51 protein-coding genes and 3 tRNA genes (1 of these 54 running past the window's edge) are annotated in these 56723 nt (G+C 73.2%); 26 read left to right on the forward strand and 28 right to left on the reverse strand.

Going from position 1 to position 56723, the window contains the following annotated elements; genetic code table 11:
- The 3 genes from E1285_RS07115 to dinB all read right to left on the reverse strand — a co-directional run.
- Window positions 1-720, reverse strand: a 720-nt coding sequence (locus tag E1285_RS07115; protein WP_132149335.1) for an SAM-dependent methyltransferase, incomplete at its 3' end; no start/stop codon positions are given.
- Window positions 721-785: 65 nt separating this feature from the next.
- Window positions 786-1196, reverse strand: coding sequence for a GntR family transcriptional regulator (locus tag E1285_RS07120; protein ID WP_132149337.1), 411 nt, complete (start codon window positions 1194-1196; stop codon window positions 786-788).
- Between the two features lie 121 nt (window positions 1197-1317).
- A complete protein-coding gene (gene dinB / locus E1285_RS07125; protein ID WP_243722611.1) occupies window positions 1318-2493 on the reverse strand; it encodes a DNA polymerase IV in 1176 nt (391 codons plus the stop codon).
- Window positions 2494-2536: 43 nt separating this feature from the next.
- Between dinB and E1285_RS07130 the strand changes: the two genes are divergently transcribed.
- On the forward strand, window positions 2537-3400 hold the full coding sequence (locus tag E1285_RS07130) for an alpha/beta fold hydrolase (RefSeq protein ID WP_132149341.1): 864 nt from the start codon (window positions 2537-2539) through the stop codon (window positions 3398-3400).
- On the opposite strand, the gene E1285_RS07135 is transcribed toward E1285_RS07130, so the two are convergent.
- Genes E1285_RS07135 through E1285_RS07145 form a run of 3 tightly spaced genes read right to left on the reverse strand, consistent with a single transcriptional unit; the run spans window position 3375 to window position 6489 of the window.
- Entirely contained in the window at window positions 3375-4205 is an 831-nt protein-coding gene (locus E1285_RS07135) for a carbohydrate ABC transporter permease (RefSeq protein ID WP_132149343.1), read from the reverse strand. The genes E1285_RS07130 and E1285_RS07135 overlap by 26 nt on opposite strands.
- The gene (locus E1285_RS07140) at window positions 4202-5194 is read right to left on the reverse strand and encodes a sugar ABC transporter permease (protein ID WP_132149345.1); all 993 of its coding nucleotides are present in this window, start codon (window positions 5192-5194) and stop codon (window positions 4202-4204) included. The genes E1285_RS07135 and E1285_RS07140 overlap by 4 nt, the downstream gene beginning before the upstream one ends.
- The gene (locus tag E1285_RS07145) at window positions 5191-6489 is read right to left on the reverse strand and encodes an extracellular solute-binding protein (protein ID WP_132149347.1); all 1299 of its coding nucleotides are present in this window, start codon (window positions 6487-6489) and stop codon (window positions 5191-5193) included. Before E1285_RS07145 ends, E1285_RS07140 begins: the two co-directional genes overlap by 4 nt.
- 273 nt (window positions 6490-6762) lie before the next feature.
- Here E1285_RS07145 and E1285_RS07150 point away from each other — a divergent pair, with 273 nt between their 5' ends.
- From E1285_RS07150 to E1285_RS07160, 3 genes are read left to right on the forward strand one after another with little or no spacing between them, the layout of a single operon-like run.
- The gene (locus E1285_RS07150; protein WP_132149429.1) at window positions 6763-7791 is read left to right on the forward strand and encodes a LacI family DNA-binding transcriptional regulator; all 1029 of its coding nucleotides are present in this window, start codon (window positions 6763-6765) and stop codon (window positions 7789-7791) included.
- Entirely contained in the window at window positions 7788-10169 is a 2382-nt protein-coding gene (locus tag E1285_RS07155) for a glycoside hydrolase family 3 N-terminal domain-containing protein (protein WP_132149349.1), read from the forward strand. The genes E1285_RS07150 and E1285_RS07155 overlap by 4 nt, the downstream gene beginning before the upstream one ends.
- Window positions 10166-11722, forward strand: coding sequence for a glycoside hydrolase family 43 protein (locus E1285_RS07160; RefSeq protein WP_132149351.1), 1557 nt, complete (start codon window positions 10166-10168; stop codon window positions 11720-11722). Before E1285_RS07155 ends, E1285_RS07160 begins: the two co-directional genes overlap by 4 nt.
- On the opposite strand, the gene E1285_RS07165 is transcribed toward E1285_RS07160, so the two are convergent.
- Window positions 11719-12897 (reverse strand): ROK family transcriptional regulator, encoded by a 1179-nt coding sequence (locus E1285_RS07165; protein ID WP_132149353.1) that lies wholly within the window; start codon window positions 12895-12897, stop codon window positions 11719-11721. The two genes, E1285_RS07160 and E1285_RS07165, sit on opposite strands and share 4 nt — an antisense overlap.
- A 107-nt stretch (window positions 12898-13004) precedes the next feature.
- Here E1285_RS07165 and xylB point away from each other — a divergent pair, with 107 nt between their 5' ends.
- Window positions 13005-14387: a xylulokinase gene (gene xylB / locus E1285_RS07170; RefSeq protein ID WP_132149355.1), complete on the forward strand. Its 1383-nt coding sequence runs from the start codon at window positions 13005-13007 to the stop codon at window positions 14385-14387.
- 11 nt (window positions 14388-14398) lie between these two features.
- Complete coding sequence (xylA, locus tag E1285_RS07175) at window positions 14399-15559, forward strand: xylose isomerase (RefSeq protein WP_132149357.1); 1161 nt, start codon at window positions 14399-14401, stop codon at window positions 15557-15559.
- Window positions 15560-15613: 54 nt separating this feature from the next.
- Here the strand turns inward: xylA and E1285_RS07180 are convergent, their stop codons facing one another.
- Both E1285_RS07180 and E1285_RS07185 read right to left on the reverse strand, forming a co-directional pair.
- The gene (locus E1285_RS07180; protein WP_132149359.1) at window positions 15614-16201 is read right to left on the reverse strand and encodes a TetR/AcrR family transcriptional regulator; all 588 of its coding nucleotides are present in this window, start codon (window positions 16199-16201) and stop codon (window positions 15614-15616) included.
- A 121-nt stretch (window positions 16202-16322) separates the two neighbouring features.
- On the reverse strand, window positions 16323-16547 hold the full coding sequence (locus tag E1285_RS07185; protein ID WP_132149362.1) for a hypothetical protein: 225 nt from the start codon (window positions 16545-16547) through the stop codon (window positions 16323-16325).
- A gap of 61 nt (window positions 16548-16608) precedes the next feature.
- On the opposite strand from E1285_RS07185, the gene E1285_RS48105 reads away from it, so the two are divergent.
- The gene (locus E1285_RS48105; RefSeq protein WP_165966494.1) at window positions 16609-16998 is read left to right on the forward strand and encodes an FAD-dependent monooxygenase; all 390 of its coding nucleotides are present in this window, start codon (window positions 16609-16611) and stop codon (window positions 16996-16998) included.
- A 17-nt stretch (window positions 16999-17015) separates the two neighbouring features.
- Here the strand turns inward: E1285_RS48105 and E1285_RS07195 are convergent, their stop codons facing one another.
- The 4 genes from E1285_RS07195 to E1285_RS07210 are packed head-to-tail and all read right to left on the reverse strand — an operon-like array spanning window position 17016 to window position 20498.
- Entirely contained in the window at window positions 17016-18224 is a 1209-nt protein-coding gene (locus E1285_RS07195) for an ABC transporter permease (protein WP_243722612.1), read from the reverse strand.
- A complete protein-coding gene (locus tag E1285_RS07200) occupies window positions 18221-18910 on the reverse strand; it encodes an ABC transporter ATP-binding protein (RefSeq protein ID WP_132149366.1) in 690 nt (229 codons plus the stop codon). The genes E1285_RS07195 and E1285_RS07200 overlap by 4 nt, the downstream gene beginning before the upstream one ends.
- A complete protein-coding gene (locus E1285_RS07205) occupies window positions 18907-19950 on the reverse strand; it encodes a peptidoglycan-binding protein (protein ID WP_132149368.1) in 1044 nt (347 codons plus the stop codon). Before E1285_RS07205 ends, E1285_RS07200 begins: the two co-directional genes overlap by 4 nt.
- On the reverse strand, window positions 19950-20498 hold the full coding sequence (locus E1285_RS07210) for a hypothetical protein (RefSeq protein WP_132149370.1): 549 nt from the start codon (window positions 20496-20498) through the stop codon (window positions 19950-19952). The genes E1285_RS07205 and E1285_RS07210 overlap by 1 nt, the downstream gene beginning before the upstream one ends.
- Window positions 20499-20657: 159 nt before the next feature.
- Between E1285_RS07210 and E1285_RS07215 the strand changes: the two genes are divergently transcribed.
- Together E1285_RS07215 and E1285_RS07220 are read left to right on the forward strand one after the other, a co-directional pair.
- Window positions 20658-21314, forward strand: a complete 657-nt coding sequence (locus E1285_RS07215) for a response regulator transcription factor (protein WP_132149372.1) — start codon at window positions 20658-20660, stop codon at window positions 21312-21314.
- Window positions 21311-22585 (forward strand): HAMP domain-containing sensor histidine kinase, encoded by a 1275-nt coding sequence (locus tag E1285_RS07220; RefSeq protein ID WP_132149374.1) that lies wholly within the window; start codon window positions 21311-21313, stop codon window positions 22583-22585. Before E1285_RS07215 ends, E1285_RS07220 begins: the two co-directional genes overlap by 4 nt.
- Here E1285_RS07220 and E1285_RS07225 read toward each other — a convergent pair.
- A complete protein-coding gene (locus tag E1285_RS07225; RefSeq protein ID WP_165966495.1) occupies window positions 22568-23542 on the reverse strand; it encodes a sensor histidine kinase in 975 nt (324 codons plus the stop codon). The genes E1285_RS07220 and E1285_RS07225 overlap by 18 nt on opposite strands.
- 219 nt (window positions 23543-23761) lie before the next feature.
- On the opposite strand from E1285_RS07225, the gene E1285_RS07230 reads away from it, so the two are divergent.
- Window positions 23762-24271 carry a DUF664 domain-containing protein gene (locus tag E1285_RS07230; RefSeq protein WP_132149378.1) on the forward strand — a complete coding sequence of 170 codons (510 nt, stop codon included), beginning with the start codon at window positions 23762-23764 and terminating at the stop codon, window positions 24269-24271.
- A 26-nt stretch (window positions 24272-24297) separates the two neighbouring features.
- On the opposite strand, the gene E1285_RS07235 is transcribed toward E1285_RS07230, so the two are convergent.
- The 5 genes from E1285_RS07235 to E1285_RS07255 form a co-directional block, all read right to left on the reverse strand.
- On the reverse strand, window positions 24298-25644 hold the full coding sequence (locus E1285_RS07235; protein WP_243722613.1) for a glycosyltransferase family 4 protein: 1347 nt from the start codon (window positions 25642-25644) through the stop codon (window positions 24298-24300).
- Between the two features lie 61 nt (window positions 25645-25705).
- Window positions 25706-26911, reverse strand: coding sequence for an Ig-like domain-containing protein (locus tag E1285_RS07240; protein ID WP_243722615.1), 1206 nt, complete (start codon window positions 26909-26911; stop codon window positions 25706-25708).
- Window positions 26912-27088: 177 nt separating this feature from the next.
- Window positions 27089-28255 (reverse strand): Ig-like domain-containing protein, encoded by a 1167-nt coding sequence (locus E1285_RS07245; protein ID WP_243722616.1) that lies wholly within the window; start codon window positions 28253-28255, stop codon window positions 27089-27091.
- Between the two features lie 126 nt (window positions 28256-28381).
- A complete protein-coding gene (locus E1285_RS07250; protein WP_243722617.1) occupies window positions 28382-29365 on the reverse strand; it encodes a VC0807 family protein in 984 nt (327 codons plus the stop codon).
- Between the two features lie 229 nt (window positions 29366-29594).
- A complete protein-coding gene (locus tag E1285_RS07255; RefSeq protein ID WP_132149382.1) occupies window positions 29595-30521 on the reverse strand; it encodes a LysR family transcriptional regulator in 927 nt (308 codons plus the stop codon).
- Between the two features lie 157 nt (window positions 30522-30678).
- Between E1285_RS07255 and E1285_RS07260 the strand changes: the two genes are divergently transcribed.
- Window positions 30679-32016: a pyridoxal phosphate-dependent aminotransferase gene (locus E1285_RS07260; protein WP_132149384.1), complete on the forward strand. Its 1338-nt coding sequence runs from the start codon at window positions 30679-30681 to the stop codon at window positions 32014-32016.
- Window positions 32017-32056: 40 nt separating this feature from the next.
- Here the strand turns inward: E1285_RS07260 and E1285_RS07265 are convergent.
- The 3 genes from E1285_RS07265 to E1285_RS45385 all read right to left on the reverse strand — a co-directional run bounded on the left by E1285_RS07265 (window position 32057) and on the right by E1285_RS45385 (window position 32354).
- Window positions 32057-32141, reverse strand: a tRNA-Ser gene (locus E1285_RS07265).
- 55 nt (window positions 32142-32196) lie between these two features.
- A tRNA-Ala gene (locus tag E1285_RS07270) sits at window positions 32197-32267 on the reverse strand.
- A 15-nt stretch (window positions 32268-32282) separates the two neighbouring features.
- A tRNA-Trp gene (locus E1285_RS45385) sits at window positions 32283-32354 on the reverse strand.
- A gap of 306 nt (window positions 32355-32660) precedes the next feature.
- On the opposite strand from E1285_RS45385, the gene E1285_RS07275 reads away from it, so the two are divergent.
- Window positions 32661-33233 (forward strand): hypothetical protein, encoded by a 573-nt coding sequence (locus E1285_RS07275; RefSeq protein ID WP_132149386.1) that lies wholly within the window; start codon window positions 32661-32663, stop codon window positions 33231-33233.
- Between the two features lie 216 nt (window positions 33234-33449).
- Window positions 33450-34040: a CGNR zinc finger domain-containing protein gene (locus E1285_RS07280; RefSeq protein WP_132149388.1), complete on the forward strand. Its 591-nt coding sequence runs from the start codon at window positions 33450-33452 to the stop codon at window positions 34038-34040.
- 20 nt (window positions 34041-34060) lie between these two features.
- Here E1285_RS07280 and folP read toward each other — a convergent pair whose 3' ends face one another.
- Complete coding sequence (folP, locus tag E1285_RS07285) at window positions 34061-34909, reverse strand: dihydropteroate synthase (protein WP_132149390.1); 849 nt, start codon at window positions 34907-34909, stop codon at window positions 34061-34063.
- 178 nt (window positions 34910-35087) lie between these two features.
- On the opposite strand from folP, the gene E1285_RS07290 reads away from it, so the two are divergent.
- The 3 genes from E1285_RS07290 to E1285_RS07300 all read left to right on the forward strand — a co-directional run bounded on the left by E1285_RS07290 (window position 35088) and on the right by E1285_RS07300 (window position 38800).
- A complete protein-coding gene (locus tag E1285_RS07290; protein WP_132149439.1) occupies window positions 35088-36122 on the forward strand; it encodes a GDP-mannose 4,6-dehydratase in 1035 nt (344 codons plus the stop codon).
- 104 nt (window positions 36123-36226) lie between these two features.
- Window positions 36227-37834: an MFS transporter gene (locus E1285_RS07295; RefSeq protein WP_132149392.1), complete on the forward strand. Its 1608-nt coding sequence runs from the start codon at window positions 36227-36229 to the stop codon at window positions 37832-37834.
- A 93-nt stretch (window positions 37835-37927) separates the two neighbouring features.
- Window positions 37928-38800 (forward strand): LysR family transcriptional regulator, encoded by an 873-nt coding sequence (locus E1285_RS07300; RefSeq protein WP_132149394.1) that lies wholly within the window; start codon window positions 37928-37930, stop codon window positions 38798-38800.
- 90 nt (window positions 38801-38890) lie between these two features.
- On the opposite strand, the gene E1285_RS07305 is transcribed toward E1285_RS07300, so the two are convergent.
- The gene (locus E1285_RS07305; RefSeq protein ID WP_132149396.1) at window positions 38891-39805 is read right to left on the reverse strand and encodes an AsnC family transcriptional regulator; all 915 of its coding nucleotides are present in this window, start codon (window positions 39803-39805) and stop codon (window positions 38891-38893) included.
- A 641-nt stretch (window positions 39806-40446) separates the two neighbouring features.
- On the opposite strand from E1285_RS07305, the gene E1285_RS07310 reads away from it, so the two are divergent.
- The 6 genes from E1285_RS07310 (at window position 40447) to E1285_RS07335 (ending at window position 47254) form a co-directional block, all read left to right on the forward strand.
- A complete protein-coding gene (locus E1285_RS07310; protein WP_132149398.1) occupies window positions 40447-41883 on the forward strand; it encodes a GuaB1 family IMP dehydrogenase-related protein in 1437 nt (478 codons plus the stop codon).
- Window positions 41884-42024: 141 nt separating this feature from the next.
- The gene (locus E1285_RS07315) at window positions 42025-43485 is read left to right on the forward strand and encodes an LCP family protein (RefSeq protein WP_132149400.1); all 1461 of its coding nucleotides are present in this window, start codon (window positions 42025-42027) and stop codon (window positions 43483-43485) included.
- A 108-nt stretch (window positions 43486-43593) separates the two neighbouring features.
- A complete protein-coding gene (locus E1285_RS07320) occupies window positions 43594-45087 on the forward strand; it encodes an LCP family protein (protein WP_132149402.1) in 1494 nt (497 codons plus the stop codon).
- The gene (locus tag E1285_RS07325; RefSeq protein ID WP_132149404.1) at window positions 45084-45554 is read left to right on the forward strand and encodes a hypothetical protein; all 471 of its coding nucleotides are present in this window, start codon (window positions 45084-45086) and stop codon (window positions 45552-45554) included. Before E1285_RS07320 ends, E1285_RS07325 begins: the two co-directional genes overlap by 4 nt.
- A gap of 75 nt (window positions 45555-45629) precedes the next feature.
- Window positions 45630-46688, forward strand: coding sequence for an enolase C-terminal domain-like protein (locus E1285_RS07330; RefSeq protein ID WP_132149406.1), 1059 nt, complete (start codon window positions 45630-45632; stop codon window positions 46686-46688).
- Entirely contained in the window at window positions 46685-47254 is a 570-nt protein-coding gene (locus E1285_RS07335) for an AAA family ATPase (protein ID WP_132149408.1), read from the forward strand. The genes E1285_RS07330 and E1285_RS07335 overlap by 4 nt, the downstream gene beginning before the upstream one ends.
- Window positions 47255-47267: 13 nt before the next feature.
- Here E1285_RS07335 and E1285_RS07340 read toward each other — a convergent pair whose 3' ends face one another.
- The 3 genes from E1285_RS07340 to E1285_RS07350 are packed head-to-tail and all read right to left on the reverse strand — an operon-like array spanning window position 47268 to window position 52536.
- Window positions 47268-49229 (reverse strand): biotin carboxylase N-terminal domain-containing protein, encoded by a 1962-nt coding sequence (locus E1285_RS07340; protein WP_132149410.1) that lies wholly within the window; start codon window positions 49227-49229, stop codon window positions 47268-47270.
- Window positions 49230-49234: 5 nt separating this feature from the next.
- Window positions 49235-50812, reverse strand: a complete 1578-nt coding sequence (locus tag E1285_RS07345; RefSeq protein WP_132149441.1) for a carboxyl transferase domain-containing protein — start codon at window positions 50810-50812, stop codon at window positions 49235-49237.
- A gap of 11 nt (window positions 50813-50823) precedes the next feature.
- Complete coding sequence (locus tag E1285_RS07350; protein WP_132149412.1) at window positions 50824-52536, reverse strand: acyclic terpene utilization AtuA family protein; 1713 nt, start codon at window positions 52534-52536, stop codon at window positions 50824-50826.
- A 99-nt stretch (window positions 52537-52635) separates the two neighbouring features.
- On the opposite strand from E1285_RS07350, the gene E1285_RS07355 reads away from it, so the two are divergent.
- The gene (locus tag E1285_RS07355) at window positions 52636-53244 is read left to right on the forward strand and encodes a TetR/AcrR family transcriptional regulator (protein WP_132149414.1); all 609 of its coding nucleotides are present in this window, start codon (window positions 52636-52638) and stop codon (window positions 53242-53244) included.
- Between the two features lie 24 nt (window positions 53245-53268).
- On the opposite strand, the gene E1285_RS07360 is transcribed toward E1285_RS07355, so the two are convergent.
- Entirely contained in the window at window positions 53269-53691 is a 423-nt protein-coding gene (locus tag E1285_RS07360; RefSeq protein ID WP_132149416.1) for a class I SAM-dependent methyltransferase, read from the reverse strand.
- 201 nt (window positions 53692-53892) lie between these two features.
- Here E1285_RS07360 and E1285_RS07365 point away from each other — a divergent pair, with 201 nt between their 5' ends.
- The 3 genes in view from E1285_RS07365 to E1285_RS07375 are tightly spaced (at most 4 nt apart) and all read left to right on the forward strand, a layout consistent with a single transcriptional unit that may run on beyond the window.
- Window positions 53893-55374, forward strand: a complete 1482-nt coding sequence (locus E1285_RS07365) for an NAD(P)/FAD-dependent oxidoreductase (protein ID WP_207946459.1) — start codon at window positions 53893-53895, stop codon at window positions 55372-55374.
- Complete coding sequence (locus tag E1285_RS07370; protein ID WP_132149421.1) at window positions 55371-56153, forward strand: fatty acid desaturase; 783 nt, start codon at window positions 55371-55373, stop codon at window positions 56151-56153. Before E1285_RS07365 ends, E1285_RS07370 begins: the two co-directional genes overlap by 4 nt.
- Before the next feature lie 4 nt (window positions 56154-56157).
- A protein-coding gene (locus E1285_RS07375) for a TetR/AcrR family transcriptional regulator (protein WP_132149423.1) crosses the window boundary here: on the forward strand, window positions 56158-56723 show its 5' portion. Its footprint extends 49 nt past the window's final position; the window shows 566 of its 615 coding nt (coding positions 1-566); it begins with the start codon at window positions 56158-56160; its stop codon lies off the right edge, out of view.

A 56723-nucleotide genomic window follows, 5' to 3' on the forward strand; every position in this document is an offset into this window, starting at 1 on the left:
GGTGTAGACCAGGCCCGGTTCGAGGAGGTCGAAGCAGCCGGCGATGCCGAGCAGGTCCGCGCGGCTCCGGCCCCAGAAGTGGCCGCTGGTCGGCTTGAACACGTTGCCGACGTCGCCGCCCGAATCCGGTTCCGGGTCCTGGGTGATGTGCGTGAACACCAGGTGGCTTCCCGGCGGCAGCGCGTCGTGCAGGCGGCGGACCGCGGCGGCCGCCTCGGCGTCGTCGTCGATGAAGTGCAGCACCCGGTCCAGCACGCACGCCACCGGCCGCTCGAAGTCGATGTGGGCGCGGACGTCCGGGTAGGTGGTCACGGCGTCGGGACGCCGCGGGTCGCACCGGACGGCGGCCGTGTGCGGCGTGCCGGCGAGCAGCGCTCGCGCGTGCGCGAGGACGACGGGGTCGCCGTCGGCGAACACGACCGTCGCGTCCGGCGCGACCTCGGCGGCCACCTCGTGGACGTTCCCGCGCGCGGGAAGCTTGCTGCCGATGTCGATGAACTGGCGGACGCCCTCGCGGGCGAGGAAGCGCACCGCGCGGCCGATGAAGGCGTGGTTCTCGCGCGCCGCCATCCGCGCCTCCGGAATGACCTCGATCAGCTGTTCGGCGACTTCGCGGTCGGCGGCGTAGTTGTCCTTGCCGCCGAGCAGATAGTCGTAGATCCGAGCCGTGTTGGGCGTCGTCAGATCGACGTCGGCGGGCGACCACCCCTCATCAGCCATTGCGGCATCACTCCTCCCCGGATGGGGATCCTCTCATGAGCCGCGAACCGCTCGCATCGGGCGGATCACCGGTGCGCCGCGGCGGGCCGCGGGCCGGGCGGGGCGTCGGCGGCGGCGTTCTTGTGGGCGCGGGCGGCCCGCTCGATCTCGCCCGGGTCGGCGTTCCGGGCGACGAGGTCGAGGATCCGCGCGTGTTCGGCCACCGAGTGGCGGGCCCGTCCGGGGGCGTAGCCGAAGTGGGGGCGGCGCATGTGGTCCAGGCGCGTGCGCACCAGTTCCACGAGCCCGTCCGACTGCAGGCGGCGCAGCGCCTCGCGCAGCGGGATCGTGCTGACCCCGGTCTCCTGGGCGAGCTGGTTGATGACCAGCCGGTACCCGGGCACGTACGTGCCCTCCAGGATGCGCGACCGCAGCAGCCCGTAGCAGAACTCGACCTTGCTCTCCCTGGTCCGGTCCTGCTTCCTCACGGAACTCACCCGGTTCTCCTCACCCTCACCCCCGTGCGTCCCCGATCGCGTCTCCCGTGCCGGCCCTCATTCTCGCCGACCTCGGGCACGGGACGAACCCGCGCGTGCCCCGGCCGCACGCGCGGCGAACTCAGTCGGGCAGCATGGGGACGGACATCCCCTGGTCGCGGCCCAGGAGCACCGCGCGGGTGATCGCCGACGACCCGAACCGGCCGCGGACGCCGTCGACGGCCGCGTCGACCTCCATGTCCTGGTCGAACGGGAGCGCGAGCTGGACGGCCCGGTCGTCGTGCAGGTTGCCGAGCGAGACGCCGATGAGCGTGATGCCGCGGTTCTCGATCATCGGTGTGGCGGCCGCGAGCAGACTCCGCGCCGCGGCCAGGATCCGCGGAGTCTCGCCGGTGGCCTGCGGCAGCGTGTGCGAGCGCGTGGCCCGTGCGAAGTCGCCGAACCGGAGGCGGAGCGTGACCGTCCGGCACACCCGCCGGGCCGCCCGCAGCCTGCCGCCGAGACGGTCGACCAGCCCGATGAGCATGGCGTCCAGTTCTTCGGGCGACCGCCCGCGGCGCCCCAGCGCCCGCTGCGCGCCCATCGAGCGCCGCCGGACTCCGGTGCGCACCGGGCGCGGGTCGCGGTTGCGCGCCAGGGCTTGCAGGTGGCGGCCGGCGCCGGGGCCGAGCAGCGACACCAGCGCGGCCTCCGGCATGTCCGCCACGTCCCCGACCGTCGTGACGCCGTACCCGGCGAGCTTGGCGGCGGTGGCGCGGCCGACCCCCCACAGCCGCCGCACCGGGAGCGGACGCAGGAACTCCAGCTCACCGTCCGGCGGCACCACCAGGAGGCCGTCGGGCTTGGCGACCCCGCTGGCGACCTTGGCGAGGAACTTGGTGCGCGCCACCCCGACCGTGATCGGCAGGCCGACCTCCTCGGCGATGTCCCGCCGCAGCCCCGCGGCGACGTCCGCGGGCGGGCGGCGCAGGCCGTCGGCGTCGAGGAACGCCTCGTCGATCGACAGCCCCTCCACCAGCGGCGTCGTTGCCCGGAAGACGGCGAACACCGCCCTGCTCGCCTCGGTGTAGGCGCTCATGCGGGGCCGGACCACGATCGCCCGCGGGCACAGCCGCCGCGCCTGCCCGCCGCTCATCGCGGTCCGGACGCCGCACGCCTTGGCCTCGTAGCTGGCCGCCAGCACCACGCCTCCGCCGACGATCACCGGCCGTCCCCGCAGCCCGGGATCGTCCCGCTGCTCGACTGACGCGTAGAACGCGTCCAGATCGGCATGCAAGACCGTGGCACTTTCCGACACGAACATATGTTCGCATAGTCGGCGCGGTATGTACCCTCCTGGGATGGACGAGAGCCGGTACGCGAAGTCCGGGGACGGCAGCGTCATCGGGTTCCGGGTCTTCGGGGAGGGGCCGCCCATGGTCCTCGTCCACGGTGCCGCGGTCGACGGCCGCTGCTGGACGCCGGTGGTGCCGGGGCTCGCCGAGCGATTCACCGTGCATGTGATGGACCGCCGGGGCCGGGGGCTCAGCATGCGGGAGGGCGGGCCGCACGGGCTCGGGCGCGAGGGCGAGGACGTCGCGGCCGTCGTGGAGGCGGCGGGACGGGACGTCTTCCTCGTCGGCCACTCCTACGGGGCGCTGTGCGCGCTCAACGCGGTGCCGCACACCGGCGCGATCGGACGGATCGTCCTCTACGAACCGCCCGTCGCGTCGCCGTGGCGCGAGGTCGCGCCGCCGGAGGTGATGGAGCGGCTCCGCGCCGCGGCGGACGGGCAGCACTACGAGCGGCTGCTCGAAATCTTCCTGGGCGGGGTGATCCGGCTGTCCCCGAGGCAGGTGGAGGCGCTGCGGGGCGCCCGGCGGTTCTGGCGGACGTCCCTGGAGAACGCGCCTCCGCTCCTGCGGGAGACGGAGAGCGTGGGACGGATCGAGGACTGCGCGCGGTTCGCCGGCGCCGGCGTGCCCGTCCGGATGCTCGTCGGGGAGCGGAGCCCCGGGCACCAGCGGCCGACGGCCGAGGCGATCGCCGCGCTGATCCCGGGCGCGGACGTCGCCGTCCTCCCCGGCCAGGGGCATATGGCGATGCTGGAGGATCCGGGGCTGCTCACCGAGGCCCTCTGCGGGTTCGCCGCCCAGGTGGGGCCTGGGGCGGGCGCACCCGCCCCAGACCACCCGGCCGTCAGCCCTTGGTCGCGCCCGCGGTGAGGCCTCCGATCAGCTGGCGTTCGGCTACGGCGTAGAAGGCGATGGCGGGGATCATCGCCAGCACGATGTAGGCCATGACGAGGGCGTAGTCCGTCGAGTACTGCCCCTGGAACTGCTGGATGCCGACGGGGATCGTGTGCCATTTCTCGTCGGCCAGCACCAGCAGCGGCAGGAAGAAGTTGTTCCAGCTCGTCACGATGGCCAGGACCGAGACGGTGCCGATGGCCGGTCGCGCCATCGGCAGCAGGATGCGCCAGAAGAAGCCGAACCGGGTGCAGCCGTCCATGATGGCGGCCTCCTCCAGCTCCGCGGGGATCGTCCGGAAGAAGGAGCGGAGGATGATGATCGTGATCGGCAGCGCGAACGCGGCCTGCGGCAGGATCACGCCGAGCGGGTTGTCCAGCAGCCCGAACGACCGGAGCAGGACGAACAGCGGCAGCACCGCCACCGCCGGCGGGAACATCAGGCCCGCCGCGAACGCCGTGAAGAAGATCTCGCGCCCGCGGAAGGCGTAGCGGGCGAACGCGAACGCCGCCATCGCCGACACCGCGACCGTGATCAGCGTGGTGGCGACCGCGATCAGCACGCTGTTGAAGATCTGCCGCCAGAAGGCGCCCGACGACAGGATGCCGGTGTAGTTGGAGAACTTCCAGGGATCCGGCAGCCCGAGCGGGTTGGAGGTCAGGGCGCCGGTGGTCTTGAGGCCGGCCATCGCCGCGTACAGCAGCGGGACGACGATGAACGAGCCGAGCACCCACACCAGCGTGTGCCGCGACAGGCTCCGCGCGACCGCCGGGCGGCTCATCGGCGGCCTCCCGCGGAGGTGACCGCGCCCTGCAGGTCGCGGCGCAGCGCGAAGCGCTGGTACAGCAGGGAGAAGACCATGCTGATGAGGAACATGGCCACGCTGATCGCGCTCGCGTAGCCCATCTGGTACCGCTTGAAGCCGAACTCGTACATGGTGACGGCCATCGTCTCCGTTGCATGCGTCGGCCCGCCCGTCGTGGTGACCCACACGAGGTCGAAGAGCTGGATCGAGCCGATGACGGACAGGAACACGCTGATCCGCAGGGTCGGTGCCAGCAGCGGCAGCGTCACGCTGCGGAACCGCCGCCACGGACCCGCGCCGTCGATGGACGCGGCCTCCAGGATCTCGTTCGGGATGCCCTGCAGCCCGGCGAGGTAGATCATCATGTGGAAGCCGAAGTACTTCCACGTCATGACGGCGATCAGGGTGGGCAGCGCGGTGTCGGGGTCGGAGAACCACTTGCCGGCCAGCCCGCCGAGCAGCGGCAGGTCCTCGACGAGGGTGTCGGCGAGCCCGCTCTCCGGCAGGAAGATGATGCCGAACAGGACGCCGGCGATCACCTCGGACAGGATGTAGGGCGCGAAGAAGATCGCCCGGTAGACCGCCCGGCCGCGCATCTTCTGGTTGAGCAGGACGGCGGTGCCGAGGGCGAGCGGCAGCTGGACGGCCAGCGACAGGACGACCAGCAGGAGTCCGCGCCACAGGTCGCCGCGGAAGACGTCGTCGCCGGCCAGGTTCCGGTAGTTGTCGAGGCCGACGAAGTCGTTGGGGAAGCCGAACCCGCCCCACTTGAAGAAGCTGGTGAAGAAGGCGACGAGGATCGGGATCAGGACGAAGCAGGAGAACAGCAGCAGCGCCGGCGTGAGGAACCAGACGCTCGCCAGCCAGCCGCGCAGCCGTTTCCCCGCCGACACCTCGGGGCCCCGCTTGCGCGGGGCCCGTTCGGCGTGCCGCGGCCGGTCCTCGGTCGTGGCGGACAGGGTCATTGGCTCTTGGCCACCTTGGTGACCGACTGCGCGACCTCCTGCGCCGACTTCTTGCCCGCGATGAGCGAGGCGACGCTGTCATTGACCTCCTGCCCGACGGCGGGCGGGAACGCCTGGTCCAGGTAGAGCTGGAACCCGCTGGAGCCGTTGAGCGCGGAGGCGACCATCTTGCGGTTCTCGTCCTCCAGCGCGCTCTCGGCGCCCTTGACGACCGGCATGAACGCGCCCGAGGTCACGAATTCGCGCTCGTTCTGCTCGTTCATGAGGAACGTCAGGAAGTCCACGGCCTCCGGCGGCGCGTCCTTGCTGACCGCGTGTCCGTTGCCGCCGCCGAACACGTCGGTCACGGCGCCCGGGCCGCCCTCGACGGTCGGGAAGGGGAACCAGCCCAGGTCGTCGCCCAGGTCGTTGCCGGAGGCGTCCTTCTGGACGGAGGGCGCCCACTGGCCCATCAGCGACATGCCGGCCTTGCCCGCGCCCATGGTCGCGGCCTGCCCGCCGGGCGTGTCGAAGCCGGCGTTCTGGAAGCCCTTCTGGAAGGGCTGGAGGTCGGCGAGTTCCTTCAGCCTCTCACCGGCCTGGACGAACGGGGCGCCGCCGAAGTCGTTGCTCTGCGCCGCCTGCTCCATCGCGGCCATGCCGGCGATGCGCATCGACAGGTAGGCCCAGTAGTAGTGGCCGGGCCACTTGTCCTTGCCGCCGAGCGCGATGGGCGTGACGCCGGCGTCCTTGAGCTTGCGGACGGCGTCCAGGAACTCGGTCCAGGTCTTCGGAGGACCGCTGATCCCGGCCTTCTCGAAGTGCTTCTTGTTGTACCAGAAGCCGACCATGCCCATGTCGTACGGCACGGCGTAGGTCTTGCCGTCGAACTGGTACGCCTTCTTCGAGACGTCGGTCATGGTGCCGAGCACCTTGGACCCGTCGGAGGTGATGTCCTTGACCAGGCCGGCGTCGACCTGCTGCTTGAGCACTCCGCCGCCCCAGGTCACGTAGATGTCGGGCAGGTCGCCGGAGGCGACGAGCGCCGTCATCTTCGACTTGTAGGCGTCGTTCTCCAGGCTGGTCGCCTTGATGTCGACGTTCGGGTTCTGCGCCTCGTACGCCTTGGCGATCTTCGGGAAGAGGCTCTGCGACGGCTCGGTGGTCGCGATGTTCATCCATTCGATCGTGACCTTGCCGTCCGATCCGGAGTCGTCCCCGCCGCAGGCGGCGAGCATGGGCGCGGCCGTGACCAGCACGGCTCCCGCTGAGACTGCGGTGAGGAAGGAACGGCGCGGTAGGTGAGGGATGCCCATGGTGGTCTCCTGGATCCGGGGGTGGGCGAGGGCCTGGGACGGTGAAACGAGGGGTCGGTCTCGCTCGAAATGTTTCGAAAGTCTTCGGGGCTCCGTTGCCGAGGAACTCTAAGAACACGGCCCCGTACGGTCAAGACCTGAGCGTCGGTTGACCGCAATTGGGTGCGCAAGAGTTATCGATACGGGGGCTAGGAGTCCGCGAAACATTGCGATACTGTTCGCAATCGTTTCCTCGGGGAGGAGAGAAGCGTGCCCGTGCGCACCACCGACGAGATGCCGGATCCGCCGTCCAGGCCGACGCTGGCGCTCATCGCGTCCGAGGCGGGGGTCTCCCCCGCCACGGTGTCCAAGGTCCTCAACGGCCGGACCGACGTCTCCGCCGCGACCCGCGAGCGGGTGGAGGCGCTGCTGCGCACCCACAACTACCCGGGCCCCGGCGGCGCGCGGCGCGCCCGCCGGTCCGGCCTGATCGACCTCGTCCTGGCCGGGCTGGACAGCCCGTGGGCGGTGGAGATCCTGCGCGGCGTGGAGGCCGAGTGCGCCGAGCACGGCACCGGCGTCGTCGTCTCGCTGGTCCGCGCGGACGACGCCCGCCCGCCGAGCTGGCAGAACCTGCCCGCGCTGCACCACAGCGACGGGGTGATCCTGGTGACGTCCCGGATGACGCGCCGCCAGCGCGACCAGCTGGCGCGGGCCGGAGTGGGGCTCGTCCTGGTCGACCCGGTGAACCTGCCGGACAACGACATCGCCAGCGTCGGGGCCACCAACTGGGCCGGCGGGATGTCGGCCACCGAGCACCTGATCGAGCTCGGCCACCGCCGCATCGGGATGGTCGGCGGCCCCGCGGACATGCTGTGCACGCAGGCCCGGGTGGACGGCTACCGGACGGCCCTGGAGCGCGCCGGGGTCGAGACCGACAAGGACCTCGTCCGGTACGGCGACTTCCACCACCAGGGCGGCTTCGCCCGCACCCGCGAGCTGCTGGAGCTCCCCGATCCGCCGACGGCGATCTTCGCCGGCAGCGACGAGCAGGCGATGGGCGCCTACCAGGCGGCCCGGCTCGCCGGGCTGCGCATCCCCGAGGACCTCAGCGTCGTCGGCTTCGACGACCTGCCGACCTGCGAGTGGCTGTCGCCACCGCTGACGACCGTCCGGCAGCCGCTGGAGGAGATGGGCCGCATCGCGGCCCGCACCCTGCTCCAGCTGCTCGACGGCCGCGCGCCCCTGACCCCCCGCGTGGAGCTGGCCACCGATCTGCGTGTCCGCGCCTCCACCGCACCACCACCATCGGAGGAGCGATGACCGAAGCCGTCCCGGCCGCGAGCGAGAGCGCGACCCGCGAGCCCTGGCGCGACCGGACGCTTCCGGCCGCCGAGCGGGTCGCCGACCTGCTGGCCCGGATGACGCCGGAGGAGAAGGCGGGCCAGCTCGCCGGATACTGGGCACTGCCCGCCGAGCCCGGCGCGCCCGTGGCCCCGATGGAGGACGACTCCCACGAGACCGCACCGCCGCTGGACGAGATCCTGGACCGGGGCCTCGGCCAGCTCACCCGCGTGTTCGGGACCGCTCCCGTCCCGGCCGCCGAGGGCGCCGCCCGGCTCCGCGAGATGCAGCGGCGCGTCGCCGCCGCCAACCGTTTCGGCATCGCGGCGATCGCGCACGAGGAATGCCTCAACGGCTTCATGACCTGGGGCGCCACCGTGTTCCCCAGCCCGCCCGCATGGGGCGCGACGTTCGACGCCGAGCTCGTCGGCGAGATGGCCGCGGCGATCGGCGGGTCCCTCCGGGCCGCCGGCGTCCACCAGGGGCTCGCGCCCGTGCTGGACGTCGTCCGGGACGCGCGCTGGGGCCGCACCGAGGAGTGCATCGGGGAGGACCCCTACCTCGTCTCCGTGCTCGGCACCGCCTACGTCCGGGGCCTGGAACGATCCGGGATCGTCTCGACGCTCAAGCACTTCGCCGGCTACTCCGCCTCCCGCGCCGGCCGGAACATGGCCCCCACGCCGATCGGGCCGCGCGAGTTCGCCGACGTCATCGTGGAGCCGTTCGTGATGGCCCTGCGCGACGGCGGCGCCCGCTCGGTCATGCACTCCTACACCGACGTGGACGGGGTGCCGGCCGCGTCCGACGAGCGGCTGCTGACCGGGCTGCTGCGCGACGAGCTGGGGCTGAAGGGCATCGTCGTCGCGGACTACTACGGCATCTCGTTCCTGCAGACCCGCCACCGCGTGGCCGCCTCGCGGGGCGAGGCCGCGGCGCTCGCCCTGCGCGCCGGCCTCGACATGGAGCTGCCGACCGTGCGCTGCTACGGCACGCCGCTGATCGAGGAGGTCCGGAGGGGCGCGGTCCCCGAGGAGCTGCTGGACCGCGCCGCCGGCCGCGTCCTGACCCTCAAGGCCGAACTCGGCCTGCTGGACGGGCCGCCCGGCGACGGCACGCCGCCCGACCTCGATCCGCCCGACCTCGATCCGCCCGACCTCGATCCGCCCGACCTCGATCCGCCCGACCTCGATCCGCCGGGGCACCGGGACCTGGCGCGGCGGCTCGCCGAGGAGTCGGTCGTGCTGCTGGCCAACGACGGCACGCTGCCGCTGCGCTCCGGCGCCGGGGTCGTGCTGGCGGGGCCGCTCGCCGACGACCCGTTCGCGATGATGGGCTGCTACACGTTCCCGAGCCATGTCGGCCGGGAGCATCCGGAACTGCCGCTCGGAGTGGACATCCCGACGCTGGCGGAGGCGCTGCACGGCGAGCTGCCCGACGTGCGGGTCGCCGGCTCCAAGGATGTGCTCGTGACCGACGACGCCGACATCGAGGCGGCGGTGGCGGCGGCGCGGGACGCCGGGATCTGCGTGCTGGCGCTCGGCGACAAGGCCGGGCTCTTCGGGCGCGGCACGTCCGGGGAGGGCTGCGACGCCGAGACGCTGGCGCTGCCGGGCCGGCAGGCCGAGCTGGCCGCCGCGGTGATCGACACCGGCACGCCCACGGTCATCGTGCTGCTCACCGGCCGCCCGTACGCGCTGGAGGGCATCGCCGGCCGCGCCGCGGCCGTCGTCCAGGCGTTCTTCCCGGGCGAGGAGGGCGGCCGGGCGGTCGCGGGAATCCTGTCGGGGCGGGTCGAGCCGTCCGGGCGGATGCCGATCAGCGTGCCGCGCCGCGCCTCCGGCCCGCCGGTGACCTACCTTCGGTCGCCGATGGACGGCGGGCACGACTGGAGCCCGGTCGACCCGGTTCCGCTGTACCCCTTCGGCCACGGCCTGACCTGGACGCGTTTCGAGTACGGCGGCCTGCGGGTCGACGAGTCGGCCGGGACGGACGGGTCGGTCACGGTCAGCGCCGTCGTCCGCAACACCGGGGACCACGCGGGGACGGAGGTCGCGCAGCTGTACCTTTCCGACCCGGTCGCGTCGGTGGTGCGGCCCGTGCGCTGGCTCGCCGGGTGGGCCAGGATCCGGCTGGAGCCCGGCGACGCGGCGCGCGTCGCGTTCGAGGTGCACGCCGACCGCACCTCGTTCACCGGCCCGGACCTGCGGCGCATCGTCGAGCCGGGCGAGATCGGGGTGTCCGTCGGGCCGTCGAGCGGCGACCTGCCCCTGAACGCCTCCTTCACCCTGGAGGGCCCCGTCCGGGTGCTCGGCGCGGACCGGGTGCTGACCGTCCCCGCCGACGTGAGCCCGCTATGACGCGTTTCCGGAATCCGGTGCTGCCGGGCTGCCATCCCGACCCGTCGATCTGCCGGGTGGGCGGCGACTTCTACCTCGTCACGTCGACGTTCGAGTGGTTCCCGGGCCTGCCGGTGTTCCACAGCCGCGACCTGGTGCACTGGCGGCAGCTCGGGCACGCGCTCGACCGGCCCGGACAGCTCCCGCTGGACGGCGTCCCGGCGTCCGGCGGGCTGTACGCGCCGACCCTGCGCCACCACGCGCTCCCCGGACAGGAGGGCCTCTTCTACCTGATCTGCACGCTGGTGGACGGCCCCGAGTGGTCGGGTCATTTCGTGATGACCGCGTCCGATCCCGCCGGGCCGTGGTCGGACGCGCACCGCCTGGACGGCGAGGGCATCGACCCGTCGCTGTTCTTCGACGACGACGGCCGCGCCTGGTGCACCGGAACCCGCCTGACCGGGCGGTACGAGGGGCACACGGAGATCTGGCTGCGCGAGTTCGACCCGTCCGCCCTGGCCCTGACCGGCGACGAGCACGTCATCTGGGACGGGGCGGTGAAAGGCGCGATCTGGTCGGAGGGCTCCCACCTCTACAAGGTCGGCGGACGCTACCTCCTGCTCACCGCCGAGGGCGGCACGGCGCGGGAGCACGCCGTGATGGCCGCGCGGGCGGACGCGGTCACCGGCCCGTACGAGGGGAATCCCCGCAATCCGGTGCTGACCCACCGCGATCTCGGGGCCGGGCATCCCATCGTCGGGACCGGCCACGCCGACCTCGTGGAGACGCCGGACGGCGAGTGGTGGATGGTCCTGCTCGGGATGCGCCCGCACCACGGCGACCGGTGCGTCCTCGGCCGGGAGACGTTCCTGGCCCCCGTCACCTGGGAGGACGGCTGGCCGGTCACCGGCGGCCGGGTCGAGCCCCGCCCCGGGTTCCCGTCGCTTCCCCCGCACCCCTGGCCCGCCGTCCCGTCGTGTGACCAGTTCGACGGGCCGGAACCGGCCATGGCCTGGAACATGCTGCGGACTCCCAGGGAGCGCTGGTGGAGCCTGGACGAGCGTCCCGGCCATCTGCGGCTGCGCGTCCGGCCGGAGAGCCTCGCCGACGTCGCGAACCCCTCGTTCCTCGGGCGGCGCCAGCAGCATCCGGACTTCGCCGCCTTCACCTCGCTCGACTTCGTTCCCGCCGACGAGGAGTGGGCGGGGCTCGCCCTGGTCCAGAACAACGACTTCCACGTCGTCCTGGTCTCAACGAGCCAGGGACTCCGCCTCGTCAAACGGGAGCAGGGGATCGAGACGGTACTGGCCAAGGCACCGGCCTCTCCCGGCCCGGTCCGCCTGGGCTTCGAGGCCCACGGCCGCTGGTACCAGGCGTCCTACTCGGCCGGTCCGGGCGGTGCCGTGGAGCCGGGCGGCTGGACGCGGCTCGGCGATCCCGTGGACGGCGACCTCCTGTCCAGCCAGGTGGCGGGCGGCTTCACCGGCGCCTACATCGGCCTGTACGCCACCTCCAACGGCCGGGCGAGCGGCAACCACGCCGACTTCGCCTGGTTCGAGTACCGCCCGCTCTAGAGGAGGAGGGCGGGGTCGGCCATCACGTGTTCTATGACCAGGCCGGCGGCCCCCAGGACGGCCGCTCCTTCGGCCAGGCCGGAGATCTCGACCGGTGGCGCTCCGCGGCGCAGCGAGCCGGGGCCGTCCTCCAGCACGGCCTGGAGCGGGGGCCGGATCCACGGGGCCAGCGGCGAGAAGACACCGCCGAGCACGACGGTGTCCGGGTCGATCAGGTTGACGACGCTGGCGAGCGCCGCTCCGAGGGCGCGGCCGGCGCGGTCCACGGCGTCCCGCGCGGACCGATCGCCGGAGTCCAGCCGGTCGATGAGCGTGCCCACCGAGCCCTCGGGGCCGGCGGCGCGCAGGATCGCCTCCTGGCCCGCGATCTGCTCCAGGCATCCCCGGCCGCCGCAGGAGCAGGGCGGGCCGGCGGGCTCGGCCACCAGGTGCCCGAGTTCCCCGGCGAAGCCGTGGGCTCCGCGGAACACCCGGCCGTCCACGACGATGCCCGCACCGATCCCGATCTCGCCCGAGACGTGCACGAAGTCGCCGAACCGGGCCCCGTCGCCGAACCACAGCTCGCCGAGCGCGGCGAGGTTGGCCTCGTTGTCGTACTCGGCGGGCAGCGCCGCATCGAGACCGGGCACGCCGGTCAGGGGGACGTCGGTCCACCCGAGGTTCGGGGCGTGCCGGACGACGCCGTCCTCGCGGTCGAGCAACCCGGGGAGGGCGACCACCGCGCCCGCGACGGTCAGGCCCTGCCCGGCGACGGCGGAGACGGCCTCGCCGGCGAGCGCGGAGAGGGCGCCGAGGACGGCGCCGGGTTCGCGCCCGCGGTTGTCGGAGCTGACCACGTGCCGGTAGCGGACCTGCCTGCGGAGGTCCACCACGCATGCGGCGAGGTAGTCGACGTTGACCTCCAGGCCCAGCCCGGCGGCGCCGTCGCCGCGGACGGACACGCCCACCCCCGGGCGCCCGCGCTCGCCCTCGTGGACGGGCGCGCCGCCCAGCACCAGGCCCGCGCTCTCCAGGAGGGCGACGAGGTTGGAGACCGTCGTCTTGGTGAACCCCGTCAGATCGGCGAGGCGCGCCCTGGTCACGGGCTGGTGGCGGGCGATGTGCTCCAGGACGACGGCGAGGTTCCGCCCGCGCATGGTGGCGTGCCGGACGGGGGCGTTCGCGGACTTCGTCATGAACGAACCCTAAATGAATCACGTGTATAGGCAGGGCTGCGGCCCTCTGCTACGTTAATTCGTCCAAGCTCTTTACGAAATGGCTCTTCACGAAAGGGGTGGGGCGGATGGACGGGAGCCTGGTCGCGGGCGTCGACTCCTCGACGCAGTCGACGAAGGTCGTCCTGTGCCGCGCCGGGGACGGCGCCGTGGTCGCCGAGGCGTCGGCCCCGCATCCGGACGGGACCGAATGCCATCCCGACCACTGGTGGAACGCGCTCTCCCAGGTCCGGGACCTGCTCGAACGGGCCGGCGCCGTCGCCGTCGCCGCGCAGCAGCACGGCATGGTCGCGCTCGACGGCGCGGGCGAGGTCGTCCGGCCCGCCCTGCTGTGGAACGACACGCGCTCGGCGCCGCAGGCCCGCGACCTCGTCGCGGAGTTCGGCGGCGCGAAGGCGTGGGCGGAGCGGACCGGCAGCGTGCCCCCCGCCTCCTTCACCGTGACCAAGCTCCGCTGGATGGCCGAGCACGAACCGGGCAACGCGCGGCGCACCGAGCGGGTGATGCTCCCGCACGACTGGCTGACGCTGCGGCTCGGCGCGCCCGAGCCGGTCACCGACCGCGGCGACGCGTCCGGCACCGGCTACTGGTCCCCCGCGTCCGGCGCCTACCTGCCGGACCTGCTGCGCGCCGCGCTCGGCCACGACGCCGAGACGCCGCGCGTCGCCGCCCCCGGCGAGCGCGCCGGCGAGACGGCGTGGGGCGCGGCGCTCGGCCCCGGCACCGGCGACAACATGGGCGCCGCCCTCGGCCTCGGGCTGCGGCCCGGCGACGTCGTGGTGTCGATCGGCACGTCCGGAACGGCCTTCGCGGTCGCGGACGAGCCCGCCGCCGACCCGTCCGGCCTGGTCGCCGGGTTCGCCGACGCGACCGGCCGGTACCTGCCGCTCGTCGCCACGCTGAACGCCGCCCGGATCCTGTCGGCGGCCGCGGCCATGACCGGGACCGCGCTGGACGGGCTGTCGGCGCTCGCCCTCGCCGCCGAGCCAGGCGCCGGCGGCCTGGCACTGCTGCCCTACCTCGACGGCGAGCGCACCCCGAACCGTCCCGCCGCGACCGGTGTCCTCGCGGGGCTCACCACGTCCAACGCGACGCGGGAGAACGTGGCGCGGGCCGCGGTGGAGGCGCTGCTGTGCTCCCTCGCCGACGCCGTCGACCACCTCGCCGCGCAGGGCGTCCGGCCCCGCCGCACCCTGCTGATCGGCGGCGGGGCCCGCTCCGAGGCCGTCCGCGCCCTCGCCCCGGCGATCTTTGGGACGCCGGTCACCGTGCCCGAGCCCGCCGAGTACGTCGCGCTCGGGGCCGCCCGCCAGGCCGCCTGGGTCCTGGCAGGCACGCCCGAGCCGCCCGCCTGGCCGGCCCCGCCGGCGACCCAGCACACCAGCGACCACACCGGGGAGGAGATCCGCGCACGCTATGGCGCGCTGCGCGACTCCGCGCCGGAGATCTGAGGAGGTATCCCATGAGCGGCTTCACACCGGTCCCGGAGGACAGGTTCTCGTTCGGAATCTGGACGGTCGGCTGGCAGGGCGTCGACGTGTTCGGCCCCGGCACCCGCCCGCCGATGCCCGCCGACCGAGCCGTCCGCGAGCTCGCCGAGATCGGCGCCTACGGCGTGAACTTCCACGACAACGACGTGTTCGATTTCGACGCCTCGCCCGCGGAGCGGCAGGGCCGTATCGACGCGTTCCGCAAGGCGCTGGACGAGACCGGCCTGGTCGTCACCACCGCAACCACGAACCTGTTCGGCCACCCCGTCTTCAAGGACGGCGCGTTCACGGCCAACGACCGCGACATCCGCCGTTTCGCGCTCCGCAAGGTCATGGACAACCTGGACCTGGCGGCCGAACTCGGCGCGAAGACCTACGTCTGCTGGGGCGGCCGGGAAGGCGCGGAGTCGGGGGCGTCCAAGGACGTCCGGGCGGCGCTGGACCGCTACAAGGAGGCGTTCGACGTCCTCGGCGCCTACGTCGCCGACCAGGGCTACGACCTGCGGTTCGCGATCGAGCCGAAGCCGAACGAGCCGCGCGGCGACATCCTGCTGCCCACCGTCGGCCACGCCCTGGCCTTCATCCAGACGCTCGAACGCCCCGACGGCGTCGGGCTGAACCCCGAGGTCGGGCACGAGGAGATGGCGGGGCTCAACTACGCGCACGGCCTCGCCCAGGCCCTCTGGCAGGGCAAGCTCTTCCACATCGACCTGAACGGGCAGCACGGCCCCCGCTACGACCAGGACCTGCGGTTCGGCGCCGGCAACACGCGCGGCGCGTTCTGGGTCGTCGACCTGATCGACCAGAGCGAGTACGACGGCCCGATCCACTTCGACTTCAAGCCGCCCCGCACCGAGGACGACGCGGGCGTGTGGGACTCGGCGGCCGCGTGCATGCGCAACTGGCTGATCCTGCGCGAGAAGGTCCGCGCGTTCCGCGCCGACCCGGACGTCCAGGCCGCCCTGCGCGAGGCCAAGCTGGACGAGCTCGCCCAGCCCACCCTCGCGGACGGCGAGGACTGGCGCGCGGTCCGGGACGCCGCCGTCGACGCCGAGGCCCTGGGCGCCCGCCGCACCGCCTTCGAGCACCTCGACCAGCTCGCCCTCGAACACCTCTACGGCGTCCGATCCTGACGCCGCCTCCCCGCGGAAGCCCGTCCCTCCTCCCTGGGGCGGGCTTCCGCCATGTCAGGACGGCCCGAGCGTGCCCGTCACCATGACGCGCACGAGGGTGCGGGCGTCGTCGGGGGTGACGGTTCCGGGCGGGCGGGTCACGAGGTCGAACAGGGCGGCGACGAACAGCGTCATGAGCGTCCGGACCTGGTCCCGGGAGGTGCCGAGGCCGAGGTCGCGGTGCATCCGGACCGTGAAGTCGAGCGTGAGATCCTCCATCTTCGCCAGCGCCTCCCGGAGTCCGGGGCGCCGGGTGGCCTCCAGCATCAGCTCATAGACCGCCAGGTAGCGGACGCGTTGCGCGGTGGCCGAGTGGTGGAGCACCAGGGCGATCATCTCGATCAGAGTCTCGCGGCCGGCCGGGGGCGCGGTTCCGCCTGCCGTGGCTGCCATGTCCTGCTTGTGCAGTTCGAGCACGCGGTCGGCGGCGGCCAGCAGCAGCGCGTCCCGGCTGCGGAAGTAGTTGGACGCCGTTCCCGCCGGAAGGCCGGACCGCTCGTCCACCGTGCGGTGGCTCAGCCCGTGGATTCCGGCGCCGCCCAGCACGTCGATCGCGGCGTCGGCGAGGGCGCGGCGGCGGTCCAGGTTCTGCGGTGGAGGCACCCCGGCAGATTATCACTAGAGGCTTAGTACTAACATCGTAGTGATGCCCTGGTGCGAGGGAGGACGACGGCGAGTGCTGATCATCGGAGCGGGGGTCGGGGGCCTGGCCGCCGCCGCGGCCCTACTGGCCGACGGGCATGAGGTGAGCGTCGCCGAGGCGGCGGACGCGCCGCGCGCCGGCGGCGCGGCGGTGACGCTGTGGAGCAACGGGAGCGGCATCCTGCGGGACCTCGGCGTGTCGCTCGACGGCACCGGCGCCCCGATCGACGTCCTGGAGCAGTGGGGCGAGGACGGGCGGCGCCTGGTCACCATCGACGTCGGGAGGGCGGCCCGGGTCCACGGCCATCCCGCCGCTCGCCGCGCCGCTGGCGGAGATCCGCCGGCGTTTCGGGCACTGGTGCGCGCCCGTGCCCGACGTCCTGGCGTCGGTCCGGGAGACCGACGTGGAGCTGTTCCCGCACTACCGCCACCGCGTCCCACGGACCTGGGGAAGCGGACGCGTCACGCTCGCCGGCGACTCCGCGCACTCGATGCCGCCGACCCGGGCGCAGGGCGCCAACCAGGCCCTGGAGGACGCGTGGACGCTGGCCGCCGTCCTGCGCGCCCGGCCGGGCGACGTCCCGGCGGCCCTGCGCGAGTACGAGCGGAGGCGCTCGCGCAAGGCCGGCATCGTCGCCCGGCAGGCCGGCCGCGAGGACATCAACCGGTTGCCCCCGCTCGTCTCCCGCCTCCTCCCCGACGGCCTGACGGGCGTCTACTACACGCGCTGGATCGCGCGGATCAGCGACTTCCTCTGACCGGCGACCTCCGCCGGCTACGGGGCGGCCAGCGCCTCGGCGGGGGCGAGGCGGGCGGCCCGGATCGCCGGGTACAGGCCGGCGACACCGCCGATGAGCAAGGTGGCGAGGACGCCGCCGGCCATCGCCCACACCGGTACGACGGTCGGCCAGCCCTGCGGCACGGCGAAGCCGGCGGTGACGGCGACGCCGAGGACCACGCCCCCGACCCCACCGAGCGCGGCGAGGAGTTGCGACTCGGTGAGGAACTGCAGCCTGATCTGGCCGCGGGTCGCGCCGAGGGAGCGGCGCAACCCGATCTCGGCGCGGCGCTCCAGGACCGAGATCACCATCGTGTTCGCGACGCCGACGCCGCCGACCAGCAGCGCCACCCCGCCGAGACCGAGCAGCAGGCCGGTGAACGCCCGGTCGGCGGCGTTCTCGGCGGCGAGCGCGTCCGAGGGGCGGCTGACCTGGACCTCGGTCGGCGCCCGCGGGTTGGCGGTCGCGGCGAGCAGGCCGCGCGCCTCGGCCACCGCGTCCTCGCGGGCACGGGCGTAGACGGTGGTCGGGTGGCCGTCGAAACCGAGGTGGGCCACGGCGGCGTCCCATCCGACCAGCGCGGCGGAATCCAGCTTCGACGCGAGCTCCGCCCGGTCGAGGATGCCGACGACGGTGAACCACTGCGAGCCGAGCCACACCTGGACGTTCGGTGCGGACACGCCGAGCCGCTCGGCCGACGCCGACCCGAGCACCACGGCCGGGTACTTCGCCGTGCCCGCGTTGAGCCAGGTGCCGGCGGCCATGGTGAGGCCGACGGTGCGAGGCAGGTCGAGGTAGGCCGCCTGGACGCTGATCCCGCCGCTCTGCGGCTCCGGGATGTGGTCGTTGCGGTAGACGCGGGCGTCCTCCAGTTCGGCGACGGCCGACGCCGACTCGACGTCCGGCATCCGTGCCACCATGCCGACCGATTCCTCGGGAAGTTTCGCGGCTCCGCCGAAGAGGTCCTCGCCCGGCCCGGCGGTGAGCAGATCGGTCCCGAGCCGGTCGAGGGTCATCTGGAGCTGGGCGCGGCTGGACGTCGAGATACCGACCACGCCGATCATCGCGGCGATGCCGATCGCGATGCCGAGGGCGGACAGGAATACCCGCATCGGGCGGGTGCGCAGGCCGGCGGCGCCGACCCGCAGCACGTCCCCGGGGCCGAGCCGCACCGGCGCGTCCCCGGAAGTCGTCTTCGTGCTCACCGTGCGGACTCCGTTCTCGCGTCGTCGTGGACGATCCGGCCGTCGTGCATCCGCACCCGGCGCGGCAGCAGCGCGGCGATGTCCCGGTCGTGGGTGATGAGGACGACGGCCGTCCCCGCACCGGACAGTTCACGCAGGAGGCCGAGGACGCCCGCGCCCGACGCCGAATCCAGCGCGCCGGTCGGCTCGTCCGCCAGCAGCAGCGCGGGCTCCCCCACCACCGCGCGGGCGATCGCGACCCGCTGCTTCTCGCCGCCGGACAGCTGGTGCGGCCGGTGACCGAGGCGATGCCCGAGCCCGACGCGTTCCAGTGCGCGGCGGGCCCGGCGCCGTCGTTCCGCCGCCGGGACGCCCCCGTAAAGCAGCCCGCCGGCGACGTTGTCGAGCGCGCTCTCCCCCGCGGCAAGGTGGAAATGCTGGAACACGAAGCCGATCCGCCGGGCGCGCAGCGCCGACAGGCGCCGGTCCGGCAGCCGCGACACGTCCCCGCCCTCTATGAGGACGGTGCCGGTACTCGGCCGGTCCAGCGTGCCGAGCAGGTGCAGCATCGTCGACTTCCCTGACCCGGACGGGCCGACGATCGCGACGGACTCGCCCGCCTCGACCGCCAGCGACACCGTGTCCAGCGCGACGACCCCGCCCGGGTAGGCCTTGGTGACCGCACGGAGCTCCACGACCGGGCTCACGAGGGGACACCGACCTTCATGCCCTCCGCGATGCCGGGCCCGGCGATCTCGACCTGCCCCTCGGTGAACACGCCGGTCTCCACCGGCACCGTGCGGACGCGCCCGTCCCGGACGACCTGCACGGCGTAGCCGCCGTCGCCCTGCGCGAGCAGCGCGCCGATCGGTACCGCGAGGACGTCGCGGTGCCGGTTGGCGGTGAAGCGCACGTCGACGGGCGCCTTGTCGTAGGGGCCGAGCGACTTCTGGCCGTCCACCGCGATCGTGACCTCGATGGTCGTCGGCTCGTCCCTGCCGCCCTCCTCGGCGACCTTGCCGACTGAGGTGATCTTCCCCTTGGTGGTGTCGCCGGACGGCAGCCCGATCTCCACCTCCGCGCCCTTCTTCGCCAGCCGCTGGTACTGGACGTCGAGGTCGACGCCGACGACGCGGGTGGTGCCGGTGTAGGTGAGGACGGGACCGCCGATCTTGTCTCCGACGGCGGCCTTGCGACCGGCCACGCGGATCCGCCCGGCCGCGACGGCGGCCGTCCCCGGCCCCACGGTGCCGGTCTCCTTGACGCCGAGGTCGTCCTGCCAGCGCTTCACCGCCGCCGCGGTCGCGGCGCTGTAAGTCTCGTCGACGGTGAACCCGGTGTAGCCGAGGGCCCGCAAGTTCCGTTCGAGCTGCTCGACGTCCGGACCCTCCTTCCCCGCGGAGAGCGTCCGGTACAGGGGCAGCCTGCCGTACAGGAGCGGCACCGGCTCGTCGTCGACCCGGTACACCGGCCGCCCCCTGGAGATCACGGAACCGGCGCCGGGCAGCCAGGTGAGGGTGCCGTGGCCGGTGCCGGCGACCGTGCGGGTGCCGCCGTACCCGAGCGTGCCGTCCACGTCCCGGGTCTCGACCAGCGTCGTCCGCTCGATCGGCGCGGTCGCGGGCCGCAGTGAGCTGGGCGCGGCGGCGGGCCCGCCGGCGCCACCACCGAGCCCCGCCGTCGCCAGGCCCGCGACGACGACGACCACCCCCGCCGCGCCCAGGACGGCGGTACGCGTCCTGGGCACTAGTCGCCGTCCTTGCCGTCGGCGCTCGGGCCCTCGTCGCCTTCCGGCCTGAGTTTCGCGCACGCCTTCTGCGCGGCCTTGAACTCGCTGCTCTCCGGGTCGATTCCGGTGCCCGGCCCGGCCTTGAGCAGCATGCGGCCGTCGGAGTCGGGGTCGGGGAACCTGCTGATCCCGTTGTCGCGCATGCACTTGGAGAAGGCGCGCATCTTCGCCACGTCCTCCGGCTTCATCTTCTTCGGCTTGCCGCCGTTCGGCATCAGGTGCCGGCACTTCTCCTGCGCCGCGGCGACCCTGTCGTTCCCGCCGGGGCCGCCGCGGGCCTCACCGGGGCGGGCGCTCTGGGCCATCGTGACCTTGCCGTCCTCCGACGGATCCGGCATGTCCACCCCGTTGTCGCGCATGCACTGGGCGAACTCGCGCATCTTCTCCTTGTCGCTCGCGGCTCCGGCGGTCGCGCCGGGCCCGCCGGAGCCGTCGTTCCCGCAGGCCGGAAGTCCGAGAGCGAGGGCCGGGACGAGGCACAGCACCGCCAGGGTCTGTCGTCGCATCGATCGGTCTCCTTGTCGACTCCACCGGCACCGCGCCGGCGGCGGGGACAAGTTCAGCGGCCCGCGGCTAACCCCGGCGTAACCGGATCGCGTTACGCCGGCGTTACGCCCGTTGCCGGAAGCTGGGGCGGGCAGGACGGCGGAGGGGAAGGGCACGACGTGCGGGTACTGATCGCCGAGGACGAGCGGATGCTCGCCGATTCGGTCGCCGAGGGCCTCAGGGCCGAGGCCTTGGCCGTGGACGTCGTCTACGACGGGGACGCGGCGCTCGAACGGCTCGGCGTCAACGACTACGACGTCCTCGTCCTGGACCGGGACCTGCCGGTCGTGCACGGCGACGACGTCTGCCGCGCCGCCGTGGAGTCCGGCGCGCTCGTCCGGGTCCTGATGCTCACCGCAGCCGTCGCCGTCCCGGCGCGGGTCGAGGGGCTGCGGATCGGCGCGGACGACTACCTGACCAAGCCGTTCGCGTTCGAGGAGCTCGTGGCGCGAGTCCAGGCCCTCGGCCGCCGCGCCCGGCCCGCGGCGCCGCCGGCGCTGGAACGCGCCGGGATCAGGCTCGACCCGTCCCGCCGGGAGGTGTACCGCGACGGCCGGTACGTGCACCTGGCGCGCAAGGAGTTCGGGCTGCTCGCCGAGCTGCTGCGCGCGGAGGGGACGGTCGTGCCGGCCGAGCGGCTGTTGGAGAAGGTGTGGGACGAGCACACCGACCCGTTCACCAACACCGTCCGGGTCACGTTGATGAAGCTGCGCCGCAAACTCGGCGACCCGCCGGCCATCGAGACCGTCCCGGGGGTGGGGTACCGGATTCCATGAAGGCGTTCACCGGACGGATGCAGCCCACGATCCGGATGCGGCTCACGCTTCTGTACACCGGCCTGTTCCTGTGCGCCGGCGTGGTCCTGCTGGGCCTGACCTACATCCTTGTGCAGAACAACCTTCAGCAAGAGGGCGCTCCGACCGTCGACGCCGTCCGGAGTCATCCGGTCAGCGGCCGGACGAGCGGGCACGCCGAGTCGTCCCCCGGGGAACCCCCCTCGACCGCCGTCAAGCTGGTCGAGGGGGCCGTGATCAGGGGACGGGAGGACGCCCAGCGCGAGACCCTGAGCGCGCTGCTCACCCAGGGCGGCATCGCCCTCGGGGTGGTGGCCGCGGCGGGGCTGGGCTTCGGGTGGCTGCTCGCCGACCGGGCGCTGCGTCCCGTCCACACGATCACCGAGACGGCGGGGCGGGTGGCGCGCAGCCACGACCTCACCGAGCGGATCGCCTACGAGGGCCCGCGCGACGACGTCAAGGAACTGGCCGACACCTTCGACACCATGCTCGCCCGGCTGGCCAGGGCGTTCGAGGGCCAGCGCCGGTTCGCCGCGAACGCCTCGCACGAGCTGCGCACCCCGCTCGCCATCAACCGCACCCTCGTCGACGTGGCGGTGCGCCGCCCGGACGCCACCGACGACGTCAAGCGGCTCGGCGAGTCGCTGCTGGTCGTCAACGGGCGCCACGAGCGGCTGATCGACGGGCTCCTCACGCTCGCGGGCACGGAGGGCATCGTGACCGACGCCAGGCCGTTGGACCTCGCGGACGTGGCGGGCCACGTGCTCGACCAGGCGACCACCGAAGCCGGTGCCCATGGCGTGATCTGCGTGCGCGCCCTCGATCCGGCCCCCGCCTCCGGCGATCCCGTCCTCCTCGAGCGGCTCGTGCAGAACCTGGTCGAGAACGCGATCCGGCACAACCACGACGGCGGCGACCTGGCGGTCGCCACCGGGGAGCGGGGCGGCCGCGCCGAGGTCGTCGTCACCAACACCGGCCCGGTCGTGCCCGGCTACGAGGTCGAGACGATCTTCGAGCCGTTCCGCCGGCTCGGCAACGACCGGGTGCGCTCCGATCGCGGCTCCGGGCTGGGGCTGTCGATCGTCCGCGCCACGGCGACCGCCCATGGCGGCACCGTGACCGCCGTTCCCCGTCCGGGCGGCGGCCTGACCGTCACCGTCCGGCTGCCCGAGCCCGCCTCCCGCGCGGCCGCAGCGGAGGCGGGCGCCGTGGAAGGCGCCGCGCGGGAGGGCGCCTCACCCGTGCGGGGGTGAGGCGCCCTGAGGCACCTCGTCGACGCCGGGGTTCGGGGTGTGCAGCCGGACCGTGGTGCCCGCCGGGCCGGGCCGCACGTCGAGGTGGTCGCAGATCTGCCGGGCGAGCCAGAACCCGTCGCCCGGCCTCGGGTCGAGCGTCGGCGGGTGCAGCCCGATGAACGGGTCGAGGGAGGTGGTGGCGGGCAGCCGGATGTCGCACACGACCTCGCCGGGCCGCGACCACAGCGCGACGCTCGGCAGTTCCCCGGCCTCGTCCGCGTCCGTCCCGGTGAGCAGCTCGCCGACCGCGGCGGAGAAGATCATCAGGTGTTCCCCGGCCAGCCCGAGCATCGCGGTCTCCATCACGATGGCGTGCCGGATCCTGCTGAGGTCCCCGGCGAACGTCAGCGTGACGGCGTCGTCCGGGCGGCCGGGCAGCGGGGAGGCCCGCGCGCGGACGAACGCGACGGGCTCGGTGTAGCCGGGGCTCTCGGCCACATCGGTGCCGTGGACCATGTGCGGATGGGTGCGCCACGCGTTGCCGACGATCTCCGGTTCGGCGACGCGGGCGTCGTAGGGGCAGATCATGTGGATGCCGGTTCCGGCGAGCACGGTGTTGAGGGCGGACTCCATGCACTCCAGCGCCTCGACCTGCCGCGCGGACCGCCCGGCCGCCCAGGCGGGCTCGGCGAGGATCCGGACCCGGGCGGCGCGGGGATGGCGGTACCGGTAGCCGGTGAAGGCGGCCACGCGCTGCGACGGGCGGCGGCCGAAGGCCGCGGTCTCGGCGAAGTCGACGTTGCGCGCGTGCCGGCCGAGCGCGGTCCGCACCAGGTCGAGGTTGGCCGGCGTGGTGGCGACCAGCACCGGTTCCTCCCGCCGCAGGCCTCCGTCGATGAACGGCACGGCCATCCGCAGGAACTCGTCGTCACCGGCATATACGCAGCCGTGATGAACGAACGCCGAACCGCTCACCCCCGGTCCCCCTTTTCCAAGCATGCCGGCGACCGTCCCGCATCCCCTCGCCGCCGTCCCCCGGTGGCCGTCCCGCCGGCGCAAACGGCGCCTCGGCTGAACGACCACGCTAAGGATCGTATGGATCACTTTGAGTATCAAGCGGAATGCCGGAATCCGCCACGCCACCGCCGGGCGCGGTCCCGGTTGGACGTGCCCGGCCGGGGTAGCGTCCTCCCAATGACCAGCACGCAACTGCTCACCGACGCGTTCGGGCGGATCCGGGAAGTGGTCCACGACGCGGCCGGCGGGCTCACCCCGGGGCAACTCGCGTACCGGGCCGATGGAGGGGCCAACTCGATCGGCTGGCTCGTCTGGCACCTCACCCGCGTCCAGGACGACCACATCGCCGACGCCGCCGGGACCTCGCAGGTGTGGACGAGCGACGGCTGGGCGGAGAGGTTCGGCCTTCCGCTCGATCCGTCCGACACCGGGTACGGCCACACCGGCGACGAGGTCGCGGCGGTCCGGGTCGAATCGGCGGAACTGCTGACGGGCTATCACGACGCCGTGCACGACAGGACCGCCGAGTACGTGGCCTCACTGACCGACGGCGATCTGGCCCGGGTCGTGGACCGCGCCTGGGATCCGCCGGTGACCCTGGCCGTGCGGCTGGTCAGCGTGATATCCGATGACCTGCAGCATGCCGGCCAGGCGGCCTTCGTCCGCGGCCTCCTGCCGCGCGGCTGAGCCGCGCCCGTTCATCGGTCACGGGGTCACCGGTCGCTGCCGGAGACGCTCAGGTCGGAATCCTCCACGATCTCTCCGGCGTGCGGGGCGACGCCTCGCGGCGCGGACGGACGGAGACCGGAGATCAGGCGGGACCACCGCGCGCCGATGTGCTCCAGGTCGTAGGCACGGGCGGAACGCACGGCCTGCTCGCCCAGGCGGTCGCGGAGGGCGGGGTCCGCGATCAGCTCGCGGAGCGCGGCGGTGAGCGCGTCCACGTCCCCGGTGGGCACGAGCAGCCCGTCGCGGCCGTGCGTGATCAGCTCGGGCGGGCCGAACGGGCAGTCGAACGACACGACCGGGAGCCCCATTCCCATGGCCTCGATGATGACCATCGGCATGCCCTCGCGGCGCGACGACAGGGCGTAGATCGACGCGCGCGCCATCTCGCCGTGCAGGTCGCGGGTGAGACCGCACAGCCGCACCCGCTCGGCGAGGCCCAGCTCGTCGATCAGGGCGCCGAGCCGGTCCCGGCGCACCCCGGAGCCGAAGATGCGCAGCGTCCAGCCCGGATGCTCGGCGGCGATCGGCGCGAAGGCGCGGATCAGCAGGTCGAAGCCCTTGTTGCTCACGAGCCGCCCGGCCGCCAGCACGACCTCGTCCGCGCGCCGCGACGGCCGGCCCGGCAGCGGCGGCGCGGCGTTGGGGATCCGGACGATGCGGACACCCGACCCGGTGAGGGCGCTCTCATAGCCGGCGCGGGCCGGCTCGGTGAGGACGCTGAGGACGGTGAGCCGGCGGTAGGCGCGGACGACCTGCCGCCTGAGGGCGGGCTGGTAGGACTCCAGGCTCATGTGGTCCTGCCCGATCGTCGCGGTGCCGCGCGGCGCGAGCTCGGCCGCCAGCAGGACGAGGGACGGCCGGGTCCCGATGAGCACGTCGGCCGGTGAGCGGTACAGGGCCCGCAGCAGGCACACGTCCGACCAGAGGCTCATGAGGCGGAAGGACGCCTCCTCGGACGGGACCAGGAGGCTCGGGAGCCGGGCCAGGAGGCGGGCCGCCCTGCCCTTGGGGACGAAGCGGTCGTCGGCGTAGGTGAGCGTGGCGTCGCCGGGCACCGGGAAGAACGGCTTCCTGCTCCGGCGCAGGACGCTGACGATCTCGACGTCGTGGTCGCGGGTCAGGTGCCCGCACAGGTTCAGCACGGTGTGGATCGTGCCGCCGGTCCCGTGCGCGTTCTGGAGGAGGACGCGGACGCGGAGCCGCTCCCCCGGCGGCGGCACGCGCGCCCATCGCAGCGGGCACAACGTCCAGAGCGCCGCGCGGCGCAGAGCACGGTGTGCTCCGCGCCGGACGCGGCGCCGCAGTCTCGGCTTTCTCGCTTGTTCCTTCACCGGGTCCCCGTTCACAGGCGGCCGTGTCCGGCCCCCTTCCCGCGGACGGGCCCGGTCAACATCACCCGGTGGTCACGGTACGGTCGAGGGCGCTTCCCTTGACCCAGCGGCTCCACGACATCTCGTAGTAGCTCCAGCCGTTGTCCCACTCCAGCTTGCGCTTGCTCCCGGTGATGATCACCGGGTCGCCGCGGTAGGACCACTTGTAGAACCAGCGAGCGTCCTTGGGGGGCGAGTTGACGCAGCCGTGGCTGACGTTCTGCTCGCCCTGCGCCCACACGGTCGAGGCCATCGAGTGGACGTACTCACCCTTGATGGAGATCCGCACCGCCCAGGGGATGACCTCCTTGTAGCCGCCGTTCTTCTTGTCCTTCGGGTCGACGCCCATCCACTCCGACGTCATGATCGCCGGATTCTCCTTGCCCATGGTCATGTGGATGCCGCTGGCGGTGAGGAAGGTATCGACGCCGTTGACCACGCGCCCGCCCTTGCCGGCGCTGATGGGCCAGCTCCGGACCTTCTTCCCGTTCTCCTTGGCGACGGCCTTCTTGGACTTGGTGCTGATGTGGGTGATGTGGGAGTCGCCGATCCGGAAGCCGCGGCTGTAGTCGGACGTGCCGTAGGTCCTCTTGCCCGACTTCACACCGGCCAGCTTGGCCTTGAACATCACCTTCTGGTTGGGCTTCCAGTACTCGCCGTTCTTGGTGCGGAAGATCGCCGTGGTGTCGTTCATCCAGAACCACGCGCCGGTGGCGGGCTTGGTGGACTTGACCTCGAAGGCCTTCTCGACGGCCTTCTTGTCGCCGACCTCCCGGTTGAAGACCACCTGGATCGGCATGCCCACGCCGACCTTCTCGTTCTTGGTGGGCGTGATGTCGACGATCTCGAGTCTCTGCGGCGCCTTGTGCGTGGCGAACGTGGCGTTGACCGTGGCCGACTTGCCCTGCGGGCTCGTGGCGACCGCGTTGACCTGGTACTTGGAACCCGGCCGCAGAGTGCGCGATTTCCAGTTCGTCTTGTCGGCGGCCATCTTGCCGTCGACCGGCTTGCCCTTGAGCATCACGGTGACCTTGTCGAGCGTGCCGCCCGCGGCGGTCACGGTGACGCCGTCCTCCGGGCTCGCCTTGGTGTTCCCGTTGCCCGGGTCGATCGTCACCTGAGGGGCCTGCGCGTCGGCCTTCTCGCCGACGGTGACGCCCTTGTCCTCTTCTCCCCCGCTACAGGCCGTCGTCAGGAGCAGCACGACCCCCGCCAGCGCCGTGCCCACCCGAACTCCTGCGGAAAGCCTCCGCTGCACCTCAACCTCCAGTAACCCCGCCGTCTACCAGGGAGACATTAGCGACAAAAGTCGTCGGTGATGCCGCCACCCCGGCTTTTTGGAGTCGGCCGAGATCAAAGCGTTGTAGAACGGCACGCCATCCTGCCTGCTCCGCCGTACCGCAGGTCAGCCCAGTGCGCTCCCCTGGCGCCACTTGTCGAACGACATCTGCCACTGGCCCCAGCCGTTGTCCCACTCGAGCTGCCGGTCGGTGCCGGTGAGCTTGAGGACGTCGCCGCGCTGCATGATGTCGTAGTACCAGCGCGCGTCCGAGGGGCTGAGGTTGATGCAGCCGTGGCTGACGTTGGCCGAGCCCTGCGAGCCGACCGACCAGGGGGCCGAGTGCGTGTACTGGCCGCTCGCGGAGAACCGGACCCCGTGGTCGACGACCTGCTTGTAGTAGCCGGGGTCGCCGGGCTTGCGGCCGGGCGACGTCATCGTGACGGGGTTGCTCTTCTCCATCAGCAGGTGGACGCCGCTGCTCGTCGTGTACTCCCGCGTCTGCCCGTTGCCCGCGCTGAACGGGAGGGTCCGCAGCTTCTCGCCGTCCCTCGTCACGGTCATCCGGTGCTTGCCGATGTTCCCGGTGGTGATCTGGGCGGCGCCGATGGCGATGTTCGCCTGCGCGTCCTCGGCCCCGTAGACCCCGCCTCCGGCGTTCACACCGGCCAGCTTCGCGTGGAAGCGGACCGTCTGGTGCGGCTGCCAGTACGTCTTCGTGCGGTACACGACCTTGTCGGAGCCGATCCACCGCCATGCGCCCTCGACCGCCTTGCCGGGCGTGACGGTCAGCGTCCGCTCCACCGCGGCCTTGTCGGCGACCGGCCGGTCGAAGGTGACGATGATCGGCATGCCGACGCCGACCTTCTCGCCCTTGCGGTTGGGCGTGACGTCGGCGATCTTGAGCGTTTCCGCCGCCTTCCGCGTGGTGAACGAGCTGGTGGACGTGCGGGTCTCGCCGTCGTCGCGGACCTGCGCGGTGACGGTGTAGGACGTGCCCGGCGTCATCGTCCGGTCGGAGCGCCACGTCCTGCGCTCATCGCCGAACTTGCCGGTGACGGTGGCCCCCTTGCCCTGGACGGTGACGTTCTGCAGCCTGCCGTCCGAGGCCTTCACCTCGATCGTCCCGTCCGGCTTGACCTGCGCGGTCCCGCCGGCCGGAGTGATCGTCACGGGCTCACCCGACTCTCCCGAGGTCAGGCTGCCCTCGCCGCCGACCGTGCAGCCGGCCACGAGCATCGCCGCCACGCCCGTGCCGCCGGTCAGCGCCAGCCTGAAACGGCCCCTGGTCACCACAGTCTCCCCCAAAGGAAAAGTTCTCGCCCCGTATCTGTCTACCCGACAAATGAGACGTCCCGGACGGGCCAGAAGTTCGGCTCGCCGGACGGGGAAAACACAGCTCAGACCGGATGGGGCCGCTCAGGCGGCGGCGGTTCCCTCGGCCGGCTCGCGGTTGACGCGGCGCACGAGCCGCTTGAAGCCCCACACCGAGACGGTGATGCCGATGGCGCCCAGCCCGGCGACGATGCCGGTGCGGAACCACAGGTACATGCTGATCGACTGGCTGAACAGCATCCACAGGCTCACGCCCACGTTCGCCATCAGCACCGCCGACCACAGCAGCGAGATCCGCAGGAAGAACCGGTGGACCCTGTCGTGCTTGTAGAACGCGTCGGGGATCGGCGCCATGTCCTTGGCGAGCTTCATGGCCAGCGGCTTGCCCAGCGGCACCGAGGCGAGGAAGGCCATGCTCACGCACAGCGTCCCGAGCGTCGGCTGCAGGAAGTACACGACCGCGCTGCCCGTCGCGGCCGCGAGTCCCGCGCGGACGGTCACGCCGACCGCGGCCAGCAGCAGCAGCCCCGAGACCGGATGCCCGCGCACGTACCGGTAGACGATGCCGCCGTACACCCAGGCGACGGCGGCGACGAGCGCGCCGGTCAGCCCGAGGAGCGAGAGCGCGACGTAGAAGACCACGACGGGGGCGATGACGCCCTCGACGAACCTCGGGAGCGCGTGCATGAGCAGCGAGGGCAGCCGCGGCAGTTCGAAGACGAGGTGCCCGTGGCCGTGCGCGTCCTGGGACTCGGGCGCACGCGTGATCCCCGCCCGATCCTCGGCGTCCGGGGCCTCGGCGTCCGGGGCCTCCGCGTCCGGGGCCTCCGCGTCCGGGGAGAAGGTCTCAGCCGTGGAGACCTCCGCGGGGCGTGCCAGCGCCAGGCGGGCCCGCGCGAGGCGGGTCCGGGCGGAACGGGTCCACGCGGGACGGGGCTCCGCCACCGGGGCGGCCGCCGTGGGCGCGGGGGTTCCCGCCGCCCCGGAGGGCCGTGCGGGCATGGTCGCGGGTCGATCCATCGAGTGCTGTGCTCCCCGATCGGTGTGCAGGTACTCGGATGTGCTCACGATTCGCCCCACCGTACGTGATGATCCGCGCCCGTCTGTCCGCTTTGGGATGATCCGGGCTGCGCGGCCTTCCTACCCTTAGTTCGGCTCCGCGTCCCGTTTGGTTCGGCTGCTCGGTTCGGCTGCGCGAGTCGGCTGCGCGCCTCGTCCGGTCCGAATGACCTCCGGACATCGCCGGAGTGCGCCGGTGTGATCCCGGTCTCGGTTCCGACTCTAACCGGTCCTTCGCTCAGCTCTCCGGCGGGGCGGGCTGAGCGTCGCGGGCGGCGGCGTAGATGGCCCTGAGCGTGACCGCCACCGAGGGCCTGCGCACGCTCGCGGTCCTGGTGACGGCGTAGACCTCGCGCGCCAGCGTGCATTCGGGGATGCGCCGCACCGCCACGCCCTGGTCGCCGGCGGCGAGGGCGAGCGCGGGCACCGCCGTGATGCCGATCCCCCGCGCGACCAGGCTCAGGATGGTGTGCAGTCCCTCGAACTCCCACGGGACCGGGCGGGCGCCGCCGACGGTGTCCAGGATCCGTTCGAGGGCCTGCCGGGACGGTTCCCCGGGCGGCGCCGCCATCCACGGCTCCTCCCGGAGCTGCTGCAGGTCCACGCTCCGCCCGGGATCCGACATGGGGTGCGTGGCGGGGACCACGAGGACCAGCGGGTCCCGGCGCAGGTGGAAGAACTCCAGGGCCGCCGGCGACTGGTCGGGGACCTTGCCCGTCCAGTCGTCGATGAGCGCGATGTCCACCTCGCCGTTCTGGACCTGCCGGATGCCGTCGCCGGGCCGGGTCTGGCGCAGGACGAACGTCAGCCCGGGATGCTCGCCGAGGCTCCGCGCCAGCGCGGGCGCCAGGGCGACCGCCGCGGTGGGGAACGCGGTGACCACGACCCGCCCCATCGGGGCGCCGGACTGCGCCGACAGCTCCGCCTCGGCGGTCTCCACCAGGGAGAGGATCTCCTCGGCGCGCTCGGCCAGCCGGCGTCCGGCATCGGTCAGCTCCGCGCTGCGGGCCGTCCGGTCCAGCAGCGGGACGCGGGCCTCGCGTTCGAGGGCGGACAGCTGCTGGGAGACCGCCGACGCGGTGTAACCGAGGGCTGAGGCGGTCGCGGCGATGCTGCCGCGGCGGGCGAATTCGGCGAGAAGGCGGAGGCGGCGGAACTCTAGCATCAGCCCATCTTACGGTCACCATCGATGAGAGTCGCTTGTGATGATGCTAGAAGCGGGCAAGTATTGATTCGAGCCCGGCAGGGGTCGCACAGGGGGAATCCGCAGTCACCCGCCGCTGTTTCGCCATGCCCTTTTTCGCCATGCCTTTGGAGTATTGATGCCTGCCCAGAAAGAGTCCGCGTCCGTCCGCCCGTTGCCCTTCTCCCCGCGTCCGGTCGCGCTGTCGGCGACGCTCGCGGTGAACGAGGCGATCGCGCGCAAACGCAGGGAGGGCCGGCGCGTCCTGCCCCTCGGCTTCGGGGAGGCCGGGATACCGATACATCCCGCCCTGACCCGCGAGCTGGGCGCGGCGGCGGGCAAGGGCGCCTACGGGCCGGTAGCCGGGTCCGCCGCGCTGCGCGCCGCCGCCGCCGGCTACTGGGCCCGGCGCGGGCTGCCCACCGACCCGTCCACGGTCGTCGCCGGCCCCGGCAGCAAGCCGCTCCTGTACGCCCTGCTCACCGCGCTCGGCGGCGACGTCGTCGTGCCGGCGCCGAGCTGGGTGACCTACGCCGCGCAGACGTCGCTGGTCGGCGCCGAGCCGATCCGCGTCGCCACCCCGCCCGGCGAGGGCGGCGTACCGAGCCCGGCCCTGCTGGCCGACGCCGTCGTGCGGGCCCGCGCGCGGGGCCGGGACGTGCGGGCCGTGGTGGTGACGCTTCCCGACAACCCGACGGGCACGATCGCCTCCGAGGACACCGTGCGGCGGCTGTGCGCGGTGGCGCGCGAGCAGGACCTGGTCGTGATCTCCGACGAGATCTACCGCGACCTGGTGCACGAGCCGGGGCGGACGGCGCCGAGCCCGGCCCGGCACGCGCCCGAGCGGACCGTGGTGACGACCGCGCTGAGCAAGAGCCTGGCGGCGGGCGGCTGGCGGCTGGGCGTCGCGCGGCTGCCCGACGGCCCGTTCGGCCGCGCGCTGCGCGACAGCCTGCTGGGCGTGGCGAGCGAGATCTGGTCCAGCGCCCCGGCCCCGATGCAGCACGCCGCCGCGTACGCGCTCGCCGAGCCGCCCGAGCTGGTCGAGCACGTCGACCGCAGCCGGCGCCTGCACGCCGCGATCACCGGCGCGGTCGCCGACCGGTTCGCCGCCGCGGGGGCCCGGGTCGCCCGGCCGGAAGCGGCCTTCTACGTCTATCCCGACTTCGGCCCGGTCCGGGACGCGCTGCGCGCGAACCACGGCGTCCGGACGGCCGGGGAGCTGACGCATCTCCTGCTGGAACGCTACGCAGTGGGCGTCCTGCCGGGCAGCTCGTTCGGGGACGCCCCGGCCTCCCTGCGGATGCGGGTGGCGCCGAGCCTCCTCTACGGGGAGGACGACGAGCAGCGTCTCGCGGCCCTGGCCTCCCCCGCTCCGGCGTCGCTGCCCTGGATCGCGGCCGCCCTGGACCGCCTGGGCGACGTCCTCGCCGACCTGTCCGAGCCGGTCAACGCCGGGCAGCCGGCGCTGACGTGAGCCCGGTCGCAGGCGTGTTCCCGGCAAAGGGCGGGAATTGCGGAGGGTAAGGGAGTCGAACCCCTTCGAGTATCACCTCGACGTCAGTTTTCGAAACTGCTGCCTTACCGTTCGGCCAACCCTCCGGGGGCGAACGCGGCGGGCCGTCCGGGAGAGCGGACGGCCCGCCGCGCGTGCCGGTGGACCAGCAGGGAGTCGAACCCTGATCGCTTCCTTGCAAGGGAAGTGTGCTTCCGTTACACCACAAGCCCGTCGTCGCTACTCGGCAGGGGCGGTAGGAGTCGAACCCACTTTCCGCCGGTTTTGGAGACCGGCCGCCTAACCGGTGGCTCGCCCCTTCGCGCCTTCGCACTGTTCGATGTGTTCAATGATGCGGAGGTCCCCTTCCCCGGCACAAAGCATTTTCTGCGTACCGGCCCGGACGCGCACGGTGATCGGCGCGCGAGCCCGGCCGTGCGGAGGATCACAGCCTGGCCCGACCGGCGCATATAAGCGTGGTGTAAGGTCCAACGACGCACGGGGCGAACGTCACGAACAGACCAACGCCAGGGCAAGCGCCGCCCTGCCCGTACTGCCCGTGATAAACCCAAGACGAGCACGAAGTCACGCGAGTGATGAGATTAATGAAGGCGAGGGGGCCCGCCATGAGGCATGCACGGGACGGCGCTGCCGCGGCGATGAGCGCCGCCTCCAGGATCCTCGTCGCGCGCGGCAAGAACGAGCCCCAGGAGATGGAGAACCCCGAAGTCGCCTGGGGCCAGCGCGCCCGTGACGGCGTGTGGGTGCCGACCAGGGACGGGCAGCGGATCCACCTCGGCATTGACGTGACGGCGGCCGACACCGTCGCGCAGGTCCTGCGCCCGAGCCTGCGGGTGTTCGTGGGCGTGGACGTCGACACCGACATCGTCGCCCAGACGACGGCCGGCGGCGTGCGGCTGCTGACCGTGATCCACGGACCCGACGCCCCCTCGGAGTTCCGCTTCCACGTCTCCCTCGCCGACGGCCTGACTCTGGAGTCGATGCCGTCCGGCGGCTACGACGTCGTCCACCTGCGCTACGGCGCGACCGTGGGCCGCCTCTACAACCCGTGGGCGAGCGACTCGATGTTCCGCCAGGTGAAGGCCGACTACACGCTCGAGGGCTCGATCGTCACGATGCGGGTCCAGCACACCGACGCCTACTACCCGGTCGTCGCCGACCCCAACTACGAGCGCTGAGCCCCTCCGGGGCACGGCGCGGTTCGGCACCGCGCGCCGCCGCCGGCTGGAGCGTTCCCGGCAGGACGATGCCGCCGGCACGCCAGCGCTTTCTGGCGGGGTGCGCGCGGACGGGCGCGCCCGCCGTCATATGGTTGGGGGCCACGGGCCGCTCTCGCGGCTCCCGGCGGCGCTGCCGGGCACACGACCGCCCCGGTCCCGGAGACTGGAGTCATTGTGATCTTCACGCATGACACCGAGCACGCGCTCGCCGTCGTCGTCGACCTGATCAACACGGGCGCCGCGGCGTCCGGCGCCGAGCGCCTCGGCGGGCTGCCCGGCCTGCGCTCGTTCGTGGAGCGCAACGCGTTCAGCGACGTGGGCCGGCTCACCGACACCGACCTCGTGCGCGTCCTGGACCTGCGCGCACGCTTCCACGCGGTGTTCCGCGCCGGCGGCGTCCCGTCCGCCGTGCGCCGGATCAACGAGATCGTCGGCGAGGTCCGCACCACCCCGCACCTGACCGACCACGACGGCTACGACTGGCACGTGCACTTCTTCGCGCCCGGCGCGCCGCTCGGCGAGCACCTGGCCGCCGACTGCGGGATGGCACTGGCGTACGTGGTGGCGGCCGGTGAGCTGGACCGGCTGCGCACCTGCGAGGCCCCGGACTGCGCACGCGTCCTGGTGGACCTGTCGCGCAACCGCTGCCGCCGCTACTGCGACAGCCGGACCTGCGGAAACCGCATGCACGTGGCCGCCTACCGCGCCCGCCAGCGGGAAGCGGGCGGCCCGTCGTCCCCGCAGAAGGAGACCGCCAGCCACTGACCGGTGATCTCGGGCCGTCTTCAGGCGGGACGAGGCACGACGGCGCTGACGGCGTCCAGGGCCTTGCGGGTGGACGCTACGTCGTGGACGCGGAAGACGCGGGCGCCGAGCAGGGCGGAGACTCCCAGGACGGCCATGGTGCCGACGCCGCGCCCACTGACCGGGAGGCCGAGGGTCTCCCCGATGAAGTCCTTGTTGGACACCGCGACCAGGACCGGCCATCCGGTGGCGGTCAGCTCGCCGAGCCGCCTGGTGATCTCCAGTGAGTGCCGGGTGTTCTTGCCGAAGTCGTGCGCGGGGTCGATGAGGATCGCCTCGCGCCGCACCCCGAGGGCGGCGGCGCGCTCCGCCTCGGCCGTGACGTGCCCGACGACGTCCGCGACGACGTCGTCATAGCCGATCCGGTGCGGGCGGGTCCGGGGGGCCTGGGCGCCCGCGTGCGAGCAGACCAGGCCGATGCCGTGCGCGGCGGCGACCTCGGCGAGCCGCGGGTCGGGCCCGCCCCAGGTGTCGTTGAGCAGGCCGGCGCCCGCCCGTGCCACGGCCTCGCCGACCTCGGCGCGCCAGGTGTCGACGCTGATCACCACGCCGGGGTGGCGGTCGCGGACGGCGGCGACGAGATCGACGACCCGGCGCAGCTCCTCGCCGACGCCGACGTCCTCGCCGGGGCCGGCCTTCACTCCGCCGATGTCGACGATGTCGGCTCCGGCCGCCACGGCCCGTCCCACGGCGTCCAGGGCCGCGTCGAATCCGTACGTGGCGCCCCGGTCGAAGAACGAGTCGGGGGTGCGGTTCACCACGGCCATGATCGCGTGCGGGCCGATGTCCCGCCCGCCCAGCCGCAGCGGCGGCACGTCCGGAGAGCTCATGATGCCCTCACCGTGGCACATCGGCGGCCCGGCGGGCCAACCAGAAGAGAATTCGGTTCAAACGGTGCCCTCCCTCGTCATCGGCATGGCGCGGTCGGTAACCTCATATGTCACGCTCGTTGCGGGATCGAACCCGTGGTGGGCCCGCGTCGGACCTATTTCAGCCATGGAGGATCCGCTGTCCAGGCGAGCACTCATCACCGGCATCACCGGACAGGACGGCTCGTATCTGGCCGAGCATCTGCTAGGGCTGGGATACGAGGTCTGGGGCCTGGTGCGGGGGCAGGCGAACCCCCACGTGTCGCGGCTGCGCAAGCACATCGGCGACGTGCAGATCACCACCGGCGACCTGCTCGACCAGGGCAGCCTGATCTCGGCGGTGGAGCGGGTGGAGCCCGACGAGGTCTACAACCTGGGCGCGATCTCCTACGTCCCGATGTCCTGGCAGCAGCCCGAGCTCACCACCGAGGTCACCGGCGTGGGCGTGCAGCGGATGCTGGAGGCGATCCGCGTGGTGTCGGGCATCAGCCCGTCCCGGACGCCGGGCCGCGAGCAGATCCGCTTCTACCAGGCGTCGTCCTCGGAGATGTTCGGGATGGTCCGGGAGACGCCGCAGAACGAGAAGACGCCGTTCCACCCGCGCAGCCCGTACGGGGTGGCCAAGAGCTTCGGGCACTACATCACGCAGAACTACCGCGAGTCCTACGGGATGTTCGCGGTCAGCGGCATCCTGTTCAACCACGAGTCGCCGCGGCGGGGCGCGGAGTTCGTGACCCGGAAGGTGTCGCTCGGCGCGGCGCGCATCAAGCTGGGCCTGGCCACGGAGCTGCGCCTCGGCAACCTCGACGCGCGGCGCGACTGGGGCTACGCGGGCGACTACGCCCGCGCGATGCGGATGATGCTGGCGCAGGACGACCCCGAGGACTACGTCATCGGAACGGGCCACACCCAGTCGGTGCGGGAGCTGGTGGAGTTCGCGTTCCGCACGGCGGGCCTGGACTGGGAGGACCACGTCGTCCTGGACGCGCGCTACACCCGCCCCGCCGAGGTCGACCTGCTGTGCGCCGACCCCAAGAAGGCCCGCGAGCAGCTCGGCTGGGAACCGGAGCTGTCGTTCGAGGAGCTGGTGACGATGATGGTCGAGTCGGACCTGCGGCTGCTGTCGCGGTCCACGCGGCCCGAGGACGAGCCGTTCAGCCCCGACCACTGGTGACCGCCGGCCACCCGTGATCGCCGGCAGGGGTGTGACCCGGGCGCGGCGTGGCACGATACGGGTATGCGCGTTGAAGGCATGCCCGCCGACGGGCTGACCGTCTGATGCCGGACGTCCGGCTCGGCACCGGTCCCGGTCGCTGGATCCTGCTGGCGACGGTCCTCGGATCGGGCGTGGCGATGCTCGACGCCACTGTCGTGAACGTCGCGCTCCCGGCGCTGGCGGACGACCTCGGCGCCGACATGGCCGGGCTGCAGTGGACGGTGAACGCCTACACGCTGACGCTCGCCGGGTTCATCCTGCTCGGCGGCTCGCTCGGCGACCGGTTCGGGCGGCGGAAGGTCTTCCTCATCGGCGTGGTGTGGTTCGCGGCCGCGTCGGCGCTGTGCGGCCTCGCCCTGAACGTCGAGATGCTGATCGTGTCGCGGGCGCTGCAGGGGGTGGGCGGTGCCCTGCTCACCCCGGGCTCGCTGGCGATCATCCAGGCGTCGTTCCACGCCGAGGACCGGCCCCGGGCGGTGGGCGCCTGGTCGGGCTTCGGCGGCGTCGCGAGCGCGATCGGGCCGTTCGCGGGCGGCTGGCTGGTGGAGGCCGCGGGCTGGCGGTGGGTGTTCCTGCTGAACGTGCCGCTGGCCGCCGTGGTGATCCTGGTGGCGGCGCGGCACGTCCCCGAGAGTGTCGACCCGGAGGCACGCGGGCGCTTCGACGTGCTCGGCGCCGCACTGGCGGCCCTCGCCCTGGCGGGGACGACCTACGCGTTCACCGAGGCGCCGGGCGGCGACGCGGCCCCGGCGGTCATCGGCGCCGCCGCCGTCGCGGGCCTGGCGGCCGCCGTGGCGTTCGTCGTCGTGGAGCGGGCCCGCGGCCGGGGACGGTCCCTGCCCGGCGCGCGGGCCGGGCGCAGGCCGCCGCAGCCGATGCTGCCGCTGGACGTCTTCGCCTCCCGCCAGTTCTCCGCCGTCAACGTCGTCACGTTCATCATGTACGGCGGCATGGGCGTGATGTTCTTCCTGTTCGTCCTGAACCTGCAGGTGGTCGGCGGGTTCTCGCCGGTCGCGGCGGGGACGGCGCTGCTGCCGGTCACGGTGCTGATGCTGCTGCTGTCCGCGCGGGCGGGCGCGCTCGCGCAGCGGATCGGCCCGCGGCTGCCGATGACGGCCGGGATGCTGGTGGCGGCCGCCGGGATGCTGCTGGTCTCCCGGATCGGCGCGGACGCCTCGTACGTGCGCGAGATCCTGCCCGCCGTGGTGGTGTTCGGGCTCGGCCTGTCGGCGGTGGTCGCGCCGCTCACCGCCACCGTGCTCGCCACCGCGGAGGTCCGGCACGCGGGCGTGGCCAGCGGCGTGAACAACGCGGTGGCGCGGGCGGCGGGGCTGCTCGCGGTGGCGGCGATCCCGCCGCTGGCGGGGCTGACCGGCGACGCCTACCAGAACCCCGGCGTGTTCTCGCGCGGGTTCGGGATCGCGATGGTGACGTGCGCGGCGCTGCTGGCGGCCGGGGCGGTGCTGGCCTTCCTGACCGTCGGCGACGACGCGCTGCGGACTCCCACCGGGGAGCAGGTCGTGCCGGAATGCCGGAGCCAGTGCGGTGTCGGCGCCCCGCAGCTGCAGCCCGAGCCGGACACCGTCCCGGTCGGCCCGGACGGTACGGGGGACGCGGGCGGTGCCGACGGCCTGGACGGGGGCCCCGCCGCCGGGCCGCCGCGACCTTGATCACCAGGCCGAGCGTGGCCCGCCGCGGCTGATTCTCGGTCCGATTCCGGCTATGTCCAGGACCGGATCGGTTCGTTGGCATACGGTCAGGGCATGAATCTGCGGCAGCTGCGCTACGTCGTGGCGACCGCCGACCACGGCACGATGACGTCGGCGGCCCAGGCTCTCTACGTGGCCCAGCCCGCGCTCTCGCGGGCCGTCCGCGAACTGGAGCGCGAGCTGGGCGTCGAGCTGTTCGCGCGTTCCGGCCGGGGGGTCGTCCTCACCCCCGTCGGCGAGCAGGTGGTCCGGGAGGCCCGCGTCGCCCTGGACGCCGTCGAGGCGATCGAGGCCCTGTCGGTCACCCGGGCCAACGGGCGCGGCGCCGAGTTGCGCATCGCCGTGACCGCGTCCCTGGAGCCTGAGCTGACCGGCCGCCTCATCCCCCGGTTCGCCCGCGACCAGCCGGCCGTGCGGGTCCGGGTGATCCGCTGCGAGGACCGCGACCAGGTCGCGGCGGCGCTGCGCGCGGGCCGCGCCGACCTCGCGCTGACCGACCTGCCCGTCCCGGGCGACATGTCCGCGCACCCGTTCGAGCAGCGGGAGGTCGTGCTGATCTCGCCGCCCGCGCTGCGGGTGCGCGAGCCGGTGCCGCCGGCGGCGCTGGACGGGATGCGGCTGGTGCTGCCCGCCCGCGGCAGCGCCCGGCGGGCCGAGATCGACATGATGCTGCGGCGCATCGGCGCCACCCCGGTCGCCGCCGTCGAGTCCGACGAGCGCGGCGCATGGCTCGGCCTGGTCCGCGCCGGGATGGGCTCCCTGCTCTGGTACCGCAACCAGATCGACGACACCGAGGGCGTGACCGTCCGGTCGTTCATGCCGCCGATCACCCGCATGATCGGGCTCGTCCACGCGCACCGCAGGCTGCCGCCCGCCGCCCGCGACTTCCTGGCGTTCGCCAAGGAGACGGCCCGCGAAGACCACTGACCGGGCCGGGCCGGGCCGGTCGCGGTTCGGGCCGGTCGCGGGCGGTGCCCCCGGCTGCGGTTCGGACCGCGGCCGGGGGCGGGGATCCGGTCAGGACGACCCGTTGAGGGGGAACTCGGGAAGCTCGACGGCGTAGGACTCCTTGACCACGTCCAGGTGATGCCAGGACTCCCTGACCGTCACGCCGGGCACGGAACGGATGGCGTCCAGCACGGCGACCAGCCCGCTGCGGGAGGTCGCCTCGGCCTGCCCGACGATGTCGTAGCGGCCGAAGCCCGTCGCCAGGTAGCGGATGCCGTCCTGGGCGGCGACCGCCTCGGCGACCTTCCGCAGCCCGCCGGTCACCACCAGCCCGAACCCGCCGAGCTCGGCGGCGCCGAGGGCCAGCGGGTCGGCCAGGCCGGTGACCTGGATGACGCCCGAGCGCATGAGCCTGACCACCCGGGCCCGGGTCGCGGCCTGCGACAGCCCGATGATGTGCGCGAGCCGGGTGTAGGGGGCGCGCCCGTCCTGCTGCAGCTCGTGCAGGAGCCGCCAGTCGATGCCGTCGAGGCTGACCTCGCCGAGCTCGCGCACCACCGCGTGCGTGTCGCGCACGGTGGCCACCGACCGGAACACCTCCGCCGCGCGCACGCCGGGGATGGACCTGATGTGGTCCACCTCGGCCGCGAGCGCGGCGTCGTCACGGGTGCGCACCTGCGCGACCAGGTCGTGCGGGCCGGCGGTCAGCGCGGTGAAGCTGACGGCCGGGCGCTCGGCGATGGCCGACGCCACCTCCCGGGCCGAGCCGTCCACCGTGATCGAGACGTGCCCGATCGCCTCCGCGCCGACGACGGCCGCGTGCACGATGCCCACGACGCGGACGACCCGGGTTTCGAGAAGGTGCTGTACCCGTGCCCGCACCGCCGTGCGGGAAAGCCCGACACGGTCGGCGAGCGCCTGGAACGTCGCCCTGCCATCCCGCTGGAGCTCGCGGACGAGCACGGCGTCGACCGCATCCAGCACGGCTGTCCTCCTCGATATCTGATGAATCCTTTTGCCAGCAGTTGCAAGATCATTCCATTTCAGGACGGTATGACGTCAAATATTGATCTTGCTCGTGTTCGCCCTGCCCGGCGGCCGTCGATGCGTCTGTACCGGGGTCCGCGGAGCGCCGTTTCCGACGCCGTGTGAACCCCCGTGAAAGCGCAATGCTGCCGGGCTCGCGCCGCGCGTCCGGCGCGGCGCCGCGCCCGGGCGGGGAACGCGCGGGCGGCGGCCGTGCGGGGTGGCAACGATCACAGCGGCGGCCCCGGCGGGCACCGCCGCCCGGCCGGGGCGGCCCGCGGCGCGGGCGAGCGCGGCTGACCGGGCCCAAGTGCGTGACCTGCATGCGCTTCTCCCGGTGTTCTGCTGTCACGCCCCTACGGCGGGTCCCGCCGTCCGCGTGAGGCACATGTAAGAAAAGTGCATCGGGGGCGCAGTTACGTCAAGAGGTAACTTTACAGAGAGCCAACCCCCACGTTGCACCGTTTTCGACCACGTCATCGCATTCACTTCGATCACGCCTGGTAGACCGGCACGGCTTGGCCGGAGCATCGCCGGGTATGGCGCACAATGTACGGTGGCCGAGCCGCCCGGATCCGTGATTGGTGTGTAGTACAGCCGTGCACCTGCTGAACGGTGAGCGTTCCGCTCACGACCTCACCTACAACGACGTCTTCATGGTCCCGCGCCGCTCCTCGGTCGGGTCCCGCCTCGACGTCGACCTGTCGGCCTCGGACGGCAGCGGGACGACCGTGCCGCTCGTCGTGGCCAACATGACCGCCGTCTCCGGGCGCCGGATGGCCGAGACCGTCGCCCGCCGCGGCGCCATCGCGGTACTGCCGCAGGACATCCCCGGCGAGGTCGTCGCCGAGGTCATCGGCTGGGTCAAGGGACGCGACCTGGTCGTGGACACCCCGATCCGGCTGGGCCCCGCCCGCACGGCCGGGGACGCGCTGGCGCTGCTGCCGAAGCGCGCGCACGGCGCGGTGATCGTGGTCGAGGACGACCGGCCGGTCGGCGTCGTCACCGAGGCCGACTGCCAGGGCGTCGACCGGTTCGCGCAGCTGCGCGACATCATGTCCCGCGACCTGGTCACGCTGCCGGCCGGCGTGGACCCGCGCGAGGCGTTCAACCGGCTGCACGAGCGCGGCCACCGCCTCGCCCCCGTCGTCGACCCCGCCGGGCGGCTCGCGGGCATCCTGACCCGCACCGGCGCGCTGCGCGCCACGCTCTACGACCCGGCCGTGGACGGCGCCGGGCGGCTGCGCATCGCCGCGGCGGTCGGCGTGAACGGCGACGTCGTGGGCAAGGCCAAGGCGCTGCTGGAGGCGGGCGCCGACCTGCTCGTCGTCGACACCGCGCACGGCCACCAGGACAAGATGATCAGCGCGCTGAAGGCCGTCCGGGCGCTGGACCCGGGCGTCCCGGTCGCGGCGGGGAACGTGGTGACGGCCGAGGGCACCCGCGACCTGATCGAGGCGGGCGCCGACATCGTCAAGGTCGGGGTGGGGCCCGGCGCGATGTGCACGACCCGGATGATGACCGGGGTCGGCCGCCCGCAGTTCTCCGCCGTCCTGGAGTGCGCCGCCGAGGCGCGGCGCCTCGGCCGGCACGTGTGGGCGGACGGCGGCGTCCGGCATCCCCGCGACGTGGCCCTGGCGCTGGCGGCGGGCGCCGCGAACGTGATGGTCGGCTCCTGGTTCGCCGGCACCTACGAGTCGCCCGGCGACCTGCAGCGGGCCGCCGACGGGCGGCTCTACAAGGAGAGCTTCGGGATGGCGTCCGCGCGGGCGGTGCGGCTGCGCACCGCCGACGACTCCCCGTTCGACCGGGCCCGCAAGGCGCTGTTCGAGGAGGGCATCTCCACGTCCCGGATGTTCCTGGACCCGCGGCGTCCCGGCGTGGAGGACCTGATCGACTCGATCGTCGCCGGGCTGCGCAGCTCGTGCACCTACGCGGGCGCCCGGACGCTGGAGGAGTTCCACGAGCGGGCGACCGTCGGGATCCAGGGCTCGTCCGGGTATGCCGAGGGCATGCCGCTGTCCAGCAGTTGGTGAAGCCCGCCGGTTCCGCCGCCCGCACGGGCCCGCATTTCGCGACACGCCGCCGCCGTCACGCCGAAATCATGGCTCTGACCTGCACGCTCGTAGTCCGGGGGACGTGCACGGGGGGCTCGCGTCCCTGAAGGGGGCGGAGCAATGGTCGACGGCGGGCCGATCGGCGACGGGACACGTCTGCTGCCGGACGATGCGCGGCCGGAGGCCGGGGACCGGGGCGAGCAGCACGAGCAGGACGAAGGGCACGGGCGAAGGCACCGGGACGCTGCGCCGCGGCGGCTGGCGGAGGCGCTGCTGATCGCGGCGGCGTCACCGGTGCTGCCCGGCGTCGCGCACCTGCGGGCGGGACGCGTCCGGCTCGGCGCGGCGCTGCTCGGCGCGCAGGCGGTGCTGCTGACCGCCGCGGCGATCGCCGCCGGCCACGGCCGGTCGCTGTTCCTGGAGCTGACGGTGCGGCCGGGCTGGCTGCTGGCCCTCACCGCCGGCTCCGCGGTCCTCGCCGGGCTGTGGGCGGCACTGATCATCCACTCCTACGCCGTGCTGGTGCCGGACGGGCTGTCGCCGCCGTGGCGGCTGGCCGGAGGCACCACGGTCTCGGTCCTGTGCCTGCTGGCCGTCGTCCCGCCGCTGACCGTCGCCCACTTCGGGCATCTGCAGCGCGAACTCGTCACCAGCGTGTTCTCCGACGGGCGGGGCGGCGGCTCGCCCGGCCCGGCGGGCGCCGCGGAGGACCGCGGCGACCCGTGGGCGCACATCCGGCGGCTCAACGTCCTGCTCATCGGCGGGGACGCCGACGTGGGACGGCCGGGCATCCGCACCGACAGCATGACGGTGGCCAGCATCGACACCGCGACGGGGAACACGGTCCTGCTGAGCCTTCCGCGCAACCTGCAGCACGTGCCGGTGTGGTCGGGCAGCGAGCGGGTCCCGTACCCGCCCGAGGAACTGCTGAACTCGGTCTACGAGAACGGCGCCGAGCGTCCCGGGCTGCTCGCGGGCGGCGGGAACGTCCCCGATCCCGGCGCCGAACTGCTGAAGCGGACCGTCGGGCACATCCTCGGCCGCCCCGTCCCCTACTACGCGATGGTCGACATGCGCAGCTTCCGGCAGATCGTGGACGCGGTCGGCGGCGTCCGGGTCTGCGTGGACGACGCCGTCCCGGTCCCCGAACAGCAGGTGCCGGCGGGCAGACTCGAACCGGGCTGCCGCACGCTCACCGGCCGGGAGGCCCTGTGGTTCGGGCGGTCGCGGACGGGCAGCAGCGACTACGTCCGGATGGGCCGGCAGAAATGCCTGATGTGGGCGCTCGCCCGCCAGGCGGGGCCGCTGACCGTACTGCGCAGCTTCCAGCGGCTCACCCGGGTCTTCAAGGACTCGGTCAGCACCGATCTCCCGCGGCGGCTGCTGCCGCCGCTGGTCGACCTGGCGGCCAAGGTGAAGAACGCCGAGATCACGAGCCTGCAGTTCGTCCCGCCCGCCGTCTCCACCTGGCGCCCGGACTACCCCGAGATCAGGCGGATGGCGGCGCGGGCGGTCCGCGACTCGGGGTCGGCCTCCCACGAGACGGCCGGAGTGCATATCCTGAGCAACAGCTGTACCTGAGGTCACACGCGCTCGCATGCGGTCGGCTCCCGCGCAACTTTTGACCGGTCCCGCGCGTCCATAAGGTGAGCCAGGCTTATTCGACCGTGGGTGGGAATCGGAGCGTATATGGGTCGATCGGCGAGTCGGCGCGCCCGGGAAGGGGACGGAGACCGCTCCCCCGGCGGCGCCGGGGGTCTCCCCCGCGCGCTGGCGCTGACGCTCGCGTCGGCCCTGGTCTGGGGCGTCGCCCACATCGTCGCCGGCCGCCGCCGGGCCGGGGGGCTGCTGCTCGCCCTGTGGACGGCGCTCGCCGCCGCCGTGGCGGCCGCCGCCACCGTCTACCGCTCCGACCTGCTGCACCTGGCCGTCCAGCCGGAGGTCCTGGAGCGGCTGTCGGTCGCGCTGCTGGTGTTCGGCATGGTGTGGGTCTTCATCGTGATCCGCTCCTACCAGGTGCTGCGCCCGATCCGGCTGTCGGCCGCCGGCCACGCGCTCGGCACCGCGGCGGTCGCCGTGATGTGCTTCGCCGTCGCGGTCCCGGTCGCCTGGTCGGCGCACGGCACCTACGTCTACCGGGACGCGCTGACCAGCATCTTCCGCAGCGGCACCGAGAACGGCAAGAAGGTCGACGCCGACGACCCGTTCGACGGGCAGGACCGCGTCAACATCCTGCTGCTCGGCGGCGACTCCGCCGAGGACCGCTCCGGCGTGCGCACCGACAGCATGACGGTGGCCAGCGTCGACACCGAGACCGGCGACACGGTGCTGCTGAGCCTGCCCCGCAACCTGGAGAGCTTCCAGCTGCCGCCCGGCCCGGCCCGCAACCGCTTCCCCCACGGCTTCACCGGCGACGGTCTCCAGACGCCGGGCCTGCTGAACGAGGTGTACCAGTACGCCGAGGACCACCCCGACCTGGTGCCGGGCGTCCCCCCGGACGAGCGGGGCCCCGAGCTGCTGAAGGCCACCATCGCCGGCATCCTCGGCCTGCGGGTCGACTACTACATCCTGGTCGACATGTTCGGCTTCGCCGACATCATCGACGCCATGGGCGGCGTCCGGGTCAACATCGAGCAGCCCATCCCCTACGGGCTGGAAGGCGCCGTGCTCGAACCCGGCAACCGGACGCTGACCGGCAAGGAGGCGCTCTGGTACGGCCGGTCCCGCACCAACAGCAGCGACTACGTGCGGATGGGCCGGCAGAAGTGCCTGATGGCGGCGATCGCCGAGCAGGCCGACCCGAGGACCGTGCTGACCAGCTTCCAGCAGCTGGCCTCCGCCGCCAAGCGGACCCTGTCGACCGACATCCCGCAGGAGCTGCTGCCCGCGCTGGTGGGGCTGTCGGACAACGTCAAGGACGGCGCGAAGATCAACAGCCTGCAGTTCGTGCCGCCGCTGATCTACACCGGCAACCCCGACTTCGACCTGATCCGCAAACTGACGTCCGAGGCGGTCAACAGCGACCCGCGCCAGGTGAGCAGCCGGCCGAACGGCACAGCCGGCTCGTCGCCGAGCACGTCCCCGAGCACGTCCCCGCCCGAGACGGGGGACTCGCCGAACGGCTCCACCAAGACGCCCGAGGCCCCCAGCAAGCCGATCTCCCTGGAGGCGAACTGCCCGTGAAGCGGGCGCACCGGCTGCGTCAGGTCGTCAATCTGGTCAACCTGTCGACGGTCCTCGGGCTGCTGCTGGCCGCGGCCGCCACCCGGCGCCCCCGCAGCCGGCGCCGGGCACCGGACGGGCTGGTGGTCGCCGGAGGGTACCGGCCGCCGTTCCCCGTCGCGGCGGCGTTCACGGTCGGGAACGTCATCCTCGTGCGCGGCGACGCCTCCGGCCTGGCCGGCGACTCCCCGCTCCTGCGGCACGAGGCGCGGCACTCGACGCAGTACGCCTGGTGCCTCGGGCCCCTCATGATCCCGCTCTACGGGCTGTGCGCGGGCGTGTCGATGCTGCTGTGCGGCGACTGGTCGTCCTACAACCCGTTCGAGCGCCTCGCGGGCCTCGCGGACGGCGGGTACGAGCGGCGCCCGCTGCGCCCGTTCCTGCGCCGCCTCCGCACCGGGACGCCCGGACCGCCCGGCGCGGCCTGACCCGCGCGGCGTGTCCTCCCAGGTGCCCGGAGGGGGGATCATGGGAGGAGACCGATCGATCGAAGGGCGGTGCGGGTGCCACGGATCCGAGACTGCGACGCGTTCCGCGTCGCGATGCCGCGCGGGCGGCGGCCGGCGAGCGTCCTGGTCCGGCTCACCGGCGGCGACGCGGTGGGGTGGGGCGAGATGCCCGTCCCGGACGGATCCGGCGATCCCGGCCCGGGCTGGGCCGACATCGAGGAACGCATGGGGCCCGCGCTCGTCGGGCTGGAATGGGACCGCCCCGAGGACGTGTCCGCCGCCGCCGACCTCGGCGCCCCGGCGGCCGCCGCCGCGATCGACACCGCCTGCTGGGACCTGTGGTGCCGGACCCAGGGCATGCCGCTCGCGCACGCGCTCGGCGGTACCCGCACGTCCATCGTGACCGGCTCGCGGATCACGCCGGAGCCGGCGCTGGACGCGGTCACCACCCGCGTCAACAAGGCCGTTGGAGCGGGCCACACGCGCGTCACCCTGGACATACGCCCCGGCTGGGACATCGAGCCCGTCCGCGCGGTCAGGCAGGCGTACCCGGCGCTGGCGCTCGTCGCCGACGCCGGCCACGCCTACACCGAGGCGCCCGAGCACATGGCGGCCCTGGAGGCGCTGGACTCCTACGGCCTGGCGGCGGTCGAGCGTCCGTTCACCGCCGGCGACCTGGCCGCGCACGCCCGCCTGCAGCTCCGGGTCGGCACCGCCGTCGCGCCCGCGGTCGGCGACCTGGAGACCCTCGACGCGGCCCTGTCGCTGGACGCGGGCCGCGCCCTGCACCTGCGGCTGGACCGGTTCGGCGGGCTGACCGCCGCCCGCAGCGCCCACGACCTGGCGTACGCGGCCGGGTGGGACGTGTGGTGCAGCGGCTGCGGCGCGTTCGGCATCGGCCAGGCCGCCGCGGTCGCGCTGGCGTCGCTGCCGGGCTGCACGCTGCCGAGCGACGTGTCCGACCCGGCGGGCGGCCCGGTCTTCGTGTCGCCGCCGGTCCGCTCGTCCGGCGGGGTCGTCGGCGTCCCCCTCACCCAGCCGGGCCTGGGCCACGAGATCGACGAGGCGAGCATCGAGCGGCTGGCGACCCGCCGCCTCAGCCTGTCGGCATGATCCCCGCCCCCGTCTGGGTGGTGGCCGGGCCGCCCGGCTCCGGCAAGTCCACCGTGGCGGACCTGCTGCTGGCACGGCTGCGTCCCGTCCCCGCCCTGCTGGACAAGGACACGATGTACGGGCCGTTCGTCGCGGCGGCCCTCGCGGCGTCCGCCCGCGACCCGGGCGAACGCGAGGGCCCCTGGTACGACGAGCACGTCAAGCCGCACGAGTACGCCGGGATGACCGCGACGGCCCGGGAGGTCCGCGGCCACGGCTGCCCGGTGCTGCTCAGCGGCCCGTTCACCGGCCACATCCGGAACGGGCGGCGCTGGACGGAGTGGACGCGTTCCCTGGGCGGCCCGCCCGTCCACCTCGTCTGGATCCGCACGGACGCCGCGACGCTCCGGCACCGCCTGGAGGAACGCGGCTCACCCCGCGACACCGGCAAACTGGCCGATTTCGGCGCCTTCACCGCGCGGATGCGCCCCGGCGAGCCGCCACCCGTCCCCCACACGGCCGTGGACAACCGACTGACGGCGCCCGTGACCCTGGAGGAGCAGCTCGACGCGCTGGCCGCTCAGTAGGTCTTGGGGAGCCTCATCCCGAGGCCGCCTCGATGACGGCGAGGACGGCGCCCGACTCGACCTGCTGCCCCGCTGAGACGTTCAGTTCCGCGACCGTCCCGGAGGCGGGCGCGGCGATGCGGTGCTCCATCTTCATCGCCTCCAGGACGACGAGTGTCCGGCCCTCGGTGACCTCCGCGCCCTGCTCGGTCTCGACGCGCAGGACGGTCCCGGGCATGGGGGCGAGGAGGGAGCCGGGGGCGATCTGGCCACTCGGGTCGGCGAAGCGCGGGACGGCCCGGAAGGCCACCGGACCGAGGCGGGAGTCGACGTACACCGAGTCACCGGCCGTGGCCACCGTGAACGTCTCGCGCAGGCCCCCATGGTCCAGGACGACCCGTTCCGGTGTGGCGGCCACGATCGAGGTGCCGGGGCACAGCTCGGACACCAGCCCGTCCCTGTGCAGGTAGTAGTCGACGGTGACCGCCCCCGAGGGGCCCTCGAACGTCCGGCGCCGGGGCTGCGACCGGACGTTGCGCCAACCGGACGGGAGCCCGCCGAGCACCGGCGCGGCGGCCCGGTCCGCCGCCGCCCCGGCCAGCGCGGCGGCCAGCGCGGACACCCGGACCGCGTCCTCGCCGGCCAGCGGCGCGGCGAGGACGCCGAGGCCGATCCGGTCCAGGTACCCGGTGTCGGTGTCGCCGTCCAGGAAACCGGGTTCCTCCAGCACCCGGACGAGCAGGTCGCGGTTGGTGGCCGGGCCGTGGACGCGGGCGCCGCGCAGCCCGGCCGCGAGCCGCCGGGCCGCGGCGCGGCGGGACGGCGCCCACGCGATCACCTTGGCGAGCATCGGGTCGTAGTGGACGCCGATCTCGCCGCCGCCCTCCACACCGCTGTCGAGCCGCAGCCCGAAGGAGGCGGGGACGGCGAACTCGGCGTCGACGCCCGGCACTTCGAAGGTGTGCAGAGGCCCGCTGCCGGGGCGCCAGTCATGTGCGGGATCCTCGGCGTAGAGGCGGACCTCGATGGCGTGGCCGCGCGGCTCCGGTACGGCGTCCGGGAGCCGCGCCCCTTCGGCGATCTCGATCTGCAGCCGGACGAGGTCCACCCCGTACACGCATTCGGTGACCGGGTGCTCGACCTGGAGGCGGGTGTTGACCTCCAGGAAGAAGAAGCGGCCGTCGCCGGCGAGCATGAACTCGACCGTGCCCGCCCCCGTGTAGCCGATCGCGCGGGCCGCGCTCGCCGCCGCGTCGCACAGTTCGCCGCGCAGCCCGGGCCCGACCGCCGGGGACGGCGCCTCCTCGACGATCTTCTGGTGGCGGCGCTGGATCGAGCATTCGCGCTCGCCGAGCGCCCAGACGCCGCCGTGCGCGTCGGCGACGATCTGCACCTCGATGTGGCGGGCGCCCTCCAGCAGCGGCTCGCAGAACACCGTCGGGTCGCCGAACGCCGACTCGGCCTCGCGGCGGGCCGCGGCGACGGCGTCCGGCAGGTCGTCCGGCGTCCGGACGATCCGCATGCCGCGCCCGCCGCCGCCCGCGGACGCCTTCACCAGCAGCGGGAAGTCCGCGGCGGCGACGTGCTCGGGGTCCAGCTCGGGCAGCACCGGCACGTCCGCGGCGGCCATCAGCTTCTTGGCCTCGATCTTGGAGCCCATCGCGGCGATCGCCGCCGGCGGTGGGCCGATCCAGGTCAGGCCGGCGTCGATCACGGCCCGCGCGAAGTCCGCGTTCTCCGACAGGAACCCGTACCCCGGGTGGACGGCGTCCGCCCCGGCGCTCGCCGCCACGGCGAGGAGCCGCTCCGCCGACAGGTACGTCTCCGCAGGGGACGCCCCGGGCAGCCGCCCCGCCACGTCCGCCTCCCGGACGTGCGGCGATCCCGCGTCCGGGTCGGAGTGGACGGCGACCGTCCCGATGCCGAGGTCCCGGCAGGCCCGCAGGACGCGGCGGGCGATCTCGCCCCGGTTGGCGACCAGCACTGTTTCGATCATCGGGCTCACATCCGGAAGACGCCGAAGCCATCGGCTCCGCGCACGGGCGCGTTGTGGACGACGGACAGGCACAGGCCGAGTACGGTGCGGGTGTCGCGCGGGTCGATCACGCCGTCGTCGTAGAGCCGTCCCGACAGGAAGAACGGCAGCGACTCCGCCTCGATCTGGTTCTCGACCATCTCCCGCATGGCGCGGTCCTGGTCCTCGTCGTAGGCCTGACCGCGCGCTTCGGCGGCCTGCCGCGCCACGATCGACAGGACGCCGGCGAGCTGCTGCGGGCCCATCACCGCCGACTTGGCGCTCGGCCACGCGAACAGGAACCGGGGGTCGTACGCGCGGCCGCACATGCCGTAGTTGCCCGCCCCGTACGAGGCGCCCATCACGATCGTCAGATGCGGGACCTTGCTGTTGGCCACCGCGTTGATCATCAGGGCGCCGTGCTTGATGATGCCGGCCTGCTCGTAGTCCCTGCCGACCATGTAGCCGGTCGTGTTGTGCAGGAACAGCAGCGGGGTGTCGCTCTGGTTGGCGAGTTGGATGAACTGCGCCGCCTTCTGCGCCTCCTCGCTGAACAGGACGCCCTGCGCGTTGGCGAGGATCCCGACCGGGTAGCCGTGGACGCGCGTCCAGCCGGTGACCAGGCTCGTCCCGTACAGGGGCTTGAACTCGTCGAACCGGGAGCCGTCCGCGATCCGGGCGATGACCTCGCGCGGGTCGAACGGGACCTTCAGGTCCTCGGGGACGATGCCCGCCAGCTCTTCGGCGTCGTACAGCGGCTCCTCCACCGGCCCGGGCGCGGGGCCCGCCTTGCGGTGGTCGAGGTTCTTGACGATCTGGCGGCCGAGGCGCAGCGCGTCCGGCTCGTCCACGGCCATGTAGTCGGCGAGTCCCGAGGTCCGCGCGTGCATCTCCGCGCCGCCGAGCTCCTCGTCGTCCGCCTCCTCCCCGGTGGCCATCTTCACCAGCGGCGGCCCGCCGAGGAAGACCTTCGCGCGCTCCTTGACCATGACGACGTGGTCGCACATGCCCGGGATGTACGCACCGCCCGCCGTGGAGTTGCCGAACACCAGCGCGACCGTCGGGATCCCCGCCGCCGACAGCCGGGTCAGGTCGCGGAACATCCGCCCGCCCGGGATGAAGATCTCCTTCTGCGTCGGCAGGTCCGCGCCGCCCGACTCGACCAGGTTGATGACCGGCAGCCGGTTCTCCAGCGCGATGTCGGCCGCCCGGAAGCTCTTCTTCACCGACCACGGGTTGCTCGACCCGCCCCGCACCGTCGGGTCGTTCGCCACGATCAGGCATTCGACGCCCTCGACGACGCCGATCCCGGTGACGACGCTCGCCCCGACGGGGAAGTCGCTGCCCCACGCGGCGAGCGGGCTCAGCTCCAGGAACGGCGAATCGGGGTCGAGCAGCAGCTCGACACGCTCCCGCGCGAGCAGCTTGCCGCGCTCGCGGTGCCGCGCGACGTACTTCTCCCCGCCGCCGCCGAGGGCCTTGGCGTGCTCGGCGTCCAATGCCGCGAGCTTGTCCAGCATGGCCGCGCGCCGCTCCCGGTACTCCGGGCCGCGCGTGTCGAGCATGCTCTTGAGCGTCACAGGACCGCCTCCGGGATGTCGACGTGGCGGGCCCTCAGCCACTCGCCGAGGGCCTTGCCCTGCGGGTCGAACCGGGTCGACGCCGACACGCCCTCCTGGAGGAGGCCTTCGACGACGAAGTTGACCGCGCGCAGGTTGGGCAGCACATGGCGGTGGACGGAGTGATCGCGGGTCTCGGGCAGCAGCTCGCGCAACCGCTCGACGGTGAGGAACGGCTCAAGCCATCGCCATTGCGCGTCCGTCCGCGCCCACACCCCGATGTTGGCGTCCCCGCCCTTGTCCCCGCTCCGGGCTCCAGCGGCCCGTCCCAGGGGGACGCGGACGGTCGTCCCCCAGCGGGATGGGGCGGCGTCCGTTTCGGCCTGCGCGTCGGCGATCTCGGTCACGACGGGAGCCGGCGGGATGGGGACGCGCTCGCCCGCGTGCGTGACCGCCACATGCTCGACCGCCTCGTTGGGGACGTACGCGGGCGTGTAGACACCGTATGGACCGCCTTTCCCTGGCGGGGAGGTCATGGTGAAGCCGGGGTAGCCGGCGAGGCCCAGTTCCACGGCCGCCCCGCTGAACGCGCGGCCGGCCTTCTCCGGATCCGGGTCGAGGACGGCGCAGCGGAGCAGGGCGGTGGCCGCGCCCTGGGTGGCGGGGTCGGGCTCGGGGGTCCCGATGAGCGTCCATTCGACGCGGGCGGGCGGGGCGCCGCCGAAGGCCGCCTCCAGCCGCCTCTTGGCGAGTTCCGCTTTGGCTTCGATGCCGAGCCCGGTGAGCACGAAGGTCACCTCGTTGCGGTGACCGCCGAGGTGGTTCAGGCAGACCTTGGTGGTGGCCGGCGGCGGGAGCCCCTTGACGCCGCTGATCCGCACCCGGTCCGCGCCGTCACGGGCCAGCTCGATCGTGTCGAAGCGGGTGGTCACGTCCGGGCCGGCGTAGGACGGCCCGCCGATCTCGTACAGCAGCTGCGCCGTGACGGTCTCGGCGGTGACGGCGCCGCCCGTCCCGTCGTGCTTGGTGATCACGCTGGAGCCGTCGGCGTGGATCTCGGCGACCGGAAAGCCCGGCGCCTTTACATTGTAGATTTCTTCGAAGAAGGCGTAGTTGCCGCCCGTGGCCTGCGCCCCGCACTCCAGGACGTGCCCGGCGGCGGTCGCGCCGGCCAGCGCGTCCCAGTCGTCCCGCGCCCAGCCGAAGTGCGCGGCGGCCGGGCCCACGACCAGGGAGGCGTCGGTGACGCGGCCGGTGACCACCACGTCGGCGCCGCTCCGCAGGCACTCGGCGATCCCCCACGCCCCCAGGTAGGCGTTGGCCGTCAGCGGCCGCCCGTACCGCGAGTCCGCGAACCCCAGTTCCGCGGCCCGCTCCAGCAGATCGTCGCCCTCGACGTGGGCGACGCGGACGTCGAGGCCGAGCCGCCCCGCCAGCTCGCGCAGTCTGTCCGCCAGCCCGCGCGGGTTGAGCCCGCCCGCGTTGGCGACGATCGAGGTGCCGCGCTCCACGGCGAGCCCGAGGCACTCCTCCATCTGCCGCAGGAACGTGGTGGCGTAGCCGGCGTCCGGGTCCTTCATCTTGCCGCGCCCCAGGATGAGCATCGTCAGCTCGGCGAGGTAGTCGCCGGTCAGGACGTCCAGCGGCCCGCCCTCCAGCATCTCCCGCATCGCGGAGAAGCGGTCACCGTAGAAGCCCGAGGCGTTACCGACCCGCAACGGTTGGCTCATGCCTGAACCCTGCCAGCCCGGCAACAAAAAATCAATCACGCATGATTGTTTCTTCTGCGGGCGTTTGGTTGACTGGAGGACCACCGAGCCGAGGACCAGATGAGCGCCCAGGCACTCCCCCGCGAACCGCGGCAGGACCGCAGCCGCGCGACCCGGCAGCGCCTCCTGGAGGCCGCCGTGGAATGCCTCGCCTCCGCGGGCTGGGCCGGGACGACCGTGGCCGTGGTCGCCGAACGCGCCGGCGTCTCCCGGGGCGCGGCGCAGCACCACTTCAGGACGCGCGAGGAACTGGTGACGGCCGCGGTCGGGTACGGCTCCGAGGTGCGGATTGCCCGGATGCGCGAGCGCCTGAACGCGCTCACCGGGCGCCGTCCGTCCACCCTGGACGTCGTCACGCTCCTCGGCGAGATGTACACGAGCCCCCTGTTCCGCGCCGCGCTGCAACTCTGGGTCGCCGCGAGTTCCGACGAGCAGCTCCGTGCGCAGGTCGTCCCCCTGGAGGCGCGGGTCGGGCGCGAGGCGCACCGTCTCACGATCGAGGCGCTCGGCGCGGACGAGAGCGTGCCCGGCGTCCGGGAGACGGTCCAGGCGACCCTGGACCTCGTGCGCGGCCTCGGCCTGGCCGACCTGCTCACCGACGACTCGGCCCGCCGCGCCCGCCTGCTGAACCAGTGGGCCGCCATCCTCGACCAGGCCCTCGGCCGCTGACCGGCACGGCCTTCGGGCGGCGGCTCAGACGGATATCTCCCGCAAGGGGCCGCCTCCGTCGATGAGAAGGCGGCCACCCGGTGCGAGCACCGCGGCGATGCGCGTCATGGCCCTGCGTCCCGCCTCCGGATGCCGGCCGTCGAGCGCGCCGACCCGTACCGCGAACACGAGGTCGAACGGCCCTTCGCCGGGCTCCGGCTCGAAGTCCTCGATCGTCGCCTGCCGGACGCTCATGCGTCCCGAGGCGATCTCGTCCGCCGAAGCAGCCCTCGTCTGCGCGATCGCCTTGGCGGACCTGTCGATCGCGAGGATGTGCCCGGTGCCGAGCCGGGCCGCGACGGCCCGCGCGGCGGCGCCCGTCCCGCACCCGATCTCCAGGACCCGCATGTCCGGCGCCAGCGGCAGAGCGTCCACGATCCCGGCGAGACGAGGCGACAGCGACGGCATGGCCCGACGATACGGCATCGTCGGCGGCCCTTCACCGAGGATGCGCCGCCGGAGGTGGAGACCGTCCGGGGCCGGGTCCGGCCATCTGCGTCGCCGCGGGTTGACGGTGCCGAGCGCCGAACGGACTCTGAACACATGTTCAGAACAAGCGTTCAGACCGATCGTCCACGGAGGGCGGCGCGGTTTCCGGCGTCGTGCGAGGTGGCCGTGCTCGGCGGCGGGCTCGCCGGGATGGCGACGGCGGCCAGGCTGCAGGCGGCGGGGGTGTCCACGCTCGTCATCGAGGCCCACGGACATGTCGGGGGCTGCGCCGGCTACTACCGGCGGCGGGGCTTCTCCTTCGACGTGGGCGCGACGACGATGGTCGACTTCGAGCCCGGCGGCGTCGGCGCGGAACTGCTCGACAGCGTCGGGATGGACCCGGTGCCCGGCGAGGCGCTGCCCGGCTACGTCGGCTGGCTGCCCGACCGCAAGGTCACCCTCTACCGCGACACCCGCGCCTGGCACCGCGAACGGCTCCGCGCCCTGGGCGACACTCCCCGGCACCGCGCGTTCTGGTCCCGTCTCGACCGTCTCGCGGACGTCTTCTGGCACGCGAGCCGCGCCGGAGTCCGGCTTCCGATGCGGCGCCCCGCGGACGCCCTGCACAACCTGCGGGCCCTCGGGCCGCGCGGGCTCCCGCTCGCCCGCCACCTGAACGCCACCCTCGGGGACGCCCTCGTCCAGCACCGGCTCCGCGGTGAGGCACCATTGGTCGGGCTGCTGGCGATGCTGGTGGAGGACACCGTCCACAGCACCGTCGACCGTGCCCCGCTCATCAACGCCGCGCTCGGCGTCACCATCCGCGGCGCCGGGCTCACCCGCGCGGACGGCGGCATGCGCGGCTTCTGGCGGCGCTTCGTGTCGCACTACCGGGGGATCGGCGGGCGACTGCGCGCCGGCTGCCAGGTCGAGCGCGTCACCGGGCGGGCCGGCGCGTTCGAGGTCCACACGAACCGAGGCGTCGTCCATGCCCGGCAGGTGGTCAGCGCCTTGCCCGCCGCGACGACCGCACGAGTCGCCCCCTCCCTCGCCGGGCCTCTCAGGCCCTACCTGCAGCGGGACGAGGAGGACATGGGCGGGGCGATCGTCGTCTTCCTCGGAGTCCCGGACGACGAGGTCGCAGGCCAGGAATTCACCCACCATCAGCTGCTGCAGGACTACAAGCGGCCGCTCGGCGACGGCAACAACATGTTCGTTTCGGTGTCCGCGCGGGGCGACACCGAAAGCGCACCGCCGGGGCAGCGGGCCGTGATGATCTCCACGCACACCGGGCTCGCGGACTGGGCCGACCTTCCGGACGCCGACTACGACGTCCGCAAGCAGGAGATCGGGGAGCGTCTCGTCGGCCTGGCCCGCCGCGTCCATCCCTGCCTCGGCGAACGCGCGCGGGTCTGGGAGGTGGGCACGCCGCGCTCCTACGCGCGTTTCGCCTTCCGGCCGGGCGGTGCGGTCGGCGGCGTCCGGCAGACGCCGGGCAACGCCAACCAGAACGCCGTCCCGCATTCCCTTGGCGTGCCCGGGCTGTGGCTCGTTGGCGACTCCACCTGGCCCGGACTCGGCACCGTCGCGTGCGCGCTGGGCAGCCGCATCGTCGCGGACGAGGCGCTCAAGGCCGCACGCCGGACGGCGGTGACCCGATGACGGTCCCCAGGCTTTCGGAGCTCGGCCCCGACCTGCTCGTCACCACCCGCCCGCGTCGGATCCTCGCGCTGTCCCTTCCCTACGCGGGCGTCGGCCTGTTCGCCGTGGCATGGCTCGCGGGCTGGTGGTGGCTGACACCTCTCATCGCCTTCGGGATCTTCGTCGCGGTTGTGACGGCGACACACGACGCCGTCCACCGGTCTCTCGGTCTCGGGAGGCAGGCAACGGAATGGGCCCTGTTCCTGCTGGGCGCGGTCCTCCTGGAGAGCGGCCACGCCTACCGCGCCACTCACCTCCAGCACCATCGGACATTCCCCGGCGACGACGACCCCGAGGGATACCCGGCGGACCTGTCGATGCTCGGCGCGGTCCTCTACGGCCCGGTCTTCCTCGTCCGCCTGTGGTGGTGGGCGTACCGGCGCGGCGCGGCCGGTCAGCGCGTGTGGCTGCTGGCGGAGGCGGCGTTCCCCTTCGCGGCCGTCGGCGCCGGCGTCCTGTTCTCGCGGGGGCTCCTCGTGTACGCCGCCATGATGATCGTGGGAAGCTGGATCTATCCTCTGCTGACCGTCCACCTGCCGCACCGGCACTACGGGGACACGCCGCTCACGCAGACCCGAACGCTGCGCGGACGGATCGTCCCCGCACTGTTCCTGGAGCTGACGTACCACTTGGAGCACCATCTGTACCCGCAGGTGCCGAGCCACCACCTGCCGAAGCTCGCACGACGCCTCGACCCCGTCCTCGCCGAGGCCGGGATCGAACCCTGGAAAGTGATCTGAACACATGGCGCCACGCGCGGAGGCCAGGAAACGCCTCCTCGAAGCGACCATCCGGACGCTCGCCGTCGAGGGATACGGCGGGACGACGGCCCGCTCGATCGCCAAGACGGGCGGCTTCGCGCCTGGCGTCATCTATTACCACTTCGAGGACCTGGAGGCCCTTCTCGTCGCGGCTCTCCGCCACACCAGCCAGGCCCGAATGGCACGCTACGAGGACGTACTCGGTTCCTGCACGGACGCCACCGAACTGCTCTCACGTCTCCGCGAAATGTACGCCGAAGACCTGCGCGACCAGGGGCATATCGACGCGGTCCAGGAACTCTTCACGGCCTCGGCGACATCGCCGCGGCTGCGGGAGGAACTCCTCTCCCACGTCGAATCCTGGTCCGGCTTCGCCGCCGCCGCGGTCCAGCGGCTCGTCGACGGAACGACGCTGGAACGCCTCGTCCCGTCCCGCGAACTCGGCATGATCGCGGTCGCGATGTTCCTCGGCGTCCAGACCCTCACACACCTGGACGGTGACCGCTCCCGCATCGAATCGCTCTTCGGCACCGCCGAACCCGCCGCGGT

The organism is Actinomadura sp. 7K507, assembly GCF_004348425.1.
In the GTDB taxonomy this organism is placed as follows: domain Bacteria; phylum Actinomycetota; class Actinomycetes; order Streptosporangiales; family Streptosporangiaceae; genus Spirillospora.

Bases quoted from the DNA above. Each gene is read 5' to 3' on its own strand.
- E1285_RS07360 (WP_132149416.1), bottom strand. From the start codon at position 53,691: ATGCCGTCGCTGTCGCCTCGTCTCGCCGGGATCGTGGACGCTCTGCCG.
- xylB (WP_132149355.1), top strand. From the start codon at position 13,005: ATGGACGGGAGCCTGGTCGCGGGCGTCGACTCCTCGACGCAGTCGACG.
- E1285_RS07255 (WP_132149382.1), bottom strand. From the start codon at position 30,521: ATGCTAGAGTTCCGCCGCCTCCGCCTTCTCGCCGAATTCGCCCGCCGC.
- E1285_RS07350 (WP_132149412.1), bottom strand. From the start codon at position 52,536: ATGAGCCAACCGTTGCGGGTCGGTAACGCCTCGGGCTTCTACGGTGAC.
- E1285_RS07145 (WP_132149347.1), bottom strand. From the start codon at position 6,489: ATGGGCATCCCTCACCTACCGCGCCGTTCCTTCCTCACCGCAGTCTCA.
- E1285_RS07275 (WP_132149386.1), top strand. From the start codon at position 32,661: ATGAGGCATGCACGGGACGGCGCTGCCGCGGCGATGAGCGCCGCCTCC.
- xylA (WP_132149357.1), top strand. From the start codon at position 14,399: ATGAGCGGCTTCACACCGGTCCCGGAGGACAGGTTCTCGTTCGGAATC.
- E1285_RS07315 (WP_132149400.1), top strand. From the start codon at position 42,025: ATGGTCGACGGCGGGCCGATCGGCGACGGGACACGTCTGCTGCCGGAC.
- E1285_RS07135 (WP_132149343.1), bottom strand. From the start codon at position 4,205: ATGAGCCGCCCGGCGGTCGCGCGGAGCCTGTCGCGGCACACGCTGGTG.
- folP (WP_132149390.1), bottom strand. From the start codon at position 34,909: ATGAGCTCTCCGGACGTGCCGCCGCTGCGGCTGGGCGGGCGGGACATC.
- E1285_RS07320 (WP_132149402.1), top strand. From the start codon at position 43,594: ATGGGTCGATCGGCGAGTCGGCGCGCCCGGGAAGGGGACGGAGACCGC.
- E1285_RS07345 (WP_132149441.1), bottom strand. From the start codon at position 50,812: ATGCTCGACACGCGCGGCCCGGAGTACCGGGAGCGGCGCGCGGCCATG.
- E1285_RS07185 (WP_132149362.1), bottom strand. From the start codon at position 16,547: ATGGCCGTGGACCCGGGCCGCCCTCCCGACGTCGATGGTGACCAGGCG.
- E1285_RS07370 (WP_132149421.1), top strand. From the start codon at position 55,371: ATGACGGTCCCCAGGCTTTCGGAGCTCGGCCCCGACCTGCTCGTCACC.
- E1285_RS07260 (WP_132149384.1), top strand. From the start codon at position 30,679: ATGCCTGCCCAGAAAGAGTCCGCGTCCGTCCGCCCGTTGCCCTTCTCC.
- E1285_RS07220 (WP_132149374.1), top strand. From the start codon at position 21,311: ATGAAGGCGTTCACCGGACGGATGCAGCCCACGATCCGGATGCGGCTC.
- E1285_RS07140 (WP_132149345.1), bottom strand. From the start codon at position 5,194: ATGACCCTGTCCGCCACGACCGAGGACCGGCCGCGGCACGCCGAACGG.
- E1285_RS07340 (WP_132149410.1), bottom strand. From the start codon at position 49,229: ATGATCGAAACAGTGCTGGTCGCCAACCGGGGCGAGATCGCCCGCCGC.
- E1285_RS07295 (WP_132149392.1), top strand. From the start codon at position 36,227: ATGCCGGACGTCCGGCTCGGCACCGGTCCCGGTCGCTGGATCCTGCTG.
- E1285_RS07300 (WP_132149394.1), top strand. From the start codon at position 37,928: ATGAATCTGCGGCAGCTGCGCTACGTCGTGGCGACCGCCGACCACGGC.
- E1285_RS07165 (WP_132149353.1), bottom strand. From the start codon at position 12,897: ATGACGAAGTCCGCGAACGCCCCCGTCCGGCACGCCACCATGCGCGGG.
- E1285_RS07155 (WP_132149349.1), top strand. From the start codon at position 7,788: ATGACCGAAGCCGTCCCGGCCGCGAGCGAGAGCGCGACCCGCGAGCCC.
- E1285_RS07355 (WP_132149414.1), top strand. From the start codon at position 52,636: ATGAGCGCCCAGGCACTCCCCCGCGAACCGCGGCAGGACCGCAGCCGC.
- E1285_RS07210 (WP_132149370.1), bottom strand. From the start codon at position 20,498: ATGCGACGACAGACCCTGGCGGTGCTGTGCCTCGTCCCGGCCCTCGCT.
- E1285_RS07130 (WP_132149341.1), top strand. From the start codon at position 2,537: ATGGACGAGAGCCGGTACGCGAAGTCCGGGGACGGCAGCGTCATCGGG.
- E1285_RS07160 (WP_132149351.1), top strand. From the start codon at position 10,166: ATGACGCGTTTCCGGAATCCGGTGCTGCCGGGCTGCCATCCCGACCCG.
- E1285_RS07335 (WP_132149408.1), top strand. From the start codon at position 46,685: ATGATCCCCGCCCCCGTCTGGGTGGTGGCCGGGCCGCCCGGCTCCGGC.
- E1285_RS07230 (WP_132149378.1), top strand. From the start codon at position 23,762: ATGACCAGCACGCAACTGCTCACCGACGCGTTCGGGCGGATCCGGGAA.
- E1285_RS07150 (WP_132149429.1), top strand. From the start codon at position 6,763: ATGCCGGATCCGCCGTCCAGGCCGACGCTGGCGCTCATCGCGTCCGAG.